At 69.3% G+C, this 46,872-nt stretch carries 47 protein-coding genes (1 of these 47 running past the window's edge); 24 read left to right on the plus strand and 23 right to left on the minus strand.

Features of this window, described 5'->3' with window-relative positions; translation table 11 throughout:
* Positions 1-692, plus strand: partial view of a class I SAM-dependent methyltransferase gene (locus tag BM004_RS18680; protein WP_093135180.1) — the 3' portion only. Its footprint begins 580 nt before the window's first position; only the last 692 of its 1,272 coding nucleotides appear in the window; its start codon lies off the left edge, out of view; it ends in the stop codon at positions 690-692.
* Positions 693-704: 12 nt separating this feature from the next.
* A complete protein-coding gene (locus BM004_RS18685) occupies positions 705-1,028 on the plus strand; it encodes a DUF1840 domain-containing protein (protein WP_093135085.1) in 324 nt (107 codons plus the stop codon).
* Positions 1,029-1,034: 6 nt separating this feature from the next.
* On the opposite strand, the gene BM004_RS18690 is transcribed toward BM004_RS18685, so the two are convergent.
* A complete protein-coding gene (locus tag BM004_RS18690) occupies positions 1,035-2,075 on the minus strand; it encodes a Bug family tripartite tricarboxylate transporter substrate binding protein (protein ID WP_093135082.1) in 1,041 nt (346 codons plus the stop codon).
* A gap of 62 nt (positions 2,076-2,137) precedes the next feature.
* Complete coding sequence (locus BM004_RS18695; protein WP_093215627.1) at positions 2,138-3,064, minus strand: LysR family transcriptional regulator; 927 nt, start codon at positions 3,062-3,064, stop codon at positions 2,138-2,140.
* Positions 3,065-3,175: 111 nt separating this feature from the next.
* Here BM004_RS18695 and BM004_RS18700 point away from each other — a divergent pair, with 111 nt between their 5' ends.
* A complete protein-coding gene (locus tag BM004_RS18700) occupies positions 3,176-3,973 on the plus strand; it encodes an SDR family oxidoreductase (protein ID WP_093215630.1) in 798 nt (265 codons plus the stop codon).
* A gap of 69 nt (positions 3,974-4,042) precedes the next feature.
* On the opposite strand, the gene BM004_RS18705 is transcribed toward BM004_RS18700, so the two are convergent.
* Complete coding sequence (locus BM004_RS18705) at positions 4,043-4,948, minus strand: LysR family transcriptional regulator (RefSeq protein WP_093215632.1); 906 nt, start codon at positions 4,946-4,948, stop codon at positions 4,043-4,045.
* Between the two features lie 125 nt (positions 4,949-5,073).
* Here BM004_RS18705 and BM004_RS18710 point away from each other — a divergent pair, with 125 nt between their 5' ends.
* Positions 5,074-5,754, plus strand: coding sequence for a peroxiredoxin-like family protein (locus BM004_RS18710; protein ID WP_093215634.1), 681 nt, complete (start codon positions 5,074-5,076; stop codon positions 5,752-5,754).
* 6 nt (positions 5,755-5,760) lie between these two features.
* Here BM004_RS18710 and BM004_RS18715 read toward each other — a convergent pair whose 3' ends face one another.
* The 3 genes from BM004_RS18715 to BM004_RS18725 are packed head-to-tail and all read right to left on the minus strand — an operon-like array spanning position 5,761 to position 8,174.
* Positions 5,761-6,183 carry a MarR family winged helix-turn-helix transcriptional regulator gene (locus BM004_RS18715; protein WP_093135068.1) on the minus strand — a complete coding sequence of 141 codons (423 nt, stop codon included), beginning with the start codon at positions 6,181-6,183 and terminating at the stop codon, positions 5,761-5,763.
* Positions 6,184-6,195: 12 nt separating this feature from the next.
* Complete coding sequence (locus tag BM004_RS18720) at positions 6,196-7,161, minus strand: alpha-ketoacid dehydrogenase subunit beta (protein ID WP_093215636.1); 966 nt, start codon at positions 7,159-7,161, stop codon at positions 6,196-6,198.
* Positions 7,152-8,174 carry a thiamine pyrophosphate-dependent dehydrogenase E1 component subunit alpha gene (locus tag BM004_RS18725; protein ID WP_093215638.1) on the minus strand — a complete coding sequence of 341 codons (1,023 nt, stop codon included), beginning with the start codon at positions 8,172-8,174 and terminating at the stop codon, positions 7,152-7,154. The genes BM004_RS18720 and BM004_RS18725 overlap by 10 nt, the downstream gene beginning before the upstream one ends.
* Before the next feature lie 404 nt (positions 8,175-8,578).
* Here BM004_RS18725 and BM004_RS18730 point away from each other — a divergent pair, with 404 nt between their 5' ends.
* The 4 genes from BM004_RS18730 to BM004_RS18745 all read left to right on the plus strand — a co-directional run bounded on the left by BM004_RS18730 (position 8,579) and on the right by BM004_RS18745 (position 11,956).
* Positions 8,579-8,896 carry a ParD-like family protein gene (locus BM004_RS18730; protein ID WP_093215640.1) on the plus strand — a complete coding sequence of 106 codons (318 nt, stop codon included), beginning with the start codon at positions 8,579-8,581 and terminating at the stop codon, positions 8,894-8,896.
* Complete coding sequence (map, locus tag BM004_RS18735; RefSeq protein ID WP_093215643.1) at positions 8,893-9,687, plus strand: type I methionyl aminopeptidase; 795 nt, start codon at positions 8,893-8,895, stop codon at positions 9,685-9,687. Before BM004_RS18730 ends, map begins: the two co-directional genes overlap by 4 nt.
* A 330-nt stretch (positions 9,688-10,017) precedes the next feature.
* Complete coding sequence (locus tag BM004_RS18740) at positions 10,018-10,650, plus strand: response regulator (protein ID WP_093135055.1); 633 nt, start codon at positions 10,018-10,020, stop codon at positions 10,648-10,650.
* Positions 10,651-10,675: 25 nt separating this feature from the next.
* Positions 10,676-11,956 (plus strand): phospholipase D-like domain-containing protein, encoded by a 1,281-nt coding sequence (locus tag BM004_RS18745; protein WP_093215645.1) that lies wholly within the window; start codon positions 10,676-10,678, stop codon positions 11,954-11,956.
* A 16-nt stretch (positions 11,957-11,972) separates the two neighbouring features.
* Here BM004_RS18745 and BM004_RS18750 read toward each other — a convergent pair whose 3' ends face one another.
* A complete protein-coding gene (locus BM004_RS18750) occupies positions 11,973-12,377 on the minus strand; it encodes a surface-adhesin E family protein (protein WP_093215648.1) in 405 nt (134 codons plus the stop codon).
* A 288-nt stretch (positions 12,378-12,665) separates the two neighbouring features.
* On the opposite strand from BM004_RS18750, the gene BM004_RS18755 reads away from it, so the two are divergent.
* Both BM004_RS18755 and BM004_RS18760 read left to right on the plus strand, forming a co-directional pair.
* Complete coding sequence (locus BM004_RS18755; protein WP_256219946.1) at positions 12,666-13,331, plus strand: alpha/beta hydrolase family protein; 666 nt, start codon at positions 12,666-12,668, stop codon at positions 13,329-13,331.
* Positions 13,332-13,555: 224 nt separating this feature from the next.
* Positions 13,556-14,056, plus strand: a complete 501-nt coding sequence (locus BM004_RS18760) for a ferritin-like domain-containing protein (RefSeq protein WP_093215653.1) — start codon at positions 13,556-13,558, stop codon at positions 14,054-14,056.
* A 61-nt stretch (positions 14,057-14,117) separates the two neighbouring features.
* Here the strand turns inward: BM004_RS18760 and BM004_RS18765 are convergent, their stop codons facing one another.
* Positions 14,118-14,387, minus strand: a complete 270-nt coding sequence (locus BM004_RS18765) for a hypothetical protein (protein ID WP_143072449.1) — start codon at positions 14,385-14,387, stop codon at positions 14,118-14,120.
* 282 nt (positions 14,388-14,669) lie between these two features.
* On the opposite strand from BM004_RS18765, the gene xylF reads away from it, so the two are divergent.
* From xylF to BM004_RS18785, 4 genes are all read left to right on the plus strand, one after another.
* Entirely contained in the window at positions 14,670-15,692 is a 1,023-nt protein-coding gene (gene xylF / locus BM004_RS18770) for a D-xylose ABC transporter substrate-binding protein (protein WP_093135042.1), read from the plus strand.
* A gap of 192 nt (positions 15,693-15,884) precedes the next feature.
* On the plus strand, positions 15,885-17,075 hold the full coding sequence (locus BM004_RS18775) for a sugar ABC transporter permease (RefSeq protein ID WP_093135040.1): 1,191 nt from the start codon (positions 15,885-15,887) through the stop codon (positions 17,073-17,075).
* 1 nt (position 17,076) lies between these two features.
* Entirely contained in the window at positions 17,077-17,928 is an 852-nt protein-coding gene (locus tag BM004_RS18780; protein ID WP_093215658.1) for an ATP-binding cassette domain-containing protein, read from the plus strand.
* 1 nt (position 17,929) lies between these two features.
* The gene (locus BM004_RS18785) at positions 17,930-19,147 is read left to right on the plus strand and encodes an ROK family transcriptional regulator (RefSeq protein WP_093215661.1); all 1,218 of its coding nucleotides are present in this window, start codon (positions 17,930-17,932) and stop codon (positions 19,145-19,147) included.
* Positions 19,148-19,167: 20 nt separating this feature from the next.
* On the opposite strand, the gene BM004_RS18790 is transcribed toward BM004_RS18785, so the two are convergent.
* Positions 19,168-20,430 carry a helix-turn-helix domain-containing protein gene (locus tag BM004_RS18790; RefSeq protein WP_093215757.1) on the minus strand — a complete coding sequence of 421 codons (1,263 nt, stop codon included), beginning with the start codon at positions 20,428-20,430 and terminating at the stop codon, positions 19,168-19,170.
* 144 nt (positions 20,431-20,574) lie between these two features.
* Between BM004_RS18790 and BM004_RS18795 the strand changes: the two genes are divergently transcribed.
* Positions 20,575-22,704, plus strand: a complete 2,130-nt coding sequence (locus BM004_RS18795) for a PQQ-dependent dehydrogenase, methanol/ethanol family (protein WP_093215663.1) — start codon at positions 20,575-20,577, stop codon at positions 22,702-22,704.
* Between the two features lie 52 nt (positions 22,705-22,756).
* On the opposite strand, the gene BM004_RS18800 is transcribed toward BM004_RS18795, so the two are convergent.
* The 3 genes from BM004_RS18800 to BM004_RS18810 all read right to left on the minus strand — a co-directional run bounded on the left by BM004_RS18800 (position 22,757) and on the right by BM004_RS18810 (position 27,094).
* Entirely contained in the window at positions 22,757-25,222 is a 2,466-nt protein-coding gene (locus BM004_RS18800) for a hypothetical protein (RefSeq protein ID WP_093215665.1), read from the minus strand.
* A complete protein-coding gene (locus BM004_RS18805; RefSeq protein ID WP_143072450.1) occupies positions 25,219-25,902 on the minus strand; it encodes a hypothetical protein in 684 nt (227 codons plus the stop codon). Before BM004_RS18805 ends, BM004_RS18800 begins: the two co-directional genes overlap by 4 nt.
* 217 nt (positions 25,903-26,119) lie before the next feature.
* Positions 26,120-27,094, minus strand: coding sequence for a tripartite tricarboxylate transporter substrate-binding protein (locus BM004_RS18810; protein ID WP_093135022.1), 975 nt, complete (start codon positions 27,092-27,094; stop codon positions 26,120-26,122).
* Positions 27,095-27,300: 206 nt separating this feature from the next.
* Here BM004_RS18810 and BM004_RS18815 point away from each other — a divergent pair, with 206 nt between their 5' ends.
* Both BM004_RS18815 and BM004_RS18820 read left to right on the plus strand, forming a co-directional pair.
* On the plus strand, positions 27,301-28,518 hold the full coding sequence (locus BM004_RS18815; RefSeq protein WP_093215670.1) for a M48 family metalloprotease: 1,218 nt from the start codon (positions 27,301-27,303) through the stop codon (positions 28,516-28,518).
* A gap of 208 nt (positions 28,519-28,726) precedes the next feature.
* Positions 28,727-29,296, plus strand: coding sequence for a type 1 glutamine amidotransferase domain-containing protein (locus BM004_RS18820; protein WP_093215672.1), 570 nt, complete (start codon positions 28,727-28,729; stop codon positions 29,294-29,296).
* Here BM004_RS18820 and BM004_RS18825 read toward each other — a convergent pair.
* Positions 29,241-30,485: a citrate synthase gene (locus tag BM004_RS18825; RefSeq protein ID WP_093215675.1), complete on the minus strand. Its 1,245-nt coding sequence runs from the start codon at positions 30,483-30,485 to the stop codon at positions 29,241-29,243. The genes BM004_RS18820 and BM004_RS18825 overlap by 56 nt on opposite strands.
* 81 nt (positions 30,486-30,566) lie before the next feature.
* On the opposite strand from BM004_RS18825, the gene BM004_RS18830 reads away from it, so the two are divergent.
* Positions 30,567-31,715, plus strand: coding sequence for a citrate synthase/methylcitrate synthase (locus BM004_RS18830; protein ID WP_093215677.1), 1,149 nt, complete (start codon positions 30,567-30,569; stop codon positions 31,713-31,715).
* 88 nt (positions 31,716-31,803) lie between these two features.
* Positions 31,804-32,829 (plus strand): hypothetical protein, encoded by a 1,026-nt coding sequence (locus BM004_RS18835; RefSeq protein ID WP_093135010.1) that lies wholly within the window; start codon positions 31,804-31,806, stop codon positions 32,827-32,829.
* Here BM004_RS18835 and BM004_RS18840 read toward each other — a convergent pair.
* From BM004_RS18840 to BM004_RS18870, 7 genes are all read right to left on the minus strand, one after another.
* Positions 32,820-34,067: a phenylacetate--CoA ligase family protein gene (locus tag BM004_RS18840; protein WP_093135007.1), complete on the minus strand. Its 1,248-nt coding sequence runs from the start codon at positions 34,065-34,067 to the stop codon at positions 32,820-32,822. The genes BM004_RS18835 and BM004_RS18840 overlap by 10 nt on opposite strands.
* 67 nt (positions 34,068-34,134) lie before the next feature.
* Complete coding sequence (locus BM004_RS18845) at positions 34,135-34,947, minus strand: ABC transporter ATP-binding protein (RefSeq protein WP_093135005.1); 813 nt, start codon at positions 34,945-34,947, stop codon at positions 34,135-34,137.
* 105 nt (positions 34,948-35,052) lie between these two features.
* Entirely contained in the window at positions 35,053-36,384 is a 1,332-nt protein-coding gene (locus BM004_RS18850; protein WP_093135002.1) for an ABC transporter substrate-binding protein, read from the minus strand.
* 73 nt (positions 36,385-36,457) lie between these two features.
* Positions 36,458-37,522 (minus strand): branched-chain amino acid ABC transporter permease, encoded by a 1,065-nt coding sequence (locus BM004_RS18855; protein WP_093215680.1) that lies wholly within the window; start codon positions 37,520-37,522, stop codon positions 36,458-36,460.
* A gap of 5 nt (positions 37,523-37,527) precedes the next feature.
* Positions 37,528-38,457 carry a branched-chain amino acid ABC transporter permease gene (locus tag BM004_RS18860; RefSeq protein ID WP_093134997.1) on the minus strand — a complete coding sequence of 310 codons (930 nt, stop codon included), beginning with the start codon at positions 38,455-38,457 and terminating at the stop codon, positions 37,528-37,530.
* A 172-nt stretch (positions 38,458-38,629) separates the two neighbouring features.
* Positions 38,630-39,415 (minus strand): ABC transporter ATP-binding protein, encoded by a 786-nt coding sequence (locus tag BM004_RS18865; RefSeq protein ID WP_093134992.1) that lies wholly within the window; start codon positions 39,413-39,415, stop codon positions 38,630-38,632.
* Positions 39,412-41,367 carry an AMP-dependent synthetase/ligase gene (locus tag BM004_RS18870; RefSeq protein ID WP_093215682.1) on the minus strand — a complete coding sequence of 652 codons (1,956 nt, stop codon included), beginning with the start codon at positions 41,365-41,367 and terminating at the stop codon, positions 39,412-39,414. The genes BM004_RS18865 and BM004_RS18870 overlap by 4 nt, the downstream gene beginning before the upstream one ends.
* Positions 41,368-41,451: 84 nt before the next feature.
* Here BM004_RS18870 and BM004_RS18875 point away from each other — a divergent pair, with 84 nt between their 5' ends.
* The 4 genes from BM004_RS18875 to BM004_RS18890 all read left to right on the plus strand — a co-directional run bounded on the left by BM004_RS18875 (position 41,452) and on the right by BM004_RS18890 (position 43,863).
* Complete coding sequence (locus BM004_RS18875; protein ID WP_093134987.1) at positions 41,452-42,228, plus strand: Crp/Fnr family transcriptional regulator; 777 nt, start codon at positions 41,452-41,454, stop codon at positions 42,226-42,228.
* A complete protein-coding gene (locus tag BM004_RS18880) occupies positions 42,225-42,707 on the plus strand; it encodes a hypothetical protein (RefSeq protein ID WP_093215686.1) in 483 nt (160 codons plus the stop codon). Before BM004_RS18875 ends, BM004_RS18880 begins: the two co-directional genes overlap by 4 nt.
* 86 nt (positions 42,708-42,793) lie before the next feature.
* The gene (locus BM004_RS18885) at positions 42,794-43,567 is read left to right on the plus strand and encodes an SDR family NAD(P)-dependent oxidoreductase (protein WP_093134982.1); all 774 of its coding nucleotides are present in this window, start codon (positions 42,794-42,796) and stop codon (positions 43,565-43,567) included.
* Positions 43,568-43,605: 38 nt separating this feature from the next.
* Positions 43,606-43,863 (plus strand): hypothetical protein, encoded by a 258-nt coding sequence (locus BM004_RS18890; protein ID WP_093134980.1) that lies wholly within the window; start codon positions 43,606-43,608, stop codon positions 43,861-43,863.
* A 141-nt stretch (positions 43,864-44,004) separates the two neighbouring features.
* Here BM004_RS18890 and BM004_RS18895 read toward each other — a convergent pair whose 3' ends face one another.
* Together BM004_RS18895 and BM004_RS18900 are read right to left on the minus strand one after the other, a co-directional pair.
* Positions 44,005-45,060, minus strand: coding sequence for an MBL fold metallo-hydrolase (locus BM004_RS18895; RefSeq protein WP_093215688.1), 1,056 nt, complete (start codon positions 45,058-45,060; stop codon positions 44,005-44,007).
* Between the two features lie 60 nt (positions 45,061-45,120).
* Complete coding sequence (locus BM004_RS18900) at positions 45,121-46,128, minus strand: Bug family tripartite tricarboxylate transporter substrate binding protein (protein ID WP_093215691.1); 1,008 nt, start codon at positions 46,126-46,128, stop codon at positions 45,121-45,123.
* Between the two features lie 239 nt (positions 46,129-46,367).
* On the opposite strand from BM004_RS18900, the gene BM004_RS18905 reads away from it, so the two are divergent.
* Complete coding sequence (locus BM004_RS18905) at positions 46,368-46,745, plus strand: VOC family protein (protein ID WP_093215693.1); 378 nt, start codon at positions 46,368-46,370, stop codon at positions 46,743-46,745.
* 28 nt (positions 46,746-46,773) lie between these two features.
* Here BM004_RS18905 and BM004_RS18910 read toward each other — a convergent pair.
* Positions 46,774-46,872 (minus strand): Fe-Mn family superoxide dismutase (locus tag BM004_RS18910; RefSeq protein WP_305727953.1); only part of this gene is annotated, 99 nt, incomplete at its 5' end.

The following is a 46,872-nucleotide window of genomic DNA, read 5'->3' on the forward strand; positions in this document are numbered from 1 at the left end:
ACGCCACCGGCATCACGCTGTCGAAGAACCAGCACGCGTACGTCCAGCGCCTGATCGAGGAGAAGGGCCTGCAGGGCCGGGTGCGCGTGGAGCTGCGCGACTACCGCGAGCTGCCCGACACCCAGCCTTTCGACAAGATTTCATCGGTGGGCATGTTCGAGCACGTGGGCGCGGCCAACATGCCGACCTACTTCCGCAAGATCCACACGCTGCTCAAGCCGGGCGGCCTGGTGCTCAACCACGGCATCACCTCGGGCGAGCTCAACTACCGCCAGCTGGGCGCCGGCATGGGCGACTTCATCGAGAAGTACATCTTCCCGGGCGGCGAGCTGCTGCACGTGACGCACGTGCTGCGCGAGACGGCCGCGGCCGGGCTGGAAATGGTCGACACCGAGAGCCTGCGCCCGCACTACGCGCGCACGCTGTGGGCCTGGTCGGACGCGCTCGAGGCGCAGCTCGGCGTGGCGCTTGAAGTGCTGCAGCGCAACGGCGGCCGCCAGGCCGAGAACGCCGAGCGCGTGCTGCGGGCCTACCGCCTGTACCTGGCGGGTTCGGCCATGAGTTTCGAGCAGGGTTGGATCTCCCTGCACCAGATGTTGTCGACAAAGCCTGACGGCAATGTAGGGCGCGAAGGCGTCTTGCGCGGTGCGCAATCGGTGTACCCTTTTGCCCGTGACTTCATCTACAAGTGAGTGAGAAACACCATGCTCTATCGATTCCAGTCCCGTGCTTCTCCCGATTTCGTGATGCTCGAAGTGCATGCGCGCCAACTGCTCGACATCGTCGGCAAGTCGATCGCGCCGCAGGGCATCATCACCGTCGAGCAGATTCCCGGTGCCATCTCGGCGCTCGAGGCCGCGCTGAGCCGCGAGGGCGGCAACGCCCACAACCATGACGACTACGCCGTCGAAGGCCACGCCAACGACGCCGAGAAGCAGCATGTGGGACTGCACCAGCGTGCAGCCCCCCTGCTTCACATGCTCAAGGACTCGCTCGCCGAGAGCAAGGACGTGACCTGGAAGACCTGAGCGCGCTCAGTCGACCTTCGCGCCGGAGTCCTTGACCACCTTCGCCCACTTCACGTGTTCGCTCGCAATGAGCTTCGTGAAGTCGGCGGGTGAGTTCCCGCTGGGCAGCGCGCCCTGCGCGAGCATCTTTTCCTTGATGGCCGGCGTGCCCAGCGACTTGGCCACTTCCTGCTGAATCCGGTTCACGATCTCGGGCGAGGTGCCCGCCGGTGCCAGCAACCCGAACCACGAGCTCGCCTCGAAGCCCTTGAGCGTCGGGCCGCCCACTTCGGCCACCGTCGGAATGTCGGGCAGCGCGGGCGAACGCTGCGCGCTCGTCACGGCCAGTGCCGTGAGCTTGCCGGCCTTGATCTGCGCCATCGACGAAGGCAGGTTGTCGAACATCACGTCGGCGTTGCCGCCCACCATGTCAAGCAGCGCCGGGCCCGATCCCTTGTACGGGATGTGCGCCATGAACGTGCCCGTCATGCTCTTGAACAGCTCGCCCGCCAGGTGGATCGAGGTGCCGCTGCCGCTGGACGCCATGTTCAGCTTGCCGGGGTTGGCCTTGGCGTACTTGATGAAGTCCTGCACGTTGTGGATGTTCAGCGTCTTGGCCTTCTCGGCGTTCATTTCCATCACGTTGGGCACGGCGGCCACCAGCGTGATCGGCACGAAGTCCTTGATCGGGTCGAAGGGCAGCTTGGGGTACAGCGCGCGGTTGATGCCGTGCGTGCCCACCGTGCCCATGAGCAGCGTGTAGCCGTCGTTGGGTGCGCGCGCCACCAGCTCGGCGCCCACGTTGCCGCCGGCGCCCGCGCGGTTGTCCACGATGAACTGCTGGCCGAAGGCCTTCGAGAGCTCGGGCGCCACGGCGCGCGCCAGGATGTCGGTGGTGCCGCCGGCCGCGAACGGCACGACGATGCGAACCGGCTTGGTCGGCCAGGTGGCCTGGGCCCACGCAGGCGCGGCCATCAGGGTGACGGCCGCAGTGACCGAAGCGGCCAGAACGGTGCGGCGCGTGGGCCGCAGGGTGGACTGGAGAGAAGAGGAAAAGAGAAAAGTCATGCGCGCGTTTGTACAGGGGCGCGCCGTGGGCGTCGCGGGTGAAAACCCCGTGAGCCGCGCGGTCAGCCCACCTGCATCCGCTGTGCGAACTTCTCGTTGCGAAAACGCTCGAGCACGAAGTCGATGAACACGCGCGTCTTCGGCGGCAGCAGCTTCTTGCTCGGGTAGTAGAGCCACACCGCGCCCGCGTCCTGGAACCACTCGGGCAGCAGCCGCACCAGTTCGCCGCCGCGCAGTCCGCGCTCCACGAAAGGCATCGGCAGCATCGCCACGCCCAGGCCCATCAGCGCGGCGTGCGCAATGGCTTCGGGGTCGTTGAAGATCGCGCGCGGGCGCGGCAGATCGACGGTGGCCTCTTCGCCGCGCGAATGCCGCAGCGTCCAGCTGCGCACCCGGCCCGTGGGCGAGGAGCGGCGCAGCAGCGTGTCGAGCGCGGCCAGCTCCGACGGGTGCCGCGGCCGCTTGCGGCCTTCCATGTACGCGGGCGAGGCCACCGCCACCACGTGGATGCGCGCCAGCTCGCGCGCCACCAGCCCGGCCGGCAGCTCGATGCCGCCGCCGATGGCCGCGTCGAAGCCTTCGCCCACCAGGTCGACCTGCTGGTTGTCGAAGTGCCAGTCCGGCAGGATGGCCGGGTAGCGCGCCAGGAAGTCGCCCATCATCGGCAGCACATGCTCGCGCCCGAAGGCCTGGCCCATGCTCACCTTGAGCGTGCCGGCCGGCTGGCCGTCGTCGGTGTCGACGCCGGCCACGGCCTCCTGCAGCGTGGCCAGCGCGCCGCCGATCTGCGCCAGGAAACGCTCGCCGCCCTCGGTCAGCGTGAGGCGGCGCGTGCTGCGCTGGAACAGCCGCACGCCCAGCCGCGCCTCCAGCCGCGCGACGTTCTTGCTGACCGCCGCCGGCGTCAGCCCCAGGCGCCGGGCGGCCGCCGAGAAGCTGCCGCCGTCGGCGCTTTGCACGAAGGATTCGAGGTGATTGAGCGGTTCCATGCCGCTATTTTCAACCAAAGGTTGAATTTGATTGGCCGAATTGCTGGCTACCGGGAATGCAATCGAACGCCCAAACTCGAGCCCTTCCCACACACAACCCAAGGAAAAATCATGGCTTCGAACACTGCTTCTTCTGCTTCTTCTGCAGCTTCTTCTGTTGCTTCCACCCCCGTGCTGGCCGGCAAGGTCGCCTTCGTCACCGGCGGCTCGCGCGGCATCGGCGCGGCCATCGTGCGCCGCCTGGTGCGCGACGGCGCCGCCGTGGCCTTCAGCTACGGCAGCTCGCAAGCGGTCGCCGACGAACTCGCGCGCACCATCGAGGCCGAAGGCGGCCGCGCGCTGGCGCTGAAGATCGACAGCGCCGACGCCGACGCGCTCAAGGCCGGCATCGACCAGGCCGCCAAGCACTTCGGCGGGCGCATCGACATCCTGGTCAACAACGCCGGCGTGCTGCACCTGGGCCCGGTCGAGCAGCTCACGCTGGCCGATTTCGACCGCACCATCGCCGTCAACGTGCGCGCCGTGTTCGTCGCGATCCAGGCCGCGCTGGCGCACATGGGCAAGGGCGGGCGCATCGTGAACATCGGCAGCACCAACGCCGAGCGCATGCCCTTTGCAGGCGGCAGCATCTACGCCATGAGCAAGTCGGCGCTGACCGGCCTGGTGCAGGGCCTGGCGCGCGACCTCGGCCCGCGCGGCATCACGGTCAACAACGTGCAGCCCGGCCCGGTCGACACCGACATGAACCCCGCCAACGGCCCGATGGCCGCCACCATGCACAGCTTCATGGCCATCGAGCGCCACGGCCATGCCGACGAAATCGCCGGCATGGTGGGTTACCTGGCCAGCCCCGAAGCAGCATTCGTGACCGGCGCGGGCCTGAACATCGACGGCGGCTTCGCAGCCTGAACGTGGACGGCGGCTTCGCCGCTTGAACGTCAACGGCGGCTTCGCCGCCTGAGCCCCGGCGGCGGGGGGTCAGCCGGCGCTTGCGCCGCCGGCCTGGTCTTCCACCGCCGCGATCTGCGCCAGGTGCTCGGCCAGGGCGCGCGCCGCGGGCTTGGCGGCCCGCCCCGCGGGGAACACCGCATGGAGCTCGACTGGCGCCATGCGCCAGCCGGCGAGCACCGGCACCAGCGTGCCGCTTGCCAGCTCGGCGCGGCAACCCAGGCGGCTGGTCGAGGTGATGCCCAGGCCCGCCACGGCCGCGGCAATCGAGCCCTCGTTGATCGAGACGCTCAGCTTGCCCTCGACCCGCACGGACACCGTGCGCCCGTCCCGCTCGAGGGTCCAGCTCACGCCGCTCGGCCCCGCGATCACCGCATGGCCCGCCAGTTCGCCCGGCGCACCCGGCGTGCCGGCCCGCGCCAGGTAGGCCGGCGAGGCCACCAGCACGCGCTCGAACGCGCCGAGCCGGCGCGCCGTGGCGCTCGAATCGGCCAGCGTGCCGAAGCGCAGCGCCACGTCGGCGCCCGCGCTCACCAGCTCCTGGTGCAGGTCGCTCATGAGCAGCTCGATGCGCAGCGCCGGATGCCGCGCCATGAAGGCGGGCAGCCGCGGTATCGCCTCGCGCACCGCGAAGCTCGACGACATCGCCACGCGCAGCACACCGCGCAGCTCGCCCGTGCCGCGCGCGGCGTAGTCGGCCTCTTCCAGCGCCGCCAGGATCGGCTCGATGCGCGCGAGGTAGTCGCTCCCCGCCTCGGTCAGCGTGAGCGCGCGGGTGGTGCGCGTCAGCAGCGCGGCACCCACGTCCTTCTCGAGCGCGGCGATCACGCGCGAGACCGAGGGCTGCGACATCCCGAGCTCGCGCCCCGCGCGGGAAAAGCTCCCCGCGTGGGCGACGCGCGCGAAAAGCTTGAGGGCGGACAGGCGGTCGCTCATGCCGAGGGATTCATGCAGATCATGGATATATCTTAGTCATGCGAGCCGGCTACCGCGCATGCGGCGAATGAAAGACAGTGAGCTCACGGCACCGCTTCCGGCGCCGGCCTCACTGGAGATTCCCCATGTCATTGCCCGAAAAACTCGCAGCCTTCCGCGCCAACTTCGAAGCCGGCGGTCCGCCCTGGAACGCGCCCGCCTGCGTGCACGAGCCGATGCACCGCGCCACCGCCGAACTCGTGGCCGCCGGCGCCGCCGGCCGCGCGCTCAAGGCCGGCGACACCGCGCCCGCCTTCACGCTGCAGGACGCCGACGGCGTGGCGCATTCATCGGCCGGCCTGCTGGCGCGCGGCCCGCTGGTGCTGACCTTCTATCGCGGCGTGTGGTGCCCGTACTGCAACATGGACCTGCAGGCCTTGCAGGAGGCCCTGCCCGCGGTGCGCGAGCGCGGCGCCGAGCTGGTCGCGGTGTCGCCGCAGACGGCGTCGAACAGCCGCAAGTCGGCGCGCGACAACAAGCTGGCGTTTCCCATCCTCTCGGACCCCGGCAACGAGGTGGCGGCCGCCTTCGGCCTGCGCTTCAGGCTGCCCGACTACCTGATCGAGCTCTACCGCGACGCCTTCAAGAACGACCTGACCGTGGTCAACGGCGACCCGGGCTGGACGCTGCCGATGCCGGCGCGCTACGTGATCGCGCCCGACGGCACCATCGCCTATGCCGAGGTCAACCCCGACTACACGAACCGGCCCGACCCGTCGGAGCTGCTGCCGGTGCTCGACAGCCTGCGGCGCGCGGCGGCGCGCTGAGCAAGCTCAGGGCCGGCCCGACACCGACAGGATCAGCTTGTCGAGCGTGGCGCCGAGCCGCGCGAGTTCGCCGGCATCCACGCCCGCGAACAGCGCGGCCTCCCGTTCCCGGCCCAGCGCGCCCACCGTTTCATGCAGCGCCTTGCCGGCCGCCGTGAGGTAGAGCCGGCCGCTGCGCTGGTCGGTCGGGTCTTCGTGGCGCTGCACGCGCTTGTGGCGCTTCAGGCCGGCCAGCGCGCGGCTCACCGCCATCTTGTCGAGGCCGGTCTGCTCGGCGACCTGCGTGGCGTTGAGCCCGGGCTGCGCGCCCAGCACCGCCATCGTTCGCCATTCGTTCAGCGTGAGCTGGTGCTCGCGGCCCACGCGCTCGTGAAACGGCCGCGCCGTGAGGTTGACCACCCGCACCAGCTTGAAGAAGAGCGGGTCCATGCCGGGGCGCTGTCAGCCGGCCAGCTTCCTGGCGGCCGCGGCGATGGCGTCCACCCCCACCCGCGACTGCGCCTCCAGCACCGGCGCGTAGCCCACCGGAATGCGCGGCGCGCCCAGCCGCGCCACGCGGCAGCCCGTGGCCTCCGCCGCGCTGGCCGCGATCTCCGCGCCGAAGCCCGCGGCCTGCACCGCCTCGTGCACGACCAGCAGGCGCCCGGTGCGCGCGCACGACGACAGCACCGTCTCGCGGTCCCACGGCCACAGCGTGCGCAGGTCGATCAGGTCGACCGCGATGCCCTCGGCCGCCAGCGCGTCGCAGGCGGCCGTGCAGGCCTGCATCTGCCGGCTCCAGCTCACCAGCGTGAGCGCGTTGCCCTCGCGCACGCGCGCCGCCTGGCCCAGCGGCACGGCAATGTCCTCGTCGACCTCGCCGCGCACGCCCCACAGCGTCTTGTGCTCGATGTAGACCACCGGGTCGCCGCACTGCAGCGCCGCGCGCAGCAGGCCGTGGTTGTCCTGCGGCGTCGACGGGCACACCACCACCACGCCCGGCAGGTGCGCGAACCACGCCTCCAGCGACTGCGAATGCTGCGCCGCCGAGGCGTCCCAGATGCCACCCGGCATGCGCGCCACCAGCGGCACGCGGCCCTGGCCGCCGAACATGAAGCGGTTCTTGGCGGCCTGGTTCACCAGCTCGTCCATGCCGCACAGCGCGAAGTCGACCACGCGCATCTCGACCACGGGGCGCAGCCCGGCCAGCGCCATGCCCACGCCGGCGCCCATGATCGCGGCCTCGCTGATCGGCGTGTCGATCACGCGCTCGGCGCCGAAGTGCTGCTGCAGTCCCGTGTACTGCCCGAAGATGCCGCCGCGGCCCACGTCCTCGCCCAGCACCACCACGCGCGGGTCGGCCTCCATCTCGCGCTGCAGCGCGAGCACGGCGGCTTGCGAATAGCTCAGGTCTTTCTTCAATGCCATTGGCCGGCTCCCGTGGTCTGAACGTCGGTGAAGGCGGCGCCGGCCTCGGGCCAGGGCGCCGCGTCGGCGATGGCCAGCGCGGTGTCGACCTCGTCGCGCGCCGCGTTCTCGATGGCGTCGAGCGCCGCCGCGGCAACGCCCGTCGACAGCAGCCGGCCGCGCGCCCGCGCGATCGGGTCGGTCTCCAGCGCGGCGGCCAGCTCGGCCGGATCGCGGTAGGCCGCGAGGTCGACCGACACATGGCCCTTCACGCGGTACGTGAGCGCGTGCAGCAGGCGCGGGCCGCTGCCGGCGCGCACCGCGGCCACCAGCGTGGCGGCGGCCTCGTGCACCGCGAACACGTCGTTGCCGTCGACCTGCGTGGCCGCGATGTCGAGCGCCTCGGCGCGCGCCGAGGCACCGTCGCCCGCCGTCATCGGGCCGCTGGCGGTGGTCGCGCTCCAGCGGTTGTCCTCGCAGACGAAAAGCACGGGCAGCCGGTACACGCGCGCCCAGTTGAGCGCTTCGAGGAACGGCCCGCGGTTGATCGCGCCGTCGCCGAAGAAGCAGACCGTGATGTCGTCGCGCGTCTTCAGCAGCTTCTGCGCATGCGCGGCGCCCACCGCGATCGGCAGGCCCGCCGCCACCACGCCGTTGGCGCCCAGCATGCCGACCGAGAAGTCGGCGATGTGCATCGAGCCGCCCTTGCCGCCGTTGAAGCCGGTGGCCTTGCCGAACAGCTCGCACATCATCCGCGTGAGGTCGGCGCCCTTGGCCAGCGTGTGGCCGTGGCCGCGGTGCGTGGAGGTGAGGTAGTCGCTCGCGCGCAGGTGCGCGCACACGCCGGCCGGCACCGCCTCCTGCCCGGTCGACAGGTGCAGCGGCCCGCGCACCTTGGCGGCGCCGGCGGCCTGCTGGCCATAGGCGCTCACGCCGCCCTGGCTGGCCGTCTCGGCGGCGTTCTCGAAGGCGCGTATGCGCACCATGACGCGGTAAAGCGCCTGGGCGGCACGGGGGGATGTGCTCGAGTCCATCTTGTCTCCAACGCGCTTCAAACGGGCGCTTTGGCAAAAATCGTATCAAGCGAGATCGAATCGACGTACCGGGCTAACCCTCCGCTTTTCGCCGCCGTATGGGCCGCGTGGCTCCCGCCTTCTTCTCTACTTATTTCTCTTATTTAAGTTAGTAGTAGTAGATAAGGGTAAACCCCTGCTGTGGACAGTGCGCTTTTTTCCTTGGCTGACAACGACTTGTCACACCTGAGTCACTGTGTGCTCCCGTGCTTTCGCGGTGCGCCTGAAAAATGAACAACTCGCGCGCATGCGCTCCCTCTGTGGATAACCGTGCCCTTGTGCGGAAACTGTCCCCAGAGTTTTCCCGGCGCGCGATGCTTGATATGATTCATATACGTTTCGTATATAAATTTCAGAGATCCACCATGGGCATCGTCAAGATTTCAGACCTCATGCACGAGAACCTGCGCGTCGCGGGCAATGCGTTGAGCCGTTCCATCAACGCGCAGGCCGAGCACTGGATGCGCATCGGCATGCTGGCCGAGCTGCACCCCGCGCTCGACCACCGCGAGATCTGCCAGCTGCTGATCCGCGCCGAGCAGGCCGGCGGCTTCGACATGGCGACCGTGTCGGCATCGCTGGCACCGGCACCAGCACCAGCGTCGGCACCCACGCCCACGCCCACGCCCACGCGCCGGCCGGCGGCCGCACCGCGCAAGGCCACGGCGGACGCGCGCGCATGAGGGACGGCGTCAAGCTCAAGTCGCCCGAGGAGATCGCGATGTCCCGCGCGGCGGGCCGGCTCGCGGCCGAGGTGCTGGCCATGATCGGCGCGCACGTGAAGCCCGGTGTCACCACCGAGGAACTCGACCGCCTGTGCCACCGCCACATCGTCGAGGTGCAGGGCGCCATCCCGGCCAACATCGGCTACCAGGGCTACCCGAAGACCGTGCTCACCTCGGTCAACCAGGTCGTCTGCCACGGCATTCCGTCGGCGCAGAAGGTGCTGAAGAAGGGCGACATCGTCAACATCGACGTGGCCGTCGACAAGGACGGCTGGTTCGGCGACTGCAGCCGCATGTACTTCGTGGGCGAGCCCGGCGCGCTGGCACGCCGGCTGGTGGAAACCACCTACGAGGCGATGCGCGCCGGCATCCTGCAGGTGCGCCCCGGCGCCACGCTGGGCGATGTGGGCCATGCGATCCAGAGCGTGGCGCAACGCGAGCGCTTCAGCGTCGTGCGCGAGTACTGCGGCCACGGCATCGGGCAGGTCTACCACGACGATCCGCAGGTGCTGCACTACGGCCAGCCCGGCCAGGGCCTGCGGCTGGAGGCCGGCATGGTCTTCACCATCGAGCCGATGCTCAACGCCGGCCGGCGCGAGACCCGGGAACTGCCCGACGGCTGGACCGTGGTCACGCGCGACCACTCGCTGTCGGCGCAATGGGAGCACATGGTGGCGGTCACGGCCGACGGTTTCGAGGTGCTCACCGCGTGGCCCGACGGCCCGGGCAGCTACCCGGCCATCGCCTGACGGGGCGCCTCAGCCGGCATCGCGGTGGACCGCGCAGCGGTGCGCGCACTGCGAAGGTCGAAGAGCGCGCTCACGCGCTCGTTCGGGCAATTCACTCACGCCGCTCCAGACGCCTGGCCCCGCGCGCGGCGCCTGCGTGTCGCCCGTGTCCGACGCCCGCGACGGCCAAGCCTGCGTTGGCGTGCAGGACAACGCCGCATCCTGCGTTTCGGGCCTCCGGCGGGGCTGTGCGTGTGGCATCGTGACTCCCCTGTCGCGCCGAACCCCCGGCGCCCACCGTTCAAGCACAGACCCACCGTTCAAGCACAGAGATAGAGCAGGAGCAACACCATGATCAAGATCGGCATCGTCGACGACCACGCCGTCGTCCGCACAGGCCTCAAGGCGTTCTTCTCCACCTTCGTCGATTTCCGCGTCGTCGGCGAGGCCGGCACCGGCCGCGAGGCCATCGACCTCGTTCGCACCGCCGACATCGACGTGCTCGTGATGGACCTCTCCATGCCCGGGCAGAGCGGCATCGACGCGCTGGCCATGGTGCGTGCCAAGGCGCCCGACCTGGGCGTGCTCATCCTGAGCGGCTACCCGGAAGAACACTACGCGGTGAACCTGATCCGCCAGGGCGCCTCCGGCTACCTCAACAAGGAATGCGAGCCCGAGGAAATCGCCAAGGCCATCCGCACCGTGGCGCTGGGCCGCCGCTACATCTCGCCCTCGGTGGCCGAGCTGCTGGCCGGCCAACTGGAGCGCAAGGACAACGCGCCGCCGCACAAGCACCTGTCGGAGCGCGAGTTCCAGGTGTTCCTGAAGCTGGCCAAGGGCGAGTCGGTGGGCGCCATCGGCGAGGCGCTGTCGCTGTCGGTGAAGACCATCAGCACCTACCGCACGCGCCTCATGGAGAAGATGAACCTCTCCACCAACAGCGACCTGACCTACTACGCGATCAAGACGCAGCTGATCGACTGAACGCGGTCCAACGAGCCGTCCTGACGTGCGCCACCGCGGGACGCTCAAGGCCGTCGTCTGGACTTTCGTCCTGACGCTGGCCGCCACGCTGCTGGTGCTCAACTTCACCAGCGGCGAGAAGAAGCTCGACGAGCAGGTCAAGCGCGAATACGCGCTGCACGACCCGCAGTACCAGCGCGCGCTGGGCGTGATGCTGGGCCCGCCCATCACCGGCGGCAACCGCTTCGAGGCCTTCCAGAACGGCGACAGGATCTTTCCGCCGATGCTCGCGGCCATCCGCGGCGCGAAGCAGAGCATCACCTTCGAGACCTACATCTACTGGTCGGGCGACATCGGCCGCACCTTTGCCGACGCGCTGTCGGAGCGCGCGCGAGCGGGCGTGAAGGTGCACGTGCTGCTCGACTGGGTCGGCAGCGCCAAGGTCGACGCCGACTTCATCCGCGAGATGGAAAGCGCCGGCGTGGAGATCCGCAAGTTCCACAAGCCCGGCTGGTACGACATCGCCCGCATGAACAACCGCACCCACCGCAAGCTGCTGGTGGTGGACGGGCGCACCGGCTTCACCGGCGGCGTGGGCATCGCGACCGAATGGACCGGCCACGCGCAGGACCCGGACCACTGGCGCGACTCGCACTACAGGGTCGAAGGGCCGGTGGTGGCGCAGATGCAGGCGGTGTTCATGGACAACTGGGTCAAGGTGTCGGGCGACGTGCTGCACGGGGAGCGCTACTTTCCGCCGATTCCTTCGCTGGGCGAGGGCCGCGCCCAGGTGTTCAGCAGCTCGCCCTCGGGCGGCAGCGAGAGCATGCACCTGATGTACCTGCTGTCGATCGCGGCGGCCACGAAGACCATCGACCTGTCGAGCGCGTACTTCGTGCCCGACGACCTCACGGTGGGCGCGCTGGTGGCCGCCATGAAGCGCGGCGTGCGGCTGCGCATCATCACGCCGGGGCCGATCATCGATTCGCAGACCGTGCGCGGCGCCTCGCGTGCCGCCTGGGGGCCGCTGCTGGAGGCGGGCGCGGAGATCAGCGAATACCAGCCGACCATGTTCCATTGCAAGGTGTTCACGGTCGACGGCCTGCTGGTGTCGGTGGGCTCGACCAATTTCGACAACCGCTCGTTCCGCCTCAACGACGAGGCCAACCTCAACATCTACGACGAGGCCTTCGCCGCCGAGCAGACCGCGCAGTTCGAGGCCGACCTGCGCCAGTCGAAGCGGCTCACGTTCGCGCAATGGAAAGACCGCCCGCTGCACGAGAAGGTGCTGGAGCACCTGTCGTCGCTGCTGTCGTCGCAGCTCTGAGCAGCAGCAGCGGCGGCTAGCTGGCGCGCGGTCGGCAGGCCGCGCGCACGATGCGCGCCGTGGGGTTGGGCTTCATGTCACGGAACAGCACGGGCTTGGGCGCGTCCGTGTAGTCGGCCACGTGGTGCGCCTCGCCCTGCCACAGCGGCTGGATGTAGAAGCGCGCGGCCACGTAGCTGGCGCGGCGCGCCTGGCAGTCGAACACCACGCGCGATTCGTACGAACGGTAGGCAATGCCGTCCCAGTTGAAGCGCGCGGTCGCGCGGTTCACGCGCAGGTTCATTTCCTTGGCGCTCTCCGCGGGTGCGACCCGCGCGGGGTCGACCTGCACGGTGTCGGCCACCTTGTCCTGCGGATCGCCGACCACCGTGAACCAACCAGGCTGCGCGTGGGCCGCGCAGCCGATCATGCCGATTGCCATCAACAGGTGACTCACACGCCTCACGACGAAGACTCCAAGGTGAAAAATTAAGGGTGGGACTCTACAAGCCGGCGCTGCCGCGGACTTGAGAAACATCAATTTACATCGACCGTGCTGCCGTGCGTGTCAGACGGCGCCGAAGACGCATGCTTTCTGCCGCATTCGCCAGACACCAAGCAGACACCAGGCAGACACCAGGCCAACACGGCACACCGTCCTTGGCACACTGGCGCGGTGAACACCTCCCCGAACACCTCCCCGAACCTTTCTCGGAACCTCTCCATTTCCGTGGCGCCCGACCTCAGCGTGTCCGCCATCGCGGTATCGCCGCCGTCGTCCGACACCGCAGAGGCCTGCTATGTGCTGGCGCATGGTGCCGGCGCGGGCATGGCGCACCCGTTCATGCAGGCCGTGGCCGAAGGCCTCGCGCAGCGGCGCATCGCCACGCTGCGCTACCAGTTCCCCTACATGGAGCAGGGCAAGAAGCGCACCGACGCGCCCGCGCTGGCGCACGCCACGGTGCGCGCGGCGGTGGCCTGCGCGTCGGCGCATTTCGGCGGGCTGCGCCTGTTTGCGGGCGGCAAGTCGTTCGGCGGGCGCATGACGTCGCAGGCCCAGGCATTGGCGCCGCTGCCGGGTGTCCAGGGGCTGGTGTTCCTCGGCTTTCCGCTGCACCCCTCGGGCACGCCCGGCGCCGCGGCCGCGCGCGCGGCGCACCTGCAGCAGGTCGATGTGCCCATGCTCTTCGCGCACGGCCCGCGCGACACATTGGCCGAGCCCGCGCCGTTCCACACCGCCGTCGGCGCGCTGGGGCCGCTCGCCACCGTGCTGGAGATCGACGGCGCGGACCATTCCTTCCACGTGCTCAAGCGCAGCGGCCGCACCGACGTGCAGGCGCTGGACGAACTGCTCGACGGCGTGGCCGCGTGGATGCAGGCCTGGCGCATCGGCTGAACTGCGCGTTCGGGCGTTCGGGGGGGGAGGGTTGGGCCAGGGTCGTCCTTCGCCTACGCCCGCTTGCCCGATGGGACGACGCGGCGCGGCCGCGAAGCTTTCAACCATGGGTTTTCGATCAGCAGCGATGCCGATGCACAGCTGCACAGCAGATGCAAGGCAACGCAAGCGCTGAAAGTACCAACCCCGTCCTGTCATGCAGACAGGCAATGAAAGGACCCGACATGGCTTACAACGACGCGACCGTCGACACCCTCAACACCGGCCCCGTGCTCGCCAACGGCGACGTGGTGGACGTCCTGAACGACCTGCTCGAAAACTCCCGCGACGGCGAATACGGCTTCCGTGCCTGCGCCGACGAAGTGAAGAGCCCTGCCGCCAAGCAGCTGTTCGCCAGCCGCGCCGAGCAATGCAAGAAGGCCGAAGCCGAACTCGTCGCGCTGATCAGCGCCTATGGCGGCACGCCGGCCGACGGCGGCACCGCGAGCGGCGCATTGCACCGCGGCTGGGTGCACGTGAAGGGCTCGCTGGGCGCCAACAGCGAGCTGTCGATCCTCGAGTCGTGCGAACGCGGCGAGGACACCGCGGTGGCGCGCTATCGCAAGGCGATGAAGCAGAACCTGCCGACCGACGTGCGCGCGGTGGTGGCCATGCAAGCCGAAGGCGCGCAGCGCAACCATGACCAGATCCGCGACCTGCGCAACGCCGCGCGTGCGCGCGATTGACGCGGTGACTGGCTGACCCCAGGCGCCGCCAGATGCGTGGCGCCCGGTGTCTTCAACCGCCTCACGAAAAGGCCGGGACCTCCCGGCCTTTTTCGCGTGCGCCTTCGCCCGGATAGCGCACGCACTGCAGCGCCTCGAAACCCTTCTGCGTCACGGCCAGCACCTGCACCACGCGAAAGCCCGGCATCTTCGCGAGGTCGGCGGCCGAGGGCGTGATCGCGAGCACCAGGCCCGCGGCGCGCAACCGCAGGACCGCCTCGACATCCTTCGGCGAGGACATGACCAGGGGCAGCCGCGAGGCGGCAATCTGCTTGAGCATTTCGGTGGACATGGTGGCTTCCTTGTTGTTGGTTTGGGCGGCGGTGTTCTGTGGCCCTGGCATCGCGTGGTGCGGGGCGCAGCGGAACATACGGGCCCGCCCGTGCGCGCCGCGTAGGACCGCATCCCCCCGCGCGCAGCCAAAAAGCACATCCGCTTCGCACGCGCCCGGCGCTCCGGGAATTCCCGGATGCCCAGAGCCCCGGGCCGATGGGATAGTTAGTTCGCCCTTCAAACTAACTAATTTCTTACACCGTTGAACGCTGCAGGGCGCACCAACACTGGAGAGACATCGATGCAACTCAAACACACCCTGGCCGCCGTGGCCTTCGGTCTTACGGCTGTGGGCGCGATGGCGCAGACCGTGGTCGGCGTGAGCTGGTCCAACTTCCAGGAAGAACGCTGGAAGACCGACGAGGCGGCCATCAAGGCCCAGCTCGAGAAGCTCGGCGCCAAGTACATCAGCGCCGATGCGGGCGGCTCGCCCGAGAAGCAGCTCGGCGACATCGAGGGGCTGATGTCCAAGGGCGCGAAGGCGCTCATCGTGCTGGCGATGGACAAGGACGCGATCCTGCCCGCCGTCACCAAGGCCACGCGCCAGAAGGTGCCCGTGGTGGCTTATGACCGCCTGATCGAAGCGCCGGGCGTCTTCTACATCACCTTCGACAACGTCGAGGTCGGCCGCATGGAAGCGCGCGAGGTGCTCAAGGTCAAGCCCAAGGGCAACTACGTGATCATCAAGGGCTCGCCGAGCGACCCCAACGCCGACTTCCTGCGCGCGGGCCAGCAGGAGGTGCTTGCCGACGCCGTGAAGAAGGGCGACATCAAGATCGTGGGCGACGAATACACCGAAGGCTGGAAGCCCGAGGTCGCGCAGAAGAACATGGAGCAGATCCTCACCAAGAACGGCAACAAGGTCGACGCGGTGGTGGCGGCCAACGACGGCACGGCCGGCGGCGCGGTGGCGGCGCTCACGGCCAAGGGCCTGCGCGGCATTCCGGTGTCGGGCCAGGACGCCGACTTCGCGGCGCTCAACCGCATCGCGCTCGGCACGCAGACCGCGACCATCTTCAAGGACTCGCGCGAACTGGGCCGCGAAGCCGCCATCGCGGCCGTCGCCATGTCGCAGGGCAAGCCGGTCGACAAGGCCGCGACCTGGGCCAGCGGCCCGAAGAAGGTCTCGCTGCAATCCCGCCTGCTCACGCCCGTGCCGGTCACGCGCGACAACCTCGACGTGGTGGTCAAGGCCGGCTGGATCAAGAAGGACGAGCTCTGCAAGGGCGTGACCGGCGCGAGCGCGCCCGCGGCCTGCAAGTAACGCAACGGCGGGCGCGGGCGGCACCGGCCGGCGCGCCCGCCCCGGTGCTTCCCGCACGCCTTCGGGCACTTCTTTGCGTATCTCTTTCGCGTCGTTCGACGCATCTTCCCGCGCCCCGCAGTCCACGGCCGGCCCCTTGCGGAGCCGGGCGCCGGACGGTCGCGCACCCGCAGTCCTGAGAGGGTTCGAAAAATGAGCGATCCAACACCGGGTTGGTGGCGCCGCACGGGCATCGACCTGCGGCTGATCCTGATGTGCTTGCTGCTGGTCGTCATGGCGGTGGTGTTCAGCGTCATGTCGGACGGCGTGTTCCTCTCGCCCGAGAACCTCTACAACGTCGCGCAGCAGACGGCCGTGGTCGGCATCGTGTCGACCGTCATGGTGCTGATCATCGTGGCACGCCACATCGACCTGTCGGTCGGCTCGGTGATGGGCTTCGTGGGCGTGCTCATCGCCTACCTGCAGTACACCTCGGGCTGGTCGTGGCCCACGGCCTGCCTCGCGGGGCTCGCGGTGGCGCTGCTGGTGTCCATCTACCAGGGCTGGCTCACGGCGATGCTGGGCGTGCCGTCGTTCGTGGTCACGCTGGGCGGCCTCATGTCGTTCCGCGGCGCGGCCTTCCTGGTGGCCGACGGCAAGACGCAGCCGGTGAACGACGAGTTCTTCCAGCGCCTGGGCGGCGGCTACGACGGCGGCATCGGCGTCACCGCGAGCTGGGTGATCGCGGGTCTGGTGGCGCTGGTGCTGTTCGCGCGCATGGTCCAGAAGCGCCGCGCGCGCGCCCGCCACGAGATGCCCAACGAGCCGCTGTGGCTCGAGCTGCTGCTCACGGCGGTGCCGGCGGCGGTGGTGATCGGCTTCGCGGCGGTCATGAACCACTACAAGATCGATTCGAAGGACGCGCCGCAGGGCATCCCGATCCCGGTGCTCATCTGGGCGGCGGTGGCCATCGTGCTGTCGTTCATCGTGCACCGCACGCGCTTCGGCCGCTACATCTTCGCGATGGGCGGCAACCCCGACGCAGCGGCGCTGGTGGGCATTCCGGTCAAGCGCGTCACGCTGATGCTGTTCGCGCTGCTGGCGGTGCTGGTGACCATCGCGGCCATCGTGTCGATCGCGCGGCTCAACGCGGGCACCAACTCGCTGGGCAACGGCATGGAGCTGTACGTGATCGCGGCGGCCGTCATCGGCGGCACGGCGCTGGCGGGCGGCAGCGGCTCGATCTTCGGCTCGGTGCTGGGCGCGCTCATCATGCAGTCGCTGGACAGCGGCATGCTGCTGCTGGACGTGCCCATCGGCAAGCGCATGGTCATCATCGGCCAGGTGCTGATCGTGGCCGTGGTGTTCGACGTGCTGTACCGGCGCAAGTTCGGGGAGAACTGACATGGCCACCGACAACCTCAGGAACACAGACGCCTCCAGGCCGCTGGTCGAGCTGAAGGACATCCGCAAGTCCTTCGGCGGCGTCAAGGCCGTGGACGGCGTGAGCGTGAACCTCTACCCCGGCGAAGTGGTCGCGCTGCTGGGCCACAACGGCGCGGGCAAGTCCACGCTGATGAAGATGCTCGCGGGCGCCTACCCCATCGACGCGGGCGACACGCTCATCGCGGGCGAGAAGGTCAACATCCGCACGCCCGCCGAAGCGCAGGCGCAGGGCATCGAGACCATCTACCAGACGCTGGCGCTGGCCGACAACCTCGACTCGGTGGCCAACCTGTTCCTGGGCCGCGAGAAGATGACGGCCTGGAACACACTGGACGACCACTTCATGGAAGTGCAGGCGCGCAAGGTGTTCCAGCGCCTGAACAAGAACTTCAGCAACATCCGCATCCCGGTGCGGCGCCTTTCGGGTGGGCAGCGGCAGGTGGTGGCCATTTCGCGCGCGCTGTATTTCAACGCGCGCATCCTCATCATGGACGAGCCCTGCGCGGCGCTGGGCCCCGAGGAAACCGCGATGGTCGGGCGCCTGGTGAAGCAGCTGAAGGACGACGGCGTGGGCATCTTCCTGATCACGCACGACATGCCCGACGTGTTCTCGCTGAGCGACCGGCTCGCGGTGATGAAGAACGGCAAGCTGGTGGGCACCTACCGCACCGCGGACGTGACCGAGGACGAAGTGCTCGGAATGATCATTGCGGGCAAGCGGCCCGAGGGCAAGGCGCAGGCGCCGCACGCCATCACCGCGGCCACTGGCGCCACTGGCGCCACTGGCGCCACTGTCACTGCCACGGCCTGACGTGACGACCATCGGCGACCAGCAGCTGCTCAAGCGCATGAACCGCAGCGTGCTGCTGCGCCTGCTGCGCGCGCAGCCCGGCCTCTCGCGCGCGCGCCTGGCCGCCGAGAGCGGCCTCACCAAGTCGACCGTGAGCCTGCTGGTGCGCGAGCTGATCGACGAAGACTGGCTCAGCGAAGGCGGCACCGCGGTGGCCGACGGGCTCGGCCGGCCGTCGACGCCGCTGCGGATCAACGTCGGCGTGCGTGCGCTCATGGGCGTGGAGATCGCCGTCGAGACGGTGCGCCTGGTGTGCGTGTCGCTGCAGGGCGAGGTGCTGTATGCGGACACGCATGCGCTCACCGACGGCTCGCCGGCCGGCGTGTGTGCGCAGGTGGCGCGCATGGCCGCCGCCGCCAACGCGCAACTCAAGAAGGGCGGGCTGCGCGTGTCGAGCATCGGCGTGTGCGTGCCCGGCGCGGTGGACGACTGCACCGGCGTCGTGCGCTTCGCGCCCAATCTCGGCTGGCGCAACGTGAGCCTGCTGCCGGCGCTCGAAGAGGCCTTTGCCGCCGTCGGCCTGCCGGGCGTCACGGTGCAGTTGCAGAACGATGCCGATGCGGCCGTGCTCGGCGAGTACGAGTTCGTCGCGAGCGAATACAAGCTCGCTGCCAATGAAAACAAGCTCGCCTCCAATGAAAATAAGCTCGCCTCCGGCGAGGGCGAAGACCCTCTGATCTTCGTCAACTGCGACGTGGGCGTGGGCGCCGGCGTGGTGCTGAACGACCGGCTCTTCACGGGCGCGCAAGGCATGGCCGGCGAGATCGGCCACACCATCCTCGAGCTCGACGGGCCGCTGTGTTCGTGCGGGCGGCGCGGTTGCGCCGAGGCCTTCTTCGGTTCGCGCGTGCTGGAGCGCGAGGGCGCCGACACGCAGCGCGCCGCCGCGTTCTTCGGCGTGCTGCTGCAGAACCTGTGGGTCACTTTCAATCCACGCGCCATCGTGCTCGGCGGCAAGGCCTGCGCCGAGCACCGCGGCTTTGCGCAGGCCGCGTTCGAGAGCGTCAAGCGCCATGCCGACGGCGCGGGCATGCCCGCGCCCGCCCTGCGCACCGCGCGCTACGACGAGCTGGCGCCCGCCGTGGGCGCGGCGGCATTGGCGTTGCACGAGTACCTGCGGCCGCTGCAGCCCGACGCGAAGGCGCGCCGCGCGCGGGCGTTGGCGCGCGCGGTGGCCTGAGCCGGCCCGGGCCTGGCCGGTCAGCTCGGCGCGGCTTCTTCGGCGTCGGCCTCGCCGTCGCTCCATGCACGCAGGCGCCGGTACAGCGTGCCGCGCGACACGCGCAGCTGCCGCGCCGCCTGCGACACGTTGCCGCCGTGCGCGGCAAGCGTCTCCTCGATCAGCTTGCGGCTGTGCTCGCTCAGCGTTTCCGCATGCGGCGCGGGGCCGCTCCCGTCCGCGGGCGCACCGGCGTCGAGGGCAGGCGCGTCCGCATGGCGTTCGATGGCGATAGGCGCCGCCTCCGCGGGCACCGCCACCGCATGCCGGAAGTCCGTGCCGTCGGGGCTCTTCAGGTGCGCCTGCACCCACACGCCCAGGCCGCTCGCAAGCCGCAGCGGTTGCGCCGCCTCGCGCCGCCCGAGCCGCAGCAGGCTGGCAAGGTCGTGGCCCAGCAGGCACTCGACGTCGCGCTCGTCCGCCGCCTCGGGCAGCCGCCCCAGCAACCGCGCGCCGGCGTTGTTGAGCCACGCGATGGTGCCGTCGGGCGCGATGCCCGCGAGCGCCTCCAGCGGCGTGCCCAGCAGCGTGGGGCTGGCCTGGAAGCGCAGGATCAGGTGGTCGCGCGACTGCGCCTGCAGCAGCCGGTTCTCGATGGTGGTGGCATAGAGCGCCACCATCGACGCCGCATCGAAGCCGAAGCGCCGCGCCTCCACCGTGAGGTCGAGCACGCCGGCCAGCTCGCCCGTCACGCCGCGGATCGGCGCGGCCGCGCATTGCATGTGGCACAGCACGTCGAAGTAGTGCTCGGCGCCGTCGACGGTGCAGGCCTGCCCGGTGGACGCCACGATGCCCGGCGCCGTGGTGCCGACCACCTGCTCGGAGATGTTCACGCCCACGCGCGCGGTCTTGCGCAGCACCGGCTGGTGCGCGGCGGCGGGCTGGTGGGTGACGTGCACCAGCACGCCGTCGCTGTCGGTGAGGATCACGCGGCAGTCGGTGCCCGCGAGCGCGTGCTCCATCTGCACCAGCTCCTTGCGCGCCACCTCGAGCAGCTCGCGGTTGCGCGCCAGCGTGGCGTGCAGCCGGCTCGGCGTGACCGTGTCGAAGGGCACGATGCGCTGGCGGTCGGCATGCGTGCGGCTGCAGCGCATCCACGACTGGATCACCGCCTCGCCGATGAGGCCCGAGGGGCGCACGCCTTCCTCGAAGAACTGCTGCCGCGCGAGCGCCACGCGCTGCGCGGGCGTGCTGGCGAAGAGCTGGCGCGGCGCATCCGGCGTGCCGATTCTGTCGAGGGTCATGGGTTCGTTGCCTCCCTGCGTGGGGTCGGGGGTCGGGACCAACGCTGAATGTGTTCCGCAATGGAACAGCATCGGACTGGGGAAATCCCCAAGATGAACGCGAAGCCCGTGCGGAAGATCCTTGCGGCACAAAGGAGACCTGCGATGACAAAAACACACTCCGGGCTGCGGATGCTCGCCGGCGCATTGTTGTGCCTGGGCGTATCGACCGCGGCCACGGCCCAGAACGCACCAGGCGCACCAGGCGCACAAGATCGCGCGGCGGCCGCGGCGAAACGCGTCGACGGCAACTTCATCCGCGCCAACGCGGCGCAGAAGACGCCCGACTGGCCCAGCATCGGCCTGGACTATTCGGAGTCGCGTTTCAGCAAGCTCGACCAGGTCAACGCCGGCAACGTGAAGCAGCTGGGCCTGGTCTGGTCGTACAACCTCGAGTCGACGCGCGGCGTGGAAGCCACGCCGCTGGTGGTGGACGGCATCATGTACGTCACCGCCTCGTGGAGCGTGGTGCACGCGATCGACACGCGCACCGGCCAGAAGCTGTGGACCTTCGACCCCGAGGTCGACAAGTCCAAGGGCTTCAAGGGCTGCTGCGACGTGGTGAACCGCGGCGTGGCGCTGTACGAGGGCAAGGTCTACGTGGCGGCCTACGACGGCCGCCTGATCGCGCTCGACGCGGCCACCGGCCAGAAGGTCTGGGAGAAGGACACGCTCGCGGGCCAGAAGGGCAGCTACACCATCACCGGCGCGCCGCGCGTGTTCAAGGGCAAGGTCATCATCGGCAACGGCGGCGCCGAGTACGGCGTGCGCGGCTTCGTCACCGCCTACGACGCGAAGACCGGCGACCAGAAGTGGCGCTGGTTCGTGGTGCCGGGCGACCCGGCCAAGCCCTTCGAGGACGCTTCCATGGCCAAGGCCGCCAAGACCTGGGACCCCGGCAGCAAGTACTGGGAAGCCGGCGGCGGCGGCACCGCGTGGGACAGCTTCGCCTTCGACCCCGAGCTCAACCTGATGTACGTGGGCACCGGCAACGGCTCGCCGTGGTCGCACAAGGCGCGCAGCCCCAAGGGCGGCGACAACCTCTACCTGGGCTCGGTGGTGGCGCTCGACCCCGACACCGGCAAGTACAAGTGGCACTACCAGGAGACGCCCGGCGACAACTGGGACTACACCTCCACGCAGTCGATGATCCTGGCCGACGTGAAGGTCGCGGGCAAGGCGCGCAAGGTGCTGCTGCACGCGCCGAAGAACGGCTTCTTCTTCGTGATCGACCGCACCAACGGCAAGTTCATCTCGGCGAAGAACTTCACCGAGGTGAACTGGGCCACGGGCTACGACAAGAACGGCCGGCCCATCGAGGTCGCGTCCGCGCGCGACGGCACCAAGCCCAACGACGCCATTCCGGGCCCGTTCGGCGCGCACAACTGGCACCCGATGTCGTTCAACCCGCAGACCGGCCTGGCCTACCTGCCCTCGCAGCACGTGCCGATCAACCTGATGGACGACAAGGACTGGAAGTTCAACGAGGACGTGCCGGGCCGCCCGCACGCGGGCCTGGGCTGGAACCTGGCCAAGTTCGCCAACGTGGAGCCGCCGAAGAGCAAGCCCTCGGGCCGCCTCGTCGCCTGGGACCCGGTGGCGCAAAAGGAGGCGTGGGGCGTGGACTACGTGTCGCCGTGGAACGGCGGCACGCTCAGCACGGCGGGCAACCTGGTGTTCCAGGGCACGGCCGACGGCCGCCTGCTGGCCTACAACGCGAAGACCGGCGAGAAGCTCTGGGAAACGCCCACCGGCACCGGCGTGGTGGCGGCGCCCTCGACCTACATGGTGGACGGCAAGCAGTACGTGTCGGTGGCCGTGGGCTGGGGCGGCGTGTACGGCCTGGCGCAGCGCGCCACCGAGAAGCAGGGGCCGGGCACGGTCTACACCTTCGCGGTGGGCGGCACGGCCAAGATGCCCGACTTCGTGGAGTACCGCATGGCCAAGCTGGTGCAGGGCGTGAAGTACGACCCCGCCAAGGTCCAGGCCGGCACCATGCTCTACGTGAGCAACTGCGTGTTCTGCCACGGCGTGCCGGGCGTGGACCGCGGCGGCAACATTCCCAACCTCGGTTACCTGGACGCGGCCTACATCGAGAACCTCGACAAGTTCATCCTGAAGGGCCCGGCCATGGCGCGCGGCATGCCGGACTTCACCGGCAAGCTCTCGGGCGACGACATCGAGAGCATCAAGGCCTTCATCCAGGGGACGGCGGACGCCGTCCGGCCGAAGTAGCCGGCAGCCTGAAAAAAGGGGAGGGCGCTTGCGCCCCTTGCCCTTGCCTTGCTTATCGGCCGCCGTACCAGTACGGCGTGCTGGCGGCCCAGGTCGACTTCGGGTAGTTCGCGTGCAGGGCCTGCAGGCCCTTGCGCGACCAGTCGCCCACCGTCTTGTCGGGGCAGGTGTAGCGCGCCATCTTCACCGCCACCGAGAGCGCCTGCGGCACCAGCGCGTCGGCCTTGTCGCGCTGCATCAGCGCCAGGCTTTCCTGCGTGAAGTAGACCGAGTCCTGCGGCACGCTGCGCAGCCGCGCCACCAGCGCGGCCTGCTGCTTGCGCTCGGCCTGCGGCACGAAGGCGGGCATCTCGAAATCGGCGGCGCCGGCCGCCTGCGGGCCCGAGGTCTGCACGCCCAGCGGGCTGCACCACTTGCCGTAGGTGCCGGGCGTGGTGCCGCGCTGCGCGGCCACGTCCTGCGCGGGCCGCAGCGGCGTGGGGCGGATGTCCCAGCCGGCGTTGGGCCAGTGCGGCGGCTGCAGCGTCTCGGTGGTGCTGACCATGCGCTCCAGCAGCAGGCGGTGCCACGCGGCGGTGTCGGTGGCCGCCAGCGAGACCGAGCGGCGGATGCCCGCGAGGGTGTCGGGCCCCTTGACCGATGCGGCCGGCGCGGTCGGCGCGGTCGGCGCGGAGGCCACGCGCAGCTGCGCGGCGCGGCGCGCGGTGGCGTAGTCCTCGGCCAGCACGGCGCGCGTCCATGCGGTTTCCAGCAGCGTGTCGCGCAGCGCGGGCGACAGCGCCGGGTCGGCGGCCAGGCGCAGCCACATCGCGAGCGGCGCGCGCGTGTTCAGGAAGCGCACCACGTCGTCGTCGAACGCGCTGGCCAGCGGCACGGCGCTGGGCTTGGCCTCCATCGCCTCGGGGTCGCTGTGCGCGACCACGGGGCGGATCGCGAGGCGGCGCCACTCTTCTTCCGACGCGGCGGTGGGCAGCAGCAGCGCCTTCACCAGGTTCTGGCCCGAGAGGCTGTGCGCGATCAGCGGCGAATCGGCCGTGCCGGCGACCAGCTCGCGCGCCTCCTTGAAGCGGCCCTGCGCGAACAGGCGTTGCGCCCGCAGCTGCGTGGCGGCGAAGCGCGCGGGGTGGTCTTCGGGCACGGCGGCCAGCGCGGCCTGCAGCTCGGCCTCGCGCTTGTCGTCGGCGGTCGTGGCCGCGGGCACCAGGCTCGCGGCGGCCATGAGCCAGGCGAGGTCGTGCGTGCGCTGGTAGCTGCTCCAGCTGAACTTTTCTCGCCACTTGTCTTGCGCCGTGAGGCCGCCCGAGGGGCCGTCGAAGCCGCGTACCGTGCTGAGCCACTGCACCAGGTCCGGCTTCTGCTCGGGGCCGACGTACGCGCAGCCCGCAATGGCGCAAGAGCGGAACTCGTGGTTCAGCAACAGCAGCCTGGCGGCGGCCACGTCGGGCGCGCCCATCGTCTTCAGGCCGTCGGCCAGGCGCTGCAGCCGCGTGCCGGGCGTCAGGTGGCGGATGCGCAGCGACTCGGCCAGCCGGTGCACCGACGCGTGCAGCGCCTGCAGGCGCGGGTTCTTCAGCAGCGGCAGCGCGATGGCGTCGACCGCTTGGGTGAGCTCGGCCTGCTGCTTGAGCGCCTCGGGGCTTTCCTTGCCGGGGCCGTCGCGCTCCGAGTACGAAGGCTCCCCGCCCGGGTTCTGGCGTGCGAGCACGCGCAGCCGCATGTAGGCGGCAAGGTCGCGCCAGGGGCTGGCCTTGTCGCTGGCGATGGCGTCGAAGGCGGTGTCGGCGCCGTCGAGGTCGCCGGCATAGAAGCGCTGCGCGGCCAACTGGTAGGCGTGGTCGGCCTTGAGCCAGGCGGGGGCGCGCTCCGGCAGCGCGGGCAGGGCGGACGGGGCGGATGGCTTGGCAGCGGCCTTCTCGTCGCAGGTGTCGAACACGGCGTCCTGCACTTGCAGCCAGTGCAGCACGAAGGGGCCGGCGGCCTTGTCGCCGCCCGCGCGTTCCATGCGCTCGGCCAGCGTCTTCGCGGCGTTGCGGAAGGCGTCGCCGTAGAAGCAGTTGGGGCTCGCCTGGAGGCTGTCGGCGTTCCATTGCGGCGTTTGCTGCGAGGGCGGCGTGGCGGGCTTGGCCGGCGCGGGCAGCGGATGCCCCAGCTTCGCGTAGGCCTCGCTGCGCGCCTGGCGCCAGACGGTCCAGGCGGTGTCGGTGTCGTCCATGCCGTTGTCCTCGCGCGGCAGCTTCTCCAGCAGGTCGGAGAAGGCGCGCACCGCCTCGGGCGAGAACGACTGCCCGTGCAGGCGCCAGTACCAGAGCACCTGGTAGGGCACGAGGTAGTCGGTGTAGTAGCCGGCCGGCCGCTCGATGAACTCGCGCACCGGCTGGTCGGGCCGGGTGGTGGCGAAGAACAGGTCCACGGGGTCGTAGCCGCCGCTGGCCTGCGCCGCGGCGGCGCCGAGCGATGCGGCCAGCGTGAGCAGCCTGAAGCCGGCGCGCAGCGCGCGGGCGGTGATGGGTGAGTTCATTGGTTCGCGTCCGTGGTGTCGATCTTCTTGAAGTCTTCGTTCTTCCACGTGCCCGTGTGGAACACGTAGCGCCGCTTCACGCCGCCCCGCACGGGCCACGGTTCGCCCAGCAGCAGGCCCGCCGCGTCGCGGCAGGCCGGCACCGTGGCCGCGCCCGTGGCCTGCAGCCGCTGGCGGATGCGCGCGGCGTCCGCCCCCATGCGGAAGTACATCGGCACCACCTCGTCGAGCAGCCCGGCCGGCAGCCACGGGTCGCCCATGCACCACGAGGCCAGCGCCGTGGCCGACAGCCGCACTCCGCGCTCGCGCAGCGGCTGCAGCCGCTCGAGCAGCGCGGCGTAGGCCTCGCGCTGGCTGCGGCGCGCCTCGAAGTCCAGCTGCACCCAGCCCGAGCGGCTGTGCGCCGCGGCGTGTTCCAGTGCCGCGGCAATGGCCTGCTGCTGCGCCTCGTCGACGGGCGAGGGCGCGAGGTTGTCGAGCGTGACGTGCACCACCGGCACCACGGTGACGCCCGGCGCGATGCGCAGCGGCCACTGGCGCCAGCTCGTGCGGGCCTGGTCGCCGCTCAGCCGCACCGTGGCATGCAGGTAGGCGATGCCCACGCCGGCGGGCGGCGAAGAAAAGAGCTGGGGCCGGTCCCACATCCACAGCAGCGTCTGCGGCGTCGTCTGCGATGTCATCGCGCCCGGCTCCCGGGCCATGCCGTCATGCGCGAACAGGGCCAGCAAGGCCAGCACAGGCGGGGTGCCGCGAAGACTGCCGCGAAGACGCATGGAAGAAGAGCGAGGGGGTGGGCGTGGAAGAAAGCCCGGCGAGCATAAACAAAAAAGCCGCCTGGCCCCGGGGGGGCTCAGGCGGCCTTGCGGCTGCTTCGCTGCTGTCTGGCAGGCGCGGTGATCAGTCGGCGTACACGCCGGCGGACTTGATGATCGGGCCCCACTTCGCGATTTCGGCCGCGACGAACTTCTTGTGCTCGGCCGGCTCGGTGCGCTTGTCGGTGGTGATCACCGCGCCCAGCGCTTCTTCACGCTTGATGAAGCCCGGGTCCTTCATGGCCGCGAGGATGGCTTCGTTGAGCTTCTTCAGCACCGGCGCGGGCGTGCCCTTGGGGGCGTACACGCCGTGCCAGATCGACACTTCGAAGCCCTTCACGCCCGACTCGTCCAGTGTCGGCAGGTCCTTCAGGGCCGGCGTGGTCAGGCGCTTGGCCGTGGTCACGGCATAGGCCTTGACCTTCTTGGCCTCGATCTGCGAGGTGGTGTTGGTGGTCTGGTCGCACAGCAGGTCGATCTGGCCGCCCAGCAGGTCGGCGATGGCCGGTGCCGTGCCCTTGTACGGCACGGGCGTCATCTCGACCTTCAGCGCGCTCTGGAACAGCAGGCCGCACAGGTGCGACGCGGCGCCCAGGCCGGCGTTGCCCAGGTTGATCTTGCCCTTGTTGGCGGCGATCCAGGCCGTCAGTTCCTTGTAGTTGTTGGCCGGCAGCGTGGGCTTGCCGATCAGCGTCATGGGCACCTCGTTGACCATGCCCAGGTACTCGAAGTCGGTCTCGACGTTGAAGGGCAGCTTGCGGTACAGCGCGGGCATGGTGGACATGCCGATGTGGTTCAGCAGCAGCGTGTAGCCGTCCGGGTTGGCGCGCGCCACCTTGGCGGTGCCGATGGAACTGCCCGCGCCGGCGGTGTTGTCCACCACGATCGTGGTGCCGAGCGTCTTCTGCATGGCTTCGGCGAGGTCGCGCGCCACACGGTCGGTCGGGCCGCCGGCCGCGAAAGGCACCACGAGCGTGACGGTCTTGCCCGCGGGGAAGTCCTGGGCGTGAGCACCGACAGCTGCGGCGGCAATCGCCGCGAGGGCGAACAGTTTCTTCATGTCGTCTCCGATTTCTGTGACAGGGGTAAAAAGGCCGCGATCTTATCGGCTGACCAGGGCCTGACCTATACCGAATAGCCCTTAGGCGGTCATCGAAATACGCACCTTGCTGGGGCATGATGCAGCGCTGCAAGGCGCGCCGGAGGGGCGCGAAGAACAACCACAAACCAGGCGGTCTTCCAGGCCGCACCGAGGAGGAATTTCCAATGGATCCATGGGTCTATCCGCGCGAGCGCTGGCTCGGCAACATCACACTGGGGCTCGGCCTGCTGGTCTGGCTGCTGCTGATCGTCGGCACGCTGGGCATTGCGCTGGTCTACGTGCTGCTGGGCTTCATCGGCTACGTGTTCGCGCAGTCGGCTGTCATCGCCTGGATCAAGGGCACGGGCGTGAAGCTCTCGCCCACCCAGCTGCCCGAGCTGCATGCGCGCTTCGAGGCCTGCTGCGGCTTCCTCGGCATCGAGAAGCCGCCCGAGGCCTACCTGCTGCACGGCGACGGCATGTTCAACGCCTTTGCCACGCGCTTCTTCGGGCGCAATTTCGTGGTGCTGCTGTCCGACGTGGTCGACGCCATGGAACGCCAGCCCGACGGCGTGAACTTCTACATCGGCCACGAGCTCGGCCACATCCGGCGCGGCCACCTCACGGGCCACATCTGGCGCGCCCCGGTGCTGTGGCTGCCGTTGCTGGGCGCGGCCTATGCGCGCGCCAAGGAATACACCTGCGACCTGCACGGCGAGGCCTGCTGCGAGGAGCCCGACTCCGCGCCGCGCGCCCTGGTGGCGCTGGCCGCCGGCGCGCAGCAGTGGCGCAACGTCAACCTGCAGGCCTACGCCGCGCAGTCGGCGGGCAACAGCGGCTTCTGGGCGTCGTTCCACGAGCTGATCGCCGGTTACCCGTGGCTTACCAAGCGCGTGGCGCGCGTGCTCGATGCGAACGCGAAGCTGCCCAGCCGCAACCCGCTGGCCTACCTGCTCGCGATCTTCGTGCCCTACACCGGGCGCGCGGGCGGCGGCGCCCTGGGCGCGATGATCACCGTGGCCGTCATCGGCGTGCTGGCCGCCGTGGCCATTCCGGCCTACCAGGACTACACCAGCCGCGCGGCCGTCGCACAGGCCTGGAGCGAAGGCGCCGCGGTGCGCGAGGCGCTCGGCAACTACTACACCGAGAAGGAAGAGATTCCCGCGTCGCTGGAGGCCGCGCGCGTGCCCGACACGCTGCCCGGCGGCGCCACGCTCACGCTCGATGCGCAGAGCATGGTGGTGGAGGCCAGCCTGCCGAAGCGCGGCGGCATGAAAGGCATGGGCGCCACGATGGGCACGCTGCGCATGGAACCCTCGGAGGGCGACAACGGCATCACGTGGCACTGCGTGGCGGGCGACGATCTGCCGGAGAAGACGCTGCCCAGGAGCTGCCGCAAGTAACGCGGCTTCCGCGCGCAAACATATGTGCCATGCCGGCCATGCCGGCCATGTCTGCCGTGTTGGTACCCGATGAACAAGGCCGGCAAGTCGTAAGGGAAGTTTGCCGCCCGTCGACTTGTCCGACAGGCGGACCCGGCGCCGGACGATGCGGCGGGCCGCGCGGCCTTCTACGGTGAAGCATTGAACAACCTCGAAGGAGTGCTTTCACATGCCCACCACTGTCTCTTCGCTCGACGGAATGAAGGTCGCGATCCTGGTCTCGGACGGCTTCGAACAGGTCGAGCTGACCGAGCCGCGCAAGGCGCTCGACCTGGCGGGCGCACAGACACGCATCGTCTCGCCCGTCGAAGGCGCCGTGCGTGGCTGGCATCACCATGACCCGGCCGACAGCTTCGCGGTCGATGTGCCGTTGGACAGCGCCTGCGCCGACGACTTCGACGCGCTGCTGCTGCCCGGTGGCGTGGTGAATCCCGATGCGTTGCGCATCGACGAGAAGGCCGTCGGCTTCGTGCGCGCCTTCCTGGAAGCCGGCAAGCCCATTGCGGCGATCTGCCACGGGCCGTGGACGCTCATCGACGCGGGCGGCGTCAAGGGCCGCAAGATGACGTCGTGGCCTTCGCTGCGCGCGGACCTGAAGAACGCGGGCGCCAAGTGGAGCGACCAGGAAGTGGTGGTCGACCACGGGCTCGTCACGAGCCGCAAGCCCGACGACCTGCCGGCCTTCAACCGCGAGATGACGAAGCTGTTCGAAGTGGCTTACGAGTCGGAGCTTCAGTAGCAGCAGCAGCGAGCGCACCGGGCCCGGGCCCGGTGTAGCGGGCACGGGGTCGGATCAGCTGCCCCGTTGCCTGCTGCTCCAGCACATGCGCGGTCCAGCCCACGGTGCGCGCCAGCGCGAACAGCGTGAGCGGCGCGCCGGCCGGCAGCTTGTGCACCGCGGCCAGGGCGGCCAACGCAAAGTCGATGTTCACGGCCTCGCCCAGCAACCGGCTGCCCACGTCCCGCAGCTCCTCGAAGGCCGGCGGCAGGCCGATGCCTTCCAGCAGCGCGTGGCAACGCACGTCGCCATTCGGATAGAGCGGATGGCCGAAGGCCGCCAGCGGGCGGTCGTGCGCGAGCCATTCGCGCACGGCGGCGTCGGTGCCGATGGCGGCTGCGTTGCGCATCAGCGCCTGCACCGCGGCCGAGGCGCCGCCGTGCAGCGGCCCCGTCAATGTCGAGAGACCCGTGAGCAGGCAGGCCGCGACCGACGCGCCGGTGGAGGCCGTCACGCGCGCCGCGAAGGTCGATGCATTGAGTTCGTGGTCGGCCAGCAGCACCAGCGCGCGGCGCAGGTGGTCCGCCGCGCGCGGACGCCGCCATGCCGATGCCAGGCGCATGTGCAGCGGCATCGCACGCGCCGGCGGTGCAGGTGCAGGCCCCAGCAATGCATCGGCCAGCGTGCCGATCACGTCCGCCGCCTCGGCTTGCAGCACCGCGCGCGAGCGGCCGCGTGAAGGCAGGTCGGTGGCGGCGCGTGCGGCGAGCGCGAGCAGGCCCGCTTGCAGCGGCACGGCGTCCGTGTGCGCGACGGCCGCCGGCATGGCCGCGGCAAAGCATGGCGTCGCGCTCTCCCAAAGCAGGCCCGCCACCTCTTCCAGCGTGGCGTGCGCGGCCAGCGCGCAGGCGTCCTGCCCCCGGTAGAGCAAGCGCCCCTCCGCCACCGTCGACACGCCGGAGGCCAGCACCGGCTCGCCCCACTGGATCGCCTCGCTCGCCACCGCCTCGCTGCTGCGCCGGCCGCGCGCGCGTGCCGCGATGCGCTGCACGTCGTCGCGGTGGTAGAGGCTGCGGCGCGGGTCCGTCGCGTCGGGCTTGGCGCGGATGCGGCCGCGGCTCACGCTCGCGTACAGCGTCTGCGGGCGGACCTGCATCAGTTCGAGGGCGTCGGCCGCCGGGAGCCACAGCGGGCCTTTGGTTGCAGTCATGTTGACAGAATAAATCAAGATTGACGTCAATACCTGCGTGGCCAGAATCGGCTTCATCGTGACAACCCTGGAGCAAAGACGATGAACAACGATGACGACGGCAGCCTCGAAGGCGTGGTGGCCGCGCACACCGTGCTGTCCGAGGTGGACGGCGCGGCCGGGCGGCTGGTGATCCGCGGCCATGCGCTCGACGAGATCGCGCAGCGCTGGCGCTATGAAGACGTGGTGGCGCTGCTGTTCGAAGGCTTCTTCGACACATGGCCCCAGGCCGACGGCCTGTGCGCCGCCATCGGCCGCGCGCGCCGCGAGGCCTTCGAGCGCCTGCAGCCCAACGACGATGCGCTGCTGCGCCGCCTGCCGCCCATCGAGGCCGTGCGCGCATTGCTCGCGCGCCTGCCCGACGGCGACGACCTGCCGACCGCGCTGCGCCTGGTGGCCGCGCCCGCCGTGTACACCGCCGCCGTCATGCGCTGGCGGCTGGGCGTGCAGGCGCTCGCGCCCGACGAGACCCTGCCGCACGCCGCCGACATGCTGCGCATGCTGCACGGCCGCACCCCCACGGCCGCGCAGGGTGCGGCGCTCGACACCTACCTCGTCACCGTGTGCGACCACGGCCTGAACGCCTCGACCTTTGCCGCGCGCGTGGTCGCGTCGACCGGCGCGGGGCTCGCGTCGGCGGTGCTCGCCGGCATCAGCGCACTCAAGGGGCCGCTGCACGGCGGCGCGCCCGGGCCGGTGCTCGACGCGCTCGACGCCATCGGCACCGCCGCCAATGCGCGCGCCTGGCTCGAGGAGGCGGTGGCCGACGGCCAGCGCCTGATGGGCTTCGGCCACCGCATCTACCGCGTGCGCGACCCGCGCGCCGATGCGCTGAAGGGCGCGCTGCGCCGGCTCGGCGCCGAAGGCAGTGTCGACGCCGGGCGCCTCGCGCTGGCCGAGGCGGCCGAGCAGGCCGCGCTTGCGATCCTGCGCGAGAAGAAGCCCGGCCGCGCGCTGGAGACCAACGTCGAGTTCTATACCGCGCTGCTGCTCGAGGCGCTGGGTTTCGGGCGCGAGAGCTTCACCTGCGTGTTCGCGGCGGGCCGCGTGGGCGGCTGGCTGGCGCACGCGCGCGAGCAGGTGCGCAAGGGGCGGCTGATCCGGCCGCAGTCGGTGTACGTCGGGCCCGCGCCGAAAGAGGCCGCGGCCCCCGTGACCCTCCAGACGCCCGAACCCGTACTCGCGCACTGAACCTACACGGCGCGCGCGCCGTCATCCGATACCCTCGCTGTGTTCGCGTGCCCGCAAGGCACGCCCGATTCAAAGCGAAAGTATTCCCATGTCGGCGACCCCTTCCTACGTGCGCGCGCTGCGCCTGCCCCGCGACTTCGCGTCGATCGCGGTGGGCCTCGACGCGATCGTGTTCGCGATCAACATGACCGTGCTGCTGGGCCCCTTCAGGCCGGAGGCCGAGCAGCTGCGCAGCGCCTACGCCACGCCCGGCGTGTGGGTCACGCTGCTCGTCGGCATGGTCATGTCGTGGACGATGGTCGCCACGCTGGCATGGAGCCACGGGCGCAACGCGCTCGAGCGCCGGGGCATGGCCCGCGTGGCGCTCGCGCACGATGCGCGGCTGCGCTTCGGCGGCGTGTGGGTGCTGGCGCTGGTGCTGAACTACTACGCGCTGACGCCGCTGTTCTACGAGTTCCAGGTGATGTTCATGCCCGGCGGCCGCTTCGAGGACGTCTTCGCCTACTCGCCGCGCATCTACCTGGGCGTGGCCATGCTGCTGCAGTCGCTCGTGCAGCTGCTGGTGCTCGTGCTGGGTGTGTGGCTGGCGGCGCGTGTCGCGCTGGCGAAGAGCCGCGTTGCGCAAGGAGATGCGGACCTCACCGATGCCGTCGATGCGCCCGAGGCGCTGGGTGTGCCGCCGCGCCGCGCCGTCGCCCTCGTGGTCGCCGCCATGTTCTCCGCGCTCCAGCTGTGGGGCAGCCTCGCCGCGACGCGCTGGGCGTTCCCGGCGCCGGACCTGAGCGTGCTGGTGCTGCTGCTGACCTGGGGGCTGCCGGTGGTGATCGGCTTCGCGCTGGCCTGGTGGGGCGGCTGGCTCGGCACGCGGCCCGCGCTGCCGGTGGTGCGCCCGTTCAGGGCGGTGGCCGCGGCCGTGTCGTCCTTCGTGCTGGTGCAGGTGGGCTGCATCGTCATTGCCATCGCGTGGCTGTTCCTGGCGGCGAAGTCGTCGTTCAGTTTCTACAGCGGCGGCGGCATCGTCGGTTTCGTGCTCGCGCTGGTGCTGGTCTACATGGCGCTGGTGGTGGCACTCACGCGCACCGTCACGCGCCGGCTGTACCGAAGCTACTTGTAGCTGCGGGCGTCCTCGATCACCTTGCCGTCGTTGGGCAGGCTGCCCGGCGCCACCTGCTCGATGGTGCCGCGCAGCTTGGTCACTTCGCGCACGGCATCGGCAACGTGCGCATCGAGCCCTTCGGGCGCGTTCGCGCATTCGAGCTTCAGCGTCATCCGGTCGTCGCCCATCTCGCCCGACACCACGAGCCGCGCGCGCTGCACTTCCGGAAAACGCCGCACCACCTCCGCCACCTGCGAGGGGTGCACGAACATGCCGCGCACCTTGGTGGTCTGGTCGGCGCGGCCGAGCCAGCCCTTGATGCGCTTGTTGGTGCGCCCGGTGGGGCAGGTGCCCGCGAGCACGGCCGAGAGGTCGCCGGTGCCGAAGCGCACCAGCGGGTAGTCGGGGTTGAAGGTGGTGACGACGATCTCGCCCACTTCGCCGTCGGGCACCGGGTCGCCGGTGCCGGGCCGCACGATCTCGACCAGCACGCCTTCGTCGAGCACCAGGCCTTCGCGCGCGCTGGTTTCATAGGCGATCAGGCCCAGGTCGGCGGTGGCGTAGCACTGCATGCCCTGCACGCCGTGCGCGGCAATCCAGTCGTGCAGGCTCGGCGGAAAGGCCTCGCCCGACACCAGCGCCTTGGTGAGCGAAGGCAGTTTCAGCCCTTTTTCCTCGGCCTTCTCCAGCAGGATCTTCAGGAAGCTCGGCGTGCCCGCATAGCCTTCGGGCTTGAGGTCGGCCATGGCTTCGAGCTGCTGCTCGGTCTGGCCGGTGCCGCCCGCGAACACGGTGCAGCCCATGGCGCGCGCGCCGCTTTCCATGATCGAGCCCGCGGGCGTCATGTGGTAGCTGAAGCTGTTGTGAATCAGCTCGCCGCCGCGAAAGCCCGCCGCATGCAGCGCGCGCGCGGTGCGCCAGTAGTCGCGCGCCTCGCCTTCAGGCTCGTAGATGGTGCCGGGGCTCGCGAACACGCGCGGCATGCGCGCGCCGCGCGCGATCGACGAGAAGCCGCCGAACGGGTCGTCGCCGCGGCGTGCCTTCTGCAGCTCGAGCAGTTCCGACTTGCGCGTGACCGGCAGCCGGGCCAGCGCCTCGCGCGTGCCGATGTCGGTAGGCTTCACGCCGTCGAGGATCTTCGTGAACGCCGGTGCGGCGGTCTGTGCCTGCGCGATCTGCCGGGGCAGCGCGGCCAGCAGGTCGCGCTCGCGCTCGGCGGGGTCGCGGATCTCGAGCGTGTCGTAGTGGTCGGTCATGTCCGTACCCTTCATCTTTCAATTCTGTTGCCGCGGTCAATCGAAGCGCAGGCGCCCGGCGGGAGCATCACGCCAGCCACCGCTTGCGCCGCTTGTAGCTCTTCACGTCGCGAAAGCTCTTGCGGTCCGCGCCGCCCACGCCGAGGTAGAACTCCTTCACGTCCTCGTTCTCGCGCAGGCTCTGCGCCGCGCCGTCCATCACGATGCGGCCGTTCTCCAGGATGTAGCCGTAGTCGGCATAGCGCAGCGCCATGTTGGTGTTCTGCTCGGCCAGCAGGAAGGTCACGCGTTCCTTGGTGTTGAGGTCCTTCACGATCTCGAACACCTCCTCCACGATCTGCGGCGCCAGCCCCATCGACGGTTCGTCGAGCAGCACCATGGTCGGGTTGGCCATCAGCGCGCGGCCGATGGCGCACATCTGCTGCTCGCCGCCCGAGGTGTAGGCCGCCTGCGAGCTGCGCCGCGTCTTCAGGCGCGGAAAGTAGGCGTAGACCTTCTCCAGCGTCTGCAGCACCGCGGCCTTGCCGTCGGTGCGCGTGTAGGCGCCGGTCATCAGGTTCTCCTCGATGGTCAGGTGGGCGAAGCAGTGGCGGCCTTCCATCACCTGGATCAGCCCGCGCTTGACCAGCTCGGCCGGCGACAGCGCCTCGATGCGCTCGCCGCGCAGCTCGATGGTGCCCTTGGTGACGGCGCCGCGTTCGCCCGCGAGCAGGTTGCTCACCGCGCGCAGCGTGGTCGTCTTGCCCGCGCCGTTGCCGCCGAGCAGCGCCACGATGCCGCCGTCGGGCACCGTGAGCGAGACGCCCTTGAGCACCAGGATCACGTGGTTGTAGATGACCTCGATGCCGTTGACGTCGAGGAGGATGTTGGGTTCGCTCATGGTGTGGTCCGAAGCATTCGCAAGAACAGCGCGACAGGGCGATCGCGCGCCGGGCTGTTCTTGCGAATGGCGGCTCTCGCGAGCCGCCACGGCACGCTCAGTGCATCAGGACTGGCAGTCGGCTGCCTCGCGGCGCGTCAGCTTCTTCTCGCTGGCGTACTTGTCGGCGGCGGCCTTGGTCATCGGCTTGATGATCTGTTCGTCGGCCTGGTACCAGTCGGGCGCGATGTTCCACTTGGCGCCGTCCCAGGTTTCCATGCGCGCCCAGGTCGAGCCGATGTGGTCCTGGCACGAGGTGCTCACCGGGCGCATCACGCCGGCGAAGCCCAGCGCGTCGAGCTTCTTCTGGTCGAGCGCCAGGTTCTCCAGGCCCCAGCGCACCTGCTCGCCGGTCATGACCTTGCCCTTGCCGAAGCGCTCCTGCGCGCGCTTGACCGCCTCCACCCCCAGCATGGAGATGATGGCGCCGCGCGTGTACAGCACCGAGCCCACTTCCTCCTTCGGACCGGTGCCCTGGCCCTTGTCGTGCACCTGCTTCAGGATGTCCTGGATCACCTTGTTGTCGGGACCCGAGCCGTTCAGCGCCAGCGCGTTGTAGCCCTTGGCGTTGGCGCCCACGTCCTTCACGTCGGGCTCGGCGCCGGCCCACCACACGCCGTACATCTTCTCGCGCGGGAAGCCGGTGGCCACGGCCTCCTTCAGCGCGGTGGAGTTCATCACGCCCCAGCCCCACAGCAGCACGAAGTCGGGGCGCTGCTGGCGCACCTGCAGCCAGGCCGACTTCTGTTCCACGCCGGGCGCGGTGACCGGAATCAGCGACAGGTCGAAGCCGTGCATCTTCGCGCGCTCCTGCAGCAGCGGAATCGGCTCCTTGCCGAACGGCGAGTCGTGGTACACGAGGGCGATCTTCTTGCCCTTGAGCTTGTCCATGCCGCCCTCTTTCTTGCCCAGGTGCTGGATCAGGATGTCGGCCGCGGTCCAGTAGGAGCCCATCAGCGGGAAGTTCCACTTGAACACGCCGCCGTCCTGCGAGGCGGCCAGGCCGTAGCCCAGCGTGACCAGCGGGATCTTGTCGGTGGGCACCTTGTCGGTCAGCGCGAAGGTGATGCCGGTGGCCTGCGGGTCGAACAGCGCGACGCCGGGGCGGCCCTTCAGGCGTTCGTAGCATTCCACGCCCTTGTCGGTGGCGTAGCCCGTTTCGCATTCCTCAAAGGTGATCTTCACGCCGTTGATGCCGCCTTGCGCGTTGACCAGCTTCAGGTAGTCCTGCTTGCCGTTGGCCCAGGGCGTGCCGTTGGGCGCATAGGGGCCGGTGCGGTACACCAGCAGCGGGAAGAACTGCTCCTTGGCCTGCGCCTGCGCGAGGGATGGCGCGAGCATGGCGCCGAGGGTGCTGGCCACCAGGGCGGCGGTCAGAGCGAGCGATTTCAGTTTCATGCCTGTCTCCTTATGTGGGCACCTCGGTGCCGGGTTTTTGCGAACGGGAACTCTCGGGACTCTCGGAACTTCGTCAGTGCGGGAAGGGCCACAGCCGCAGCTTTTCCTTCGCCGTGGACCACAGCCGCGCCAGGCCGTGCGGCTCGACGATCAGGAAGAACACGATCAGCGCGCCGAAGATCATGGTCTCCAGGTGCGAGGCCAGCGCAGTGGAAATCGAGAAGCCCAGCCACGCGGGCAGCTGGTTCAGAAAGAGCGGCAGCAGCACGATGAACGCGGCGCCGAAGAAGCTGCCCATGATCGAGCCGAGCCCGCCGATGATCACCATGAACAGCAGCTGGAACGAGCGGTCGATGCTGAACGCCGCCGGCTCCCACGCCCCCAGGTGCACGAAGCCCCACAGCGCGCCGGCCACGCCGACGATGAAGCTGCTCACCGCGAAGGCCGTGAGCTTGGCGTACACCGGGCGGATGCCGATCACGGCGGCGGCCACGTCCATGTCGCGCATGGCCATCCACTCGCGGCCGATGGCGCTGCGCACCAGGTTCTTGGCCAGCAGCGCGAACACCACCACGAAGGCCAGGCAGAACAGGTACTTCTGCACCGGCGACTCGATCGGCACGCCGAACACGTTCAGCCCCGCCACGCTCACCGAGCCCGATGACGAGTTGTTGGTGAACCACTGGATGCGCAGGAACGCCCAGTCGGTGAAGAACTGCGCGGCCAGCGTGGCCACCGCCAGGTACAGGCCCTTGATGCGCAGGCTCGGAATGCCGAACAGCACGCCCACCACCGTGGCGCACAGGCCGCCCAGCAGCAGCGAGGCGATGAGCGGCATGCCGTCGATGCGCACCTGGAAGTTGTAGGCCGCGTACGCGCCCACCGCCATGAAGGCGCCCGTGCCCAGCGAGATCTGCCCGCAGTAGCCCACCAAAATGTTCAGGCCCAGCGCCGCGAGCGACAGGATCAGGAAGGGCGTGAGGATGGCGCGCATCCAGTAGTCGGACACGCCGAGCGGCACCACGACGAACGCCACGAGCAGCAGCACCAGGATCGCGATGCGGTCCTGCGCGATCGGAAAGATCTGCTGGTCGGCGCGGTAGCTCGACTTGAACTGGCCGTTTTCTCTGTAGAACATCGCGTTCAGACCCGGTCGATGATCTTTTCGCCGAACAGCCCCTGGGGCCGCACGAGCAGGAAGACCAATGCAAGAACATAGGCAAACCAGATCTCGATGCCGCCACCGAGCATGGGGCCGAGATAGATTTCGGACAGCTTCTCGCCCACGCCGATCAGCAGGCCGCCGATGATGGCGCCCGGGATCGAGGTGAGCCCGCCGAGGATCACCACCGGCAGCGCCTTCAGCGCCACCAGCGACAGCGAGAACTGCACGCCCAGCTTCGATCCCCAGATGATCCCGGCCACCAGCGCCGAGAAGCCGGCCACCGACCACACGATGACCCAGATGCGCTTGAGCGGAATGCCGATCGACTGCGCGGCCTGGTGGTCGTCGGCCACCGCGCGCAGGGCGCGGCCGGTGGCGGTCTTCTGGAAGAAGATGGCCAGCACCACCACGAGGCCCGCGGCCACCAGCGCGGCCACCAGGTCTTCCTGGCTCAGCAGCAGGCCGCCTTCGAAGGTGCCCTGCAGCACCATCAGCGGCTCCTTGGGCATGCCCACGTCGATCTTGTAGATGTCGTTGCCGAAGATGGTCTGGCCCATGCCGTCGAGAAAGTAGGCGATGCCCAGCGTGGCCATCAGCAGCGTGATGCCTTCCTGGTTCACCAGCTTGCTGAGCGCGAGCCGCTCGATGAGCCAGGCCACCACCACCATCACCGCCATGGCGGCAACGAAGGCCAGGATGTTCGCGAGGATCTGGCTCTGGAAGCCGAACCACAGCGGAAACCACTCCGAGAAGCGCGCCATGGCCAGCGCCGCGAACAGCACCATCGCGCCCTGCGCGAAGTTGAAGACGCCCGAGGCCTTGTAGATCAGCACGAAGCCGATGGCGATCAGCGAATAGAGCATGCCGACCATGAGGCCGCCGAACAGGGTTTCGAGGAAAAAGCCCATGGCTAATGACTTTCTCCCTCTCCCGCTTGCGGGAGAGGGTTGGGGTGAGGGCGAGCGGCAATCGAAGTGCCGCCGTGGGTGATGAGGCCGTCGGCCCTCACCCCAACCCTCTCCCAGAGGGAGAGGGGGCAAGAAAGAGGGCAAGAAAAGTGGCGGGTGTGCGCTGCCATGGTCAATGCTCCACACCCAGATAAGCCCGGATCACGTCTTCGTTGTTGCGCACTTCGTCCGGCGTGCCGTCGCCGATCTTCTTGCCGTAGTCCAGCACCACCACGCGGTCGGAGATGTCCATCACCACGCCCATGTCGTGCTCGATCAGCACGATGGTCGCGCCGAACTCGTCGTTCACGTCGAGGATGAAGCGGCTCATGTCCTGCTTCTCTTCCACGTTCATGCCGGCCATGGGCTCGTCCAGCAGCAGCACCTGCGGCTCCATGGCCAGCGCGCGGCCCAGGTCCACGCGCTTCTGCAGGCCGTAGGGCAGGCGGCCCACCGGCGTCTTGCGGTGCGCCTGGATCTCCAGGAAATCGATGATGTGCTCGACGAACTCGCGGTGGCGCAGCTCCTCGCGCTCCGCCGGGCCCCAGCGCAGCGCCTGCGCGAGCAGGCCGCTCTTCATCTTGAGGTTGCGCCCGGTCATGATGTTGTCGAGCACGCTCATGCCCTTGAACAGCGCCAGGTTCTGGAAGGTGCGCGCCACGCCCATCTCGGCCACCTGGCGCGAGTTCATGTGCTTGAAGGTCTGGCCGCGGAAGGTGATGGAGCCCTGCTGCGGCCAGTACACGCCGTTGATGCAGTTCAGCATCGAGCTCTTGCCCGCGCCGTTGGGCCCGATGATGGCCCGCACCTCGTGCTCGCGCACGTTGAAGCTGATGTCCGTCAGCGCCTTCACGCCGCCGAAGCTCAAGCTGATGTTCTGCACGTCGAGCACGACGTCGCCGGTCTTGCGCGCGCTCATGCGGCCGCCTTCACGATGGGGAAATTCTTTGCCTCGACGACCTTCAGCGTGGCGCTCACCACGCCCGTGCGGCCGTCCTCGAACTTGACCTGGGTCTCGATGAACTGCTCGGCCTTGCCGCCGTAGAGCGCATCGACCAGCACCGCGTATTTCTCGGCGATGAAGCCGCGGCGCACCTTGCGCGTGCGGGTGAGCTCGTCGTCGTCGGGGTCGAGCTCCTTGTGCAGCACCAGGAAGCGCGCGATCTGCGTCTCGCCCATGCCGTCCTCGCCCGCCAGGTCGGCGTTGACCTTGCCGATGCACTCGGCAATCAGCGTCAGCACGTCGGGCTTGCCGGCCAGGTCGACGTAGCCGCCGTAGGCCAGCCCGCGCCGCTCGGCCCAGTTGCCCACGGCCTCGAAGTCGATGTTGATGGCCGCGCACACCTGGTCGCGCGCATTGCCGAAGCACACGGCTTCCTTGATCTGCGGGAAGAACTTGAGCTTGTTCTCGATGTAGTTGGGCGCGAAGATCGCGCCGCCCACGAGCCGTCCCACGTCCTTCGCGCGGTCGATGATGCGCAGGTGGCCCTCGCTGTCGAGCACGCCCGCGTCGCCGGTGTGGAAGTAGCCGTTGGCGTCCAGCACCTCGGCGGTGGCGTCGGGGCGCTTGTAGTACTCCTTGAGCACCGACACGCCGCGCACCAGCACCTCGCCGTCTTCGGCGATCTTCAGCTCGATGCCCGGCGCGGCCGTGCCCACGGTCTGCAGCTTGACCTTGCCGTCCTGCTGCAGGCACACGTAGGCGCAGGTCTCGGTCTGGCCGTAGAACTGCTTGAGGTTCACGCCGATGGAGCGGTAGAAGCGGAACAGGTCGGGCCCGATGGCCGCGCCCGCGGTGTACGCCACGCGGATGCGGCTCATGCCCAGCACGTTGCGCAGCGGCCCGTAGATGAGCAGGTTGCCCAGGCCGTACAGCAGCCGGTCGCCGGTGCTCACCGGCGCGCCGTTCAATATGTCGGCGCCCACGCGCTGCGCCAGCGCCATGAACCTGGCATACAGCCAGCGCTTGGGCGCGGCCGCGTCTTCCATGCGGATCGACACGGCCGTGAGCAGGCCCTCGAAGGTGCGCGGCGGGCCGAAGTAGTAGCTCGGGCCGATCTCGCGCATGTCGTTCATCACCGTCTCGCTCGACTCGGGGCAGTTCAGCGTGAAGCCGCCCACCAGCCACTGCGCCACCGAGAACAGGTGGTCGCCCACCCACGCCATCGGCAGGTAGCTCATGATGTTGTCGCCGGGGCCGAGCCGGTCGGTCTCCACGCCGCCGCGGCCCGCCGCGATGAAGCTCGCATGCGTCTGGCACACGCCCTTGGGGCGGCCGGTGGTGCCCGAGGTGTAGAGGATCACGCCCACGTCGGTGGCCTCGCCGCTGGCCACCGCGCGGTCGTAGTAGCCCAGGTGGGCCTTGTCGAACTCGCGGCCCAGCGCGCGCAGCTGCTCGTAGCTCATGAGCCCGGGCTGGTCGTAGTGGCGCAGGCCCTTGGGGTCGTCGTAGATGATGTGGCGGATCGCGGGGTAGCGCTCCTTCTGGATCTCGCGGCACTCCAGCAGCTTGTCGACCTGCTCCTGGTCCTCGACGATCACGAACTCGATGCTCGCGTCCTGCAGCATGAACACCATCTCGCCGGCCACCGCGTCCTGGTACAGCGGCACGGGCACGCCGCGCAGGCTCTGCGCGGCGACCACCGCCATGTACAGGTGCGGCCGGTTGGCGCCGACGATGGCCAGGTTGTCGAAGGCCTTGAAGCCGAGGCTCGCCAGGCCGCAGGCCATTTCGCGCACCTCCTGCGCCACGGCGTTCCAGGTCCAGGTTTGCCAGATGCCGAGGTCCTTTTCGCGCACGGCGGGCGCCTCGGGCTGGGCCTCGGCATGCGCGAGCAGCAGACGGGGGAAGGTGGGGGCGGTTGTTTGCACAGTGGGCGGATCGTAGGTCCCACTTTGACGCCCGGTTGTCGTTCCAACGACAATCCTAGGGACACTACTCCCCGGAGTTTCCCGATGCCTCACGGCGACCTCAACCACAACCACGTGCTCGGCGGTTCCATCAAGGACCGCGTGCGTCCCCCCAGCGGCGCCGAACTCGACAGCATCCCCTGGCTGCACACGCTCACGCCCGCCGAGCGCCGCCGCGCCGAGGCCACGCTGGTAGTCGGCGAGGCCGAGCCCGGCGACCTGGTGTGCCGCGTCGGGCGCTCGCCCACCTATTGGTTCGGCGTGGTCGAGGGCCTGCTGAAGATGAGCAACGACAACGCCGACGGCGGCTCCGTCACCTACACCGGCGTGCCGCCCGGCGGCTGGTTCGGCGAGGGCACGGTGATGAAGCGCGAGCCCTACCGCTACAACATCCAGGCGCTGCGCCGCAGCGTGGTGGCGGGCCTGCCCATCGAGAGCTTCCACTGGCTGCTGGACCACTCCATCGGCTTCAACCGCTTCGTGATGAACCAGCTCAACGAGCGGCTGGGCCAGTTCATCGCGGCGCTGGAGATCGACCGGCTCAACAACCCCGACGCGCGCGTGGCGCGCAACCTGGTGTCGCTGTTCAACCCGGTGCTGTACCCGGGCGTGGGCGAAGTCCTGCGCATCACGCAGCAGGAGCTGGCCTACCTGGTGGGCCTGTCGCGCCAGCGCGTGAACGAGGCGCTGAACGGCCTGTCGGCGCAGGGGTTGATCCGCGTGGAGTACGGTGGCCTGCGCGTGCTCGACCTGCCGGGCCTGCGCGCGACCGCGATGTCGAACAAGAAGAACCAACCCTCCGCGGAAACGGAAACCCAATGAGCCTCAAAGACCAGATCCAGATCGTTCCCGCCAATGAGCAGGCCGCCTTCGCTGCACCGCCCGAGCCGCCCGAACCGGCGAAGAAGGCGAAAGCCGCAGACGCCGGCCCCACGCTCGAAGAAGCCCTTGCGCACAACGAGCGCCTGGCCGAGAAGATCGAGGCGCTCGACGCCGTGCTGGCCAAGCCGCTCAGCGAGATCCTGGCCGACCGCGAGAAGGCCGACGAAGCCGCGCTCGCGTGGGACCGCTTCGGCGCCATGTGGATGCTGTCGCAGCGCGCCATGCGCCGCGTGGCGCTCGACCTGGCGGCGCAGCTCGGCGTGAGCGAGGAAGAGGTGGTGGCGCGCGCCATGGTCAACGCCAATGCCGTGCTCAACGGCGCGGACGAAGTCGACCTGGGCGGCACCATCGCGCCCGCGCAGCTGCAGCACATTGCCCGCCACCGCAACTTCCTGCGCAAGCAATTCCGCACCGGTTGAGCCGCGAGGCTTTCCCCAAGGCTTGCCCGCAAGGCTTTTCATTACCCCTTAACCTCCTCGCCTTCTTTCCAGAAAGTCCTTTCCCGATGACCGCTTCCCACCTCACCCTCATCACCGGCGCCTCGCGCGGCCTGGGCCATGCCATGGCCGAACAGCTGCTGCAGGCCGGCCACGTGGTGCTCGGCATTTCGCGCAAGCAATCGCCCGAGCTGGCCGCGGCCGCGGATTCGGCCAAGGCCGCCGGCGCCGAGCTCACGCAATGGGAGCAGGACCTGTCCGACCCCGTGGCCGCCGCGGCCCGCCTGTCGGCCTGGCTGCAGACCGTGGACGGCCAGCGCTTCGACAGCGTCACGCTCATCAACAACGCCGGCACCGTGGGCAACCCCGCGCCGCTGTCGCGCGCTGTGGCGTCCGAGCTGTCGCTGGCGCTGCGCATCGGCCTCGAAGCGCCGATGCTGCTCACGGCCGCCTTCCTGGGCGCCACGCGCGAATGGCGCGGCGCGCGCAAGGTGCTGAACATCTCGTCGGGCCTGGGCCGCAACGCCATGGGCAGCCAGGCGCCGTACTGCGGCGCCAAGGCCGGCATGGACCACTTCTCGCGCGCCGTGGCGCTCGAGGAAGCGCAGGCGCCGAACGGCGCGCGCATCGTGTCGCTGGCGCCCGGCGTGATCGACACCGACATGCAGGTGCAGCTGCGCGGCGCCTCGGCCGACAAGTTCCCGGACCGCACGCGCTTCGAGAAGATGAAGAACGAAGGCATGCTCGACAGCCCCGCCACGGCCGCCGCCAAGGTGCTGAAGTACCTGGCGCGCGCGGACTTCGGCGCGAACCCCGTGGCCGACGTGCGCGACCCGGCCTGAACGCGCACGCAGCAACGCATCGAAACGGGACGCACACCATGGCCACAGCCAAGTCGATCGACACCAACGACTACAAGCTCTTTCCGTCGCCGAGGAACGTGCACCGCATCATCTTCGAACACCAGGTCTTCGTGCCTTACCCGTACGCACTGATCGTGATGGACGAGTTCTACTTCAAGGGCCGCTTCAGCCTGTTCTCGGCCTGCCGCATGAGCGACGGGAAGATGGGGCAGGTGGCGACGTTCGAGCTGGCGTCGGACGTGGAGATCTTCAACACGAAGTTCGTGCCCGACTGAGCCCGCGGTATTTGCATGTCTCCCTCCCCTTCCGGGGGAGGGCAGGGGTGGGGGCCAGCGGCGCATCCATCGCCACGGCTTTTTCAAACGCCGTCAGCCCCCATCCCAACCTTCCCCCGAAGGGGAAGGCGCAAGACGGGCTCACTGCATCACGAACCTGTCCCGCTGCGCCTGCGCGCATTCCCCCATCACGCTCAACGCCCGCTCCACCACCGGCGTGCCCATCACGAACGGATTGGGTTGCGCCGGCTGCTGGCGCAGCGCCGCCAGCTTGCCCTGCGAGCCGTCGATGTTCGAGTGGTTCGACAGCATCACGTCGATCTTCTGCGCCGACACCACCGTGTCCATGCGCTGCGTGGCGGCGATGTAGCTGTTCAGGCGCGGCACGTCCTTGCCGAAGTTGAAGCCCGTGCCGCCCCACAGCATGGCGCGGTGCTTCTGCTTGCCCGAGGCCACGTCGAACACCGGCGAGATGGTGCCCATGGTGTGGCCCGGCGTGATGTACAGCGTGAGGGTGGTGTCGCCCAGCGTGAGGCGGTCGCCGTCCTTCACCGAGATGTCGCGCGGACCGCGCTTGGGCGGTGCGCCCCAGATCGGCGTGGCGAACTCCAGCTTGGTCTCGGTCATGGTCCAGTCGGCTTCGCTCATGACCACGCGCGCGTGGTACTTCTGCGCCAGGTAGGGTGCGCCGCCGTAGTGGTCGCCGTGGCCGTGCGTGACCAGCACGTACTTGATCTGCGCGGGGTCGAGGCCCAGCTTGCGCATGCCGCCTTCGATCAGCGCGGCGGCCTCCACCTGGTTGTTCAGCGCATCGATGAGGATGATGCCGTCCGAGGTCTTCACTGCCCACGCGCTGACCCAGTCGGCACCCACGAAGTACAGGTTGTCGAAGGCCTTGCCGGGCGGCGGCGCCGGCTTGTCGATGAGGGCGGTGAGGCTGCGGTCGAGCTCGGCCTGCTGCGGCCGCGCGTCGGCGGCGGGCTTGCACAGCGTGAGCAGCGCGCCGAGGTCGGTGCCCGCGGTCTTCGTGGCCGCCGAGACGTGGGCGGCGACGGTGGCGTTGGAGGGCGCCTGCGAGGCCGATGCCTGTGAGGCCGGGGTCTGCGCGCACCCCTGGACGAGGGCGGCAACCGCGGCCAGCGCGGCTGTCTTCAGGAACGGTGAACGGGAAGGAAAGCGGGAAGGGAAAAGAACCATCGGTGTCTCCATGCCGTCGCTGCGGCTTGTTCCGGAGACACCATTCTGCGGCGCGCAGGCTTATTCGATTGTCGCGCCCGAGGCTTGCACGATGCCCTTCCACTTGTCGTAGTCGGTCTTCAGCAGCGTGCCGAACTGGGCCGGCGTCATGCCCTGCGGCTCCGCGCCCTGGGCAATGATGGCGGCCTTCATTTCAGGCGTGGCCAGCAGCTTGTTCACTTCGGCGTTCAGCAGCGTGACCACGTCCTTGGGCGTGCCGGCCGGCACGAACAGGCCGTACCAGGTGGACACGTCGAAGTCCTTGTAGCCGAGCTCGGCCACGGTGGGCGTGTCGGGCAGCGAGGTGCTGCGCTTGGCCGAGGTGACGGCCAGCGGACGCAGCTTGCCGGCCTTGATCTGCGCCAGGGCCGAAGGCACCGACGACACCATCAGGTCGACGTTGCCCGCGAGCACGTCCATCATGGCCGCGTTGGAGCCCTTGTAGGGCACGTGGCGCATCTTGATCTTGGCGGCGCTGTCGAAGATCTCGCCGGCCAGGTGGATGGTGGTGCCGTTGCCCGGCGAGCCGTAGGTGACGGTGTCGGGCGCGGCGCGCGCGGCCTTCACCACGTCGTCGAGCGACTTGAACCTGGAGTTGGCCTGCGTGACGATCACCACCGGCGTGTAGGCCACGTGGGCCACGGCCGTGAGGTCCTTCACCGGGTTGTAGCTCAGGTTCTTGTAAAGCCAGGGCGCCACGACCATGTTGTCCTTCTGGCCCATCACGATGTCGTAGCCCGTGGGCGCGGCGCGCGCGGCCTCGGCGATGCCGATGGTGCCGCCGGCGCCGCCGCGGTTGTCGGGCACCACGGTCCAGTGGTTGGCCTCGGTGAGCTTCTGCGCGACCAGGCGCGCCAGGATGTCGGTGCCGCCGCCGGGCGGGAAGGGCACGACCATGCGGATGGGCTTGGCGGGGTAGGCCGGGGCGGATGCGGCGGTCTGGGCGTGGGCGGTGGCCGTGAGGGCCAGCGAGAAGGTGAGCGGAAGGGCCAGCGCAATGGCCAGCGTGCCGAGGTTTCTGCGGATCATGGGTTGTTGTCTCTTTGTCGTCTGTCGAAGCGAATCGGGGGTGCGGCGATGCCGTCACTGCACCGGGGGTGCAGTGTGCCGCAAGGCGCGCCGGAAGGATTTCTTCATTCGCGATGGGGCCCGTATCGAGGTGCGGGGGCTGTTTTGCGCGTGCCTTGACAGCGGGGCGCGAGCGGCGAATACTGCACCGGACGGTTGAGTAATCAAAGTTGAGTCATCAATTCTCGAAGGAGACGCTCATGCTCGGAAACATCGACGCGGTGGCCAATCTCGCGGTGAAGGACCTCGCGGTGGCCCGCCGCTTCTACGAAGACACGCTGGGCCTCGCGCAGGTCGACACGGAGGGCGACGAGGTCATCGTCTACCGCAGCGGCGGCACGCGCATCAACGTGTACCGCTCGCAGTTCGCGGGCACCAACCAGGCCACGGCCGTGACCTGGCAGGTGGGCAACGACATCGGGCGCATCGCCGCGGCGCTGAAGGAGCGCGGCGTGCGCTTCGAGCACTACGACATGCCCGGCACGACGCTCGAAGGCGACCTGCATGTCATGGGTGACATGAAGGTCGCGTGGTTCAAGGACCCGGACGGGAACATCCTGAACCTCATCAACGGCTGAAGCTTCAGCCGAAGTCTCAACTGAAGGCTCAGCCGAAGTTCTTGGCGGCGAAGTCCCAGTTGGCCAGCTTGGCCAGGAAGGTCTCGACGAACTTCGGGCGCAGGTTGCGGTAGTCGATGTAGTACGC

Origin of the sequence: Variovorax sp. OK212 (assembly GCF_900112425.1) — a bacterium.
Taxonomy (GTDB): domain Bacteria; phylum Pseudomonadota; class Gammaproteobacteria; order Burkholderiales; family Burkholderiaceae_C; genus Variovorax.

What these genes read in the sequence shown, in the direction of transcription:
- BM004_RS18685 (WP_093135085.1), top strand. Translation starts at nt 705, where the DNA reads ATGCTCTATCGATTCCAGTCCCGTGCTTCTCCCGATTTCGTGATGCTC.
- BM004_RS18690 (WP_093135082.1), bottom strand. Translation starts at nt 2,075, where the DNA reads ATGACTTTTCTCTTTTCCTCTTCTCTCCAGTCCACCCTGCGGCCCACG.
- BM004_RS18695 (WP_093215627.1), bottom strand. Translation starts at nt 3,064, where the DNA reads ATGGAACCGCTCAATCACCTCGAATCCTTCGTGCAAAGCGCCGACGGC.
- BM004_RS18700 (WP_093215630.1), top strand. Translation starts at nt 3,176, where the DNA reads ATGGCTTCGAACACTGCTTCTTCTGCTTCTTCTGCAGCTTCTTCTGTT.
- BM004_RS18705 (WP_093215632.1), bottom strand. Translation starts at nt 4,948, where the DNA reads ATGAGCGACCGCCTGTCCGCCCTCAAGCTTTTCGCGCGCGTCGCCCAC.
- BM004_RS18710 (WP_093215634.1), top strand. Translation starts at nt 5,074, where the DNA reads ATGTCATTGCCCGAAAAACTCGCAGCCTTCCGCGCCAACTTCGAAGCC.
- BM004_RS18715 (WP_093135068.1), bottom strand. Translation starts at nt 6,183, where the DNA reads ATGGACCCGCTCTTCTTCAAGCTGGTGCGGGTGGTCAACCTCACGGCG.
- BM004_RS18720 (WP_093215636.1), bottom strand. Translation starts at nt 7,161, where the DNA reads ATGGCATTGAAGAAAGACCTGAGCTATTCGCAAGCCGCCGTGCTCGCG.
- BM004_RS18725 (WP_093215638.1), bottom strand. Translation starts at nt 8,174, where the DNA reads ATGGACTCGAGCACATCCCCCCGTGCCGCCCAGGCGCTTTACCGCGTC.
- BM004_RS18730 (WP_093215640.1), top strand. Translation starts at nt 8,579, where the DNA reads ATGGGCATCGTCAAGATTTCAGACCTCATGCACGAGAACCTGCGCGTC.
- map (WP_093215643.1), top strand. Translation starts at nt 8,893, where the DNA reads ATGAGGGACGGCGTCAAGCTCAAGTCGCCCGAGGAGATCGCGATGTCC.
- BM004_RS18740 (WP_093135055.1), top strand. Translation starts at nt 10,018, where the DNA reads ATGATCAAGATCGGCATCGTCGACGACCACGCCGTCGTCCGCACAGGC.
- BM004_RS18750 (WP_093215648.1), bottom strand. Translation starts at nt 12,377, where the DNA reads ATGGCAATCGGCATGATCGGCTGCGCGGCCCACGCGCAGCCTGGTTGG.
- BM004_RS18760 (WP_093215653.1), top strand. Translation starts at nt 13,556, where the DNA reads ATGGCTTACAACGACGCGACCGTCGACACCCTCAACACCGGCCCCGTG.
- BM004_RS18765 (WP_143072449.1), bottom strand. Translation starts at nt 14,387, where the DNA reads ATGTCCACCGAAATGCTCAAGCAGATTGCCGCCTCGCGGCTGCCCCTG.
- xylF (WP_093135042.1), top strand. Translation starts at nt 14,670, where the DNA reads ATGCAACTCAAACACACCCTGGCCGCCGTGGCCTTCGGTCTTACGGCT.
- BM004_RS18775 (WP_093135040.1), top strand. Translation starts at nt 15,885, where the DNA reads ATGAGCGATCCAACACCGGGTTGGTGGCGCCGCACGGGCATCGACCTG.
- BM004_RS18780 (WP_093215658.1), top strand. Translation starts at nt 17,077, where the DNA reads ATGGCCACCGACAACCTCAGGAACACAGACGCCTCCAGGCCGCTGGTC.
- BM004_RS18790 (WP_093215757.1), bottom strand. Translation starts at nt 20,430, where the DNA reads ATGACCCTCGACAGAATCGGCACGCCGGATGCGCCGCGCCAGCTCTTC.
- BM004_RS18795 (WP_093215663.1), top strand. Translation starts at nt 20,575, where the DNA reads ATGACAAAAACACACTCCGGGCTGCGGATGCTCGCCGGCGCATTGTTG.
- BM004_RS18800 (WP_093215665.1), bottom strand. Translation starts at nt 25,222, where the DNA reads ATGAACTCACCCATCACCGCCCGCGCGCTGCGCGCCGGCTTCAGGCTG.
- BM004_RS18805 (WP_143072450.1), bottom strand. Translation starts at nt 25,902, where the DNA reads ATGACATCGCAGACGACGCCGCAGACGCTGCTGTGGATGTGGGACCGG.
- BM004_RS18810 (WP_093135022.1), bottom strand. Translation starts at nt 27,094, where the DNA reads ATGAAGAAACTGTTCGCCCTCGCGGCGATTGCCGCCGCAGCTGTCGGT.
- BM004_RS18815 (WP_093215670.1), top strand. Translation starts at nt 27,301, where the DNA reads ATGGATCCATGGGTCTATCCGCGCGAGCGCTGGCTCGGCAACATCACA.
- BM004_RS18820 (WP_093215672.1), top strand. Translation starts at nt 28,727, where the DNA reads ATGCCCACCACTGTCTCTTCGCTCGACGGAATGAAGGTCGCGATCCTG.
- BM004_RS18825 (WP_093215675.1), bottom strand. Translation starts at nt 30,485, where the DNA reads ATGACTGCAACCAAAGGCCCGCTGTGGCTCCCGGCGGCCGACGCCCTC.
- BM004_RS18830 (WP_093215677.1), top strand. Translation starts at nt 30,567, where the DNA reads ATGAACAACGATGACGACGGCAGCCTCGAAGGCGTGGTGGCCGCGCAC.
- BM004_RS18835 (WP_093135010.1), top strand. Translation starts at nt 31,804, where the DNA reads ATGTCGGCGACCCCTTCCTACGTGCGCGCGCTGCGCCTGCCCCGCGAC.
- BM004_RS18840 (WP_093135007.1), bottom strand. Translation starts at nt 34,067, where the DNA reads ATGACCGACCACTACGACACGCTCGAGATCCGCGACCCCGCCGAGCGC.
- BM004_RS18845 (WP_093135005.1), bottom strand. Translation starts at nt 34,947, where the DNA reads ATGAGCGAACCCAACATCCTCCTCGACGTCAACGGCATCGAGGTCATC.
- BM004_RS18850 (WP_093135002.1), bottom strand. Translation starts at nt 36,384, where the DNA reads ATGAAACTGAAATCGCTCGCTCTGACCGCCGCCCTGGTGGCCAGCACC.
- BM004_RS18855 (WP_093215680.1), bottom strand. Translation starts at nt 37,522, where the DNA reads ATGTTCTACAGAGAAAACGGCCAGTTCAAGTCGAGCTACCGCGCCGAC.
- BM004_RS18860 (WP_093134997.1), bottom strand. Translation starts at nt 38,457, where the DNA reads ATGGGCTTTTTCCTCGAAACCCTGTTCGGCGGCCTCATGGTCGGCATG.
- BM004_RS18865 (WP_093134992.1), bottom strand. Translation starts at nt 39,415, where the DNA reads ATGAGCGCGCGCAAGACCGGCGACGTCGTGCTCGACGTGCAGAACATC.
- BM004_RS18875 (WP_093134987.1), top strand. Translation starts at nt 41,452, where the DNA reads ATGCCTCACGGCGACCTCAACCACAACCACGTGCTCGGCGGTTCCATC.
- BM004_RS18880 (WP_093215686.1), top strand. Translation starts at nt 42,225, where the DNA reads ATGAGCCTCAAAGACCAGATCCAGATCGTTCCCGCCAATGAGCAGGCC.
- BM004_RS18885 (WP_093134982.1), top strand. Translation starts at nt 42,794, where the DNA reads ATGACCGCTTCCCACCTCACCCTCATCACCGGCGCCTCGCGCGGCCTG.
- BM004_RS18890 (WP_093134980.1), top strand. Translation starts at nt 43,606, where the DNA reads ATGGCCACAGCCAAGTCGATCGACACCAACGACTACAAGCTCTTTCCG.
- BM004_RS18895 (WP_093215688.1), bottom strand. Translation starts at nt 45,060, where the DNA reads ATGGTTCTTTTCCCTTCCCGCTTTCCTTCCCGTTCACCGTTCCTGAAG.
- BM004_RS18900 (WP_093215691.1), bottom strand. Translation starts at nt 46,128, where the DNA reads ATGATCCGCAGAAACCTCGGCACGCTGGCCATTGCGCTGGCCCTTCCG.
- BM004_RS18905 (WP_093215693.1), top strand. Translation starts at nt 46,368, where the DNA reads ATGCTCGGAAACATCGACGCGGTGGCCAATCTCGCGGTGAAGGACCTC.